Origin of the sequence: Pseudorhodoferax sp. Leaf265, assembly GCF_001422365.1 — a bacterium.
Lineage (GTDB): Bacteria > Pseudomonadota > Gammaproteobacteria > Burkholderiales > Burkholderiaceae_C > Pseudorhodoferax.
In genome coordinates this window covers 109,139-165,664 of record NZ_LMMT01000040.1, presented here as the reverse complement: position 1 = coordinate 165,664, position 56,526 = coordinate 109,139, and the positions used below count along the sequence as shown (strand labels likewise).

The following is a 56,526-nucleotide window of genomic DNA, read 5'->3' as shown; positions in this document are numbered from 1 at the left end:
TGTGCGAGGCCTGGTCGACCAGCACCAGCGCACCCAGCGTGCGCGAGGCGGCGTAGGGCCGCGTGGCGATGCTGTCCTGCAGCACCAGCTCGACCTCGCCGATGGCGTTGGCCTCCAGTTGCGCAGCGTCCTGCTCGGCCAGCGTGTGGATGTCGAGCTTGTGCACGATGCGGCGCACCTTGGCCTTGACCCAGCGGTGGCCGTGCAGCGCCCAGTAGGCGCGGCCGGGCACCAGCGGCTCGTCGTCCATCCAGGCGACGGTGGCGGAGATCTCGCGCGCGCCCTGCAGGGCCGTGCCGTCCTCGGCCTCGGCCAGCAGCCAGTCGCCACGCGAGACATCGACCTCGCGGTCCAGCACGATGCCGGCGCTGTGGCCTGCGGCCACGTCCTGCTCTTCACGCACGTGGCTCAGCACGCGCGCCACCACGGCGCTCTGGCCGCTGGGCAGCACGCGCACGCGCTGGCCGACGGTGGCTTCGCCGGTGGCGACACGGCCCCAGAACACGCGGCGGCCCTGGGTCGTGTCGGACGAGGACGAGAACTTCTCGACCCATTGCACCGGGAAGGCCAGCGGCAGGCCGGTCTCCGGTGGCGTGTTCGACAGGCCTTCGAGGATGCGCAGCAGGCTCGGGCCGTGGTAACCGCACCAGTTGGCATCCGGCGCGGCATCGACCACGTTCCAGCCCTTGAGCGCAGAGACGGGCACGATGGCCTCCACCGCAATGCCAGCTTCCTGCGCGAAGCCGCGCAGCGCGGCCTCGATGCGGGTGTAGGCCAGCTTGGGATCGGCCACGGCGTCGAGCTTGTTCACGGCGAACACGATGGCCGGCACGCGCAGCAGCTGCACCAAGAGGGCATGGCGGCGCGTCTGCGCCAGCAGCGGGAAGCTCTCGTCCTGCCAGGCCAGCTTGGTCGCGTCGACCAGCAGCACGGCCGTGTCGGCGCTCGACGCGGCCGTGACCATGTTGCGCGTGTACTGCTCATGGCCCGGCGTGTCGCCGATGATGAACTTGCGCCGCGTGGTCGAGAAGTAGCGGTAGGCCACGTCGATCGTGATGCCTTGCTCACGCTCGGCCGACAGACCGTCGGTCAGCAGCGCGAGGTCGGTCTCGCGGCCGTCCTGGCCCTGGCGTTGCACGCCGGCCAGCTGGTCGGAGAGCACGGCCTTGCTGTCCACCAGCAGGCGGCCGATCAGCGTGCTTTTGCCGTCGTCGACGGAGCCGCAGGTGATGAACTTGAGCGCGGCAGTGGGCGCGGCGTCGTTGGCGGCGGTCGTCACAGGGTGTTCCAGAGTGGCAGTCATCAGAAGTAACCGTCCTTCTTGCGCTTTTCCATCGAGGCTTCGGAGGTCTTGTCGTCCATGCGCGTGGCGCCGCGCTCGCTGACGTCGGACAGCAGCGTCTCCACCACGATCTCGTCGGGCGTACTGGCCAGGCTTTCGACCGGGCAGGTGCAGGTGATGTCGCCCACGGTGCGGAAACGCACCTGGCGGCGCTCGGCCACCTCGCCATCTTTCAACGGCGTGAGTTCGGTCACGGGCACCAGCAGGCCGCGGCGCTCCACCACCGTGCGCTCGTGGCTGTAGTAGAGCGAGGGCAGGGCGATGTTCTCGCGGGCGATGTACTGCCAGACGTCGCGCTCGGTCCAGTTGGAGATCGGGAACACGCGGAAGTGCTCGCCGGGTTGCAGCCGGGTGTTGAACAGCGTCCACAGTTCGGGGCGCTGGGCCTTGGGCTGCCATTGGCCGAAACTGTCGCGGTGCGAGAAGATGCGCTCCTTGGCGCGGGCCTTCTCCTCGTCGCGCCGGGCGCCGCCGATCAGCGCGTCGAAGCGGAATTCGTCGATGGCTTCGAGCAGCGTGACCGACTGGTGCACGTTGCGCGATTCGCCCGGATGCGCCAGGCGCACCGTGCCGCGGGCCATGGAGTCTTCCACGCTGCGCACGATCAGCTCGGCGCCCAGTTCCTTGGCGCGCAGATCGCGGAAATCGGTCACTTCATGGAAGTTGTGGCCGGTGTCGATCATCAGCAGCGGGTAGGGGATGCGGCCTGCGCCGAAGGCCTTCTCCGCGCACTTGAGCAGCACCAGCGAATCCTTGCCGCCCGAGAACAGCAGGGTCGGGCGCTCGAACGCGGCCGCCACCTCGCGCAGGATGAAGATGGCTTCTTCTTCCAGTGCGTCGAGCTGGGCATCGGCCAGCGGCGCATGGGCAACGGGCGGGTGCAGCACGTCGACTTGTTCTTCGAATTGGGTGCGGGCGTTCATGGTTGGATCGGTTGTTCGGTGCGCCAGGAGGGGCCTGATCGGTTCAGGTGGGCTTCAGTGGCTCAGGTGCAGGCCGCATTCGCGGTTGTCTTCACCCTTGGTGGGGTCCACATAGTCGAAGTTGTTGGGCAGGTCGTGGGCCTTGCAGTAGTCGTGCAGTTCCTTGGACGACCAGTGCAGCAAGGGCGCGACCTTGATCAGGCCGTCAGGGTTGAGGCTCACCGGCTCCATCTGGGCACGCACGGCGGTGTCGGTGGCGCGCAAGGCGGTGAACCAGACCTTGGGCGCCATCTCGCGCAGCGCGCGGGTGAAGGGCTCCAGCTTCACTTCCTCGGTGAAGGCTTGGTGCCGCGGGTCGTCCAGCGCAGGCGTGGCGCCTTCCACGGCTTCGCGGTGCGCACGCGAGCGGCGCGGCAGGTAGACGTGCAGGTTCAGCTTCAGGCGCTGGGTGACTTCGTCGACGAAGCGGTAGGTGGCCTCGGTGTTGTAACCGTTGTCCATCCAGACCACCGGCACATCCGGCTTCACTTGCGTCACCAGGTGCAGGATGACCGCTTCGAACGGGCGGAAGTTGGTGGTGACGATGGCCGGCTGGTGCAGGCCGAGGGCCCAATCCACCAGCGCGGGCGCGTTGCGGCCGAGGTCGGTGTTGATGCGGGCGAGGTCGATGTTGGACATGGCTGATTCCTCGGGGTGCTCAGGCGGCGACCTGGCGCTCGACGTCGGCCTCTGCGTTGCCGGCCTCGGCGAAGTGCGGCGCGGGATGCGCAGCATCGCCCTGGTAGAAGCCCTTGAAACGGTCGAACTGCCGCTGGGCGGCGTCGGCCTTCAGGCCTTCGCGCAGCACGGCCGTCGTGAAGCCCGAGCGGGCCATCTGCACCAGCTGGTCGATCAGCACGTCGCCGGTGGCGCGGATCTCGCCCGTGAAACCCAGGCGGCGGCGCAGCAGGTAGGCCTGGCTGTAGGCGCGGCCGTCGGTGAACTTGGGGAAGTGGAGGTCGATGCGCTGCACGCCGTCCAGCGCGATGCTGCGCGGGTCGACCGTGTTGTCGACCACCAGCGTGCTGGCGTCGCCTTCGGCCGGGGCCTGGTGGGCTTCGAAAGTCAGGATGTTCATCGTGGCGGCTTTTCTTCAGGCGGTCTGGGCTTCGGGCTTGCGCGCCGTGCTGACGCGGGCGGCATTGGCCGCGGCCTTGAACGGATCGTGGCCGACGCGGCGCAGCGTGGAGATGAAGGTCTCGCCGCTGCTGCGCTGGGCGCGGTAGGTGTCCAGCAGGGCCTCGATGACCTCGGGCACCTCGGCCGCCGCGAAGGACGGGCCGACCACCTTGCCGGCCGCTGGCGCGCCCGACAGGTCGGAGCCGTCCGAGCCGGCCAGCGTGATCTGGTACCACTCCTGGCCGTCCTTGTCGACGCCCAGGATGCCGATGTGGCCGGTGTGGTGGTGGCCGCAGGAGTTGATGCAGCCGCTCATGTGCAGGTCGATCTCACCCAGGTCGTGCAGCTCGTCCATGTCCTGGTAGCGCGCCGTGATGGCGTGCGCGATCGGCAGCGAGCGGGCATTGGCCAGCGCGCAGAAGTCGCCGCCGGGGCAGGCGATCATGTCGGTCAGCAGGCGCACGTTGGATTTGGCCAAGCCCAGCTTGCGGGCCTCTTGCCAAAGCACGGGCAGTTCTTCGGCGCGCACCCAAGGCAGCACCAGGTTCTGGTCGTGGGTGACGCGCACTTCGCCGACGCTGAAGCGGTCGGCGAGGTCGGCCGCGCGGTCGAGCTGGTCGGCCGTGGCGTCGCCCGGTGCGAAGCCCACGCGCTTGAACGACAGCGTGACGATGCGCAGCTCGGGGTTCTTGTGCGGAGCCACGTTCTGCTGCAACCAGCGCGCGTAGTCCACGTCGCTCTGGGCGTCGAGCTGCGCGGCGGCGCGCAGCGCGGTGTCGACCTTGGCGGCGGCCGGCCGGGCGGGCGCGTGGAAGGAGGCCGACACGCGGTCCAGTTCGGCCTGGGTGATGGTGTGGGCCGCGCCGTCGTGCGCCAGGATGGCGGCGTATTCCTCTTCGACCTCGTCGATGTAGCGCTGGCCTTCGGCCTTCACGAGGATCTTGATGCGCGCCTTGTAGATGTTGTCGCGCCGGCCCCAGCGGTTGTAGACGCGGACCACGGCTTCCAGGTAGTTGATGATCTGGTTCCAGGGCAGGAACTCGCGGATCACCGTGCCCACCACCGGCGTGCGCCCCATGCCGCCGCCGACCAGCACGCGGAAACCCACCTCGCCGGCGGCGTTGCGCACCACATGCAGGCCCACGTCGTGCCAGAAGGTGGCGGCGCGGTCGTCGGTGGCACCGCTGATGGCGATCTTGAACTTGCGCGGCAGGAACGCGAACTCGGGGTGCAGCGTGCTCCAGTGGCGCAGGATCTCGGCGAAGGGGCGCGGGTCGACGATCTCGTCCACCGCGATGCCGGCGCGCTCGTCGCTCGTGATGTTGCGGATGCAGTTGCCGCTGGTCTGGATGCCGTGCATGTTCACGCTGGCCAAGAGATCCATCACGTCGGCGCTCTTGTCCAGCGGAATCCAGTTGTACTGGACGTTCTGGCGCGTGGTGAAGTGCGCCACGTGGTCGGGCAGGCTGGTCAGGTCCGACAGGCCGGCGTTGGCCTTGGCCAGGTCGTGCGCGCCGCGGTCGTCGTACTCGCGGGCGATCTTCGCCAGCACGCGCAGCTGGGCGGACTGCAGCTCGCCATAGGGCACGGCGACGCGCAGCATGGGCGCGAAGCGCTGCACATACCAGCCGTTCTGCAGGCGCAGCGGGCGGAATTCGTCTTCCGCCAGCTCGCCCTTTTGCCAGCGCTCGAGCTGGTCACGGTACTGGGCAGCACGCAGCTGGACGAACTCGCGGTCGAAATCTGTGTATTTGTACATCGTGGTGCTTGAGAAGGCGGTGGCCGCGCAGGGCCGGCGGGGTCAAGACTCAGTGGAAACCCGCGTACTCTAAGGAATGAGTCCTTAGATCCAAACTACTTATTTGTTCTGGCGCTATGTGTGCTTGGTTATAAGCAAAGCGCCAGGGGCGGCTAAGAGCCGTTAAAAACCGCTGAGGGCCAGCGGCCACGGGGTCTTGGACCAGGCCTGGGCTTCCTCGCGCAGCAGGTGCGCGGACTGCGGGAAGGCCTCGGTCCAGCCGGCGCGGCAACTCAGCGTGCGCGAGGCCTGGCGGCCCTTGCCGGCCGAGAGCTTGAGACCGTCGATGTCGGGATCGCGCCGGGCATGGCACAGGATCACGGCCAGCCGCAAGGCCAGCAGCTGCTGGGCCAGGGCCGGGTCCGCCAGGTCGGCCTCCAGCTTCCTGAGCTTGCCGCGGTGGCCCAGCACCAGCTGGCTGAGCCGGTGCAGCTCGGGCATGGCGAAGCCCGGCGCATCGGCGTTGTCGAGCACGTAGGCGCCGTGGCGGTGGTAGCTGCTGTGCGAGATCAGAAAGCCGATCTCGTGCAGCTGCGCGGCCCAGGACAGCTTGCGCTGCATGCGATCGATTTCCTCGGCCGTCTGCTCGCCGCCGGCCTGCAGCTGCGCGAAGAACTGGTTGGCCACGCTGCCCACGCGCTGGGCCTGGGCCTGGTCGGTGTCGAACTTGCGCGCCAGCCGGCGCACCGAGGCCGAGCGCACGTCACTGTCGGCGCCGTCGCGTTCCATGAGGTCGTAAAGCACACCGTGACGCAGCGCGCCGTCGGCCGCGTGCATCTCGCTGATGCCCAGCAGGTCGAAGATGGCCAGCAACACCGACAGGCCGCCGCCGATCACGAGCTTGCGGTCGTCCTTCATGCCCTCGAGCTGCAGCTTGTCGACCGAGCGGGCCTTGAGCAGGCGTTCGCGCAGCCATTCCAGGCCGGCGCGCGGGATCAGGCCGGGCGGGCCGCCGGCCGCGGCCAGCATGTCGGCCACCGCGCCGACCGTGCCGGAGGCGCCGTAGGCCGTGTCCCACTGCCCGGCACCATAGGCGGCCAGGGCTTCGTCCAGCACCGCCTCGGCGGCGATCTGGGCCATGCGGAAGGCGTCGGCCGTGAATTCGCCCCTGGGGAAATAGCGCATGGACCAGGCCACGCTGCCCACGCGGAAGGATTCCATGACCCGGGCCTCGAAGCCCTGGCCCAGGATCATCTCGGTCGAACGGCCGCCGATGTCCACCACCAGGCGGCGTTCCTCGGACTGCGGCAGCAGGCGCGAGACGCCCTGGTAGATCAGCCGGGCTTCTTCGCGGCCCGGGATCACGTCGATCGGGAAGCCCAGGATGGCGTGGCCGCGGCGCAGGAAATCGTCGCGGTTGCGCGCTTCGCGCAGCGTCTGCGTGGCGACGGCGCGCACCTGGTGCTTCTGGAAGCCGGCCAGGCGTTCGGCGAACCGGGCCAGGCAATCCAGCCCGCGCTGCATCGCGTCTTCGCTGAGGTTGCGGGCTTCGTCCAGGCCGTTGCCCTGGCGCACGACCTCCTTGAGGTATTCAGTGCGTCGGATCTGGCCATGGTCCAGACGGCCGATCTCCAGCCGAAAGCTGTTGGAGCCCAGGTCGAGGGCGGCGAGAAGGGTTCCGTTCTGCATGGCTGGGGCGGGATGCTAGCACCGATGCTGCAGTGCAACGCTGCGCGCTGTTGCAAAAGTTTGCATACCGTTTTCGTGTCATGTTGCTGTCACACAAGCTTCTTAAATTCACGGCCATCGAGGGTGGCAATCCTGCTCCCTGGTTCCCAACCGTCAGCACTCGAAAGAGGTTCTCATGCAAACCACGACCCGTTTCTCCACCATCGGCCTGCTGGGCCTGGTCCTTTCGGGCTTCGCTTCGGCCCAGGACGTGACCGGCGCCGGCGCCAGCTTCCCCGCTCCCCTGTACGCCAAGTGGGCTTCCGACTACCACAAGGCCACCGGCACCAAGGTGAACTACCAGTCCGTCGGCTCCGGCGCTGGCCTCAAGCAGATCGAAGCCAAGACGGTGGACTTCGGCGCTTCCGACGCCCCCCTGAAGGATGCCGACCTGGAGGCCAAGGGCCTGATGCAGTTCCCCACCGTGATCGGCGGCGTGATCCCCGTGGTCAACATCCAGGGCATCAAGGCCGGCGAGCTGAAGCTGAACGGCCAGGTGCTGGGCGACATCTACCTGGGCAAGATCACCAAGTGGAACGACCCCGCCATCGTCGCGCTGAACGCCGGCGTGAAGCTGCCCGACGCTGCGATCGCCCCGGTGCGCCGCGCCGACGGTTCGGGCACCAGCTTCCTGTTCACCAACTACCTGTCCAAGGTCAACGCCGAGTGGAAGGACAAGGTCGGTGAAGGCACGGCCGTGAACTGGCCCACCGGTGCGGGTGGCAAGGGCAACGAAGGCGTGGCCGCGTTCGTCGGTCGCCTGCCCAACTCGATCGGTTACGTCGAGTACGCCTACGTCAAGCAGAACAAGATGACCTACGCCCTGTTGCAGAACGCATCGGGCAAGTTCCCGCACCCGGATGACGATGCCTTCAAGGCCGCTGCCGCTGGCGCCCAGTGGGACAAGAGCTTCTACCAGATCCTGACGAACCAGAACGGCGACGGTGCCTGGCCCATCACCGGCGCGACCTTCATCCTGATGCACAAGAAGCAGGACAAGCCGGCCGTGGCCGCTTCCGCCCTGAAGTTCTTCTCGTGGGCCTACAAGGAAGGCGACAAGACCTCCAACGACCTGGACTACGTGCCGATGCCGGCCGCCGTCAAGAGCGTGATCGAGAAGTCCTGGGGTCAGATCGTCGACGCGTCCGGCAAGCCGGTCGCGCTGGCTGCGAACTGATCGACCACCAGTCCTCCGACCTGACCCAGCCGAGCCACTGACGTGTCTTCTACACTTCCAGCGAACGGCGCCCCTTTCGATCTGTCCGGCAAGGGTGTCGGCAAAGGGGGCGAACGCGCGATGACAACACCTCCCCCCAAGAAGGCCCGCAGTGGTCCCATGGCAGACAGGCTGTTCGGCCTGGCCGCCAAAGGCGCGGCCTGGCTCACGCTGCTGCTGCTGATCGGCATCCTGCTGTCGCTGATCCAGGGCGCCTGGCCGGCCATCTCCAAGTACGGCCTGTCGTTCCTGACCAGCACCACCTGGGATCCGGTGCAGGAAGAGTTCGGCGGCCTGGTCATGATCTACGGCACGCTGATGACCTCGGTCATCGCGCTGCTGATCGCCGTGCCCGTCAGCTTCGGCATCGCGTTGTTCCTGACCGAACTGTCGCCAGCCTGGCTCAAGCGCCCATTGGGCACGGCCATCGAGCTGCTGGCGGCGGTGCCGTCCATCGTCTACGGCATGTGGGGCCTGCTGGTGTTCGGTCCCATCCTGTCGACCTACGTGCAGCAACCGCTGCAAAGTCTTCTGAACGGCGTGCCCTACCTGGGCGCGCTGGTCTCCGGCCCCCCGGTGGGCATCGGCATCCTGTCGGCCGGCATCATCCTGGCCATCATGATCATCCCGTTCATCGCCTCGGTGATGCGCGACGTGTTCGAAGTGACGCCGCCGCTGCTCAAGGAATCGGCCTACGGCCTGGGTGCCACCACCTGGGAAGTCATGTCCAAGGTGGTGCTGCCCTACACCAAGGCCGGCGTCATCGGCGGCATCATGCTCGGCCTGGGCCGCGCGCTGGGCGAGACCATGGCCGTCACGTTCGTGATCGGCAACATGAACCAGCTCGATTCGCTGAGCCTGTTCCAGGCCGCCAACTCCATCACCTCGGCCCTGGCCAACGAATTCGCCGAAGCCGGCGCCGGCCTGCACCAGGCGGCACTGATGTACCTCGGCCTGGTCCTGTTCTTCATCACCTTCGTTGTGCTGTCCTGCTCCAAGCTGCTGCTGGCCCGCCTGCGCAAGAGCGAAGGAGCCAAGTCGTGAGCGCCACCCCCAATCCCACGCCCACCACCAGCCAGACCCTGGTCAACAAGGCCGCCTACGAGGCCGGCAAGGCCGCCAAGTACGCCAGCCGCAAGCGGGTCAACCAGATCGCGCTGTTCCTGTCGCTGGGGGCCATGGCCTTCGGCGTGTTCTGGCTGGTCTGGATCCTCTGGGAAACCATCCGCCTGGGTGTCGGTGGCCTGGCGTTGGCCACGTTCACCGAGATGACCCCGCCGCCGAACGAAGTCGGCGGCATTGCGAACGCGCTGTACGGCTCTTTCCTGATGGTGCTGGTCGCCACCTGCGTGGGCACGCCCATCGGCATCCTGGCGGGCATCTACCTGGCCGAGTACGAACCCAAGGGCTGGCTGGCCTCGGTGACGCGCTTCGTCAACGACATCCTGCTGTCGGCCCCGTCCATCGTGATCGGCCTGTTCGTGTACGCCGTGATCGTGACGCAGATGCGCTCGTTCTCGGGCATCGCCGGCTCCATCGCGCTGGCGCTGATCGTGATCCCCGTGGTGATCCGCACCACTGAGAACATGCTGCAGCTGGTGCCACCCGGCCTGCGCGAAGCCGCCTACGCCCTGGGCACGCCCAAGTGGAAGGTGATCATGGCCATCACGCTGCGCGCCGCCCGCGCCGGCGTCGTGACCGGTGTGTTGCTGGCCGTGGCCCGCATCGCCGGCGAAACCGCGCCGCTGCTGTTCACCGCGCTGAACAACCAGTTCTGGACCTCCAGCATGGGCGAACCCATGGCCAGCCTGCCGGTCACGATCTTCAAGTTCGCGATGAGCCCGTACGAGAACTGGCAGCAGCTGGCCTGGGCCGGCGTGTTCCTGATCACGGTCGCCGTGCTGGGCCTGAACATCCTGGCCCGCGTGCTGACGCGCTCCAAGCAGTAAACCGAATTCCAAGAGAGAACCGATATGCCCGCAAGCATCGCCACCCCGGTGACCGAACGCGCCAAGATCGCCGTCAAGGACCTGAACTTCTACTACGGCAAGTTCCACGCCCTCAAGGGCATCAACCTGGAGATTCCCGAGAAGAAGGTCACCGCCTTCATCGGCCCCTCCGGCTGCGGCAAGTCCACGCTGCTGCGCACCTTCAACCGCATGTTCGAGCTCTACCCCGAGCAGCGCGCCGAAGGCCAGATCATCCTGGACGGCGAGAACCTGCTGGAAAGCAAGCAGGACGTGGCCCTGGTGCGCGCCAAGGTCGGCATGGTGTTCCAAAAGCCCACGCCGTTCCCGATGTCGATCTTCGACAACATCGCCTTCGGCGTGAAGCTGTTCGAGAACCTCTCGGCTACCGACATGGAAGAGCGCGTGGAATGGGCACTGCGCAAGGCCGCGCTGTGGACCGAGGTCAAGGACAAGCTGAACCAGAGCGGCTCCGGCCTGTCCGGCGGCCAGCAGCAGCGCCTGTGCATCGCCCGCGGCATCGCCATCAAGCCCGAGGTGCTGCTGCTGGACGAGCCGTGCTCGGCGCTGGACCCGATCTCCACCTCCAAGATCGAGGAACTGATCACCGAGCTGAAGACCGAATACACGGTGGTGATCGTGACCCACAACATGCAGCAGGCCGCCCGCTGCAGCGACTACACGGCCTACATGTACCTGGGCGACCTGATGGAGTTCGGCGCCACCGAGCAGCTGTTCTTCAAGCCCAAGCGCAAGGAGACCGAGGACTACATCACCGGCCGCTTCGGCTGATCCGGATCATCGGTCCAAGAGGGAACACAACATGTCGGACAAACATCTTTCGACCCAGTTCGATGCCGAGCTGAACAACGTGTCCAGCCGCGTCATGGAACTCGGCGGGCTCGTGGAATCACAGATCCGCAAGGCGATCTACGCACTGGCCCAGTTCAGCACCGAGGTCGCCGACGAGGTCGAAGCGGCCGAGCAGCAGGTCAACGCCATGGAAGTGGAGATCGACCGCGAGCTGGCCTCCATCATCGGCCGGCGCCAGCCCACGGCGCGCGACCTGCGCCTGCTGCTGGCGATCTCCAAGACCACGGCCAACCTGGAGCGCGTGGGCGACGAATCCGCCAAGATCGCGCGCATGGCCAAGTCCATCGCGCAGAGCGGCTCGGCGCGCCAGCTGCCCACGCTGGACCTGCGCGTTTCGGCCGATCTGGCCTCGGGCCTGCTGCGCAAGGCACTGGACGCGTTCGCGCGGCTGGACACGGCGGCCGCCGTCAGCATCCTCAAGGAAGACGACCTGATCGACCGCGAGTTCGACGGCTTCGTGCGCAAGCTCATCACCTACATGATGGAAGACCCGCGCACCATCTCCGCCAGCCTGGACCTGCTGTTCCTGGCCAAGGCCATCGAGCGCATCGGCGACCACGCCAAGAACATCGCCGAGTTCATCATCTACATCGTCAAGGGAGCCGACGTGCGCCATGCCAGCATGGAACAGGTCGAGTCCGCAGTCCAATGAAGCACATGCCCCGTGTCCTGATCGTCGAGGATGAGCCCGCGATCGCCGAGTTGCTGGCCGTGAACCTGCGCCACAGCGGCTTCCAGCCGACCTGGGCCATGGACAGCGTGACCGCGCAGGTCGAGCTGGACGCGGTGCTGCCCGACGTGATCCTGCTGGACTGGATGCTGCCCGGTGAGAGCGGCCTGTCGCTGGCACGCAAGTGGCGCGCCGACCCGCGCACCAAGGCCGTGCCCATCATCATGCTGACCGCGCGCGGCGACGAGCACGACCGCGTGGCCGGCCTGGACGCCGGCGCCGACGACTACATTGCCAAGCCGTTCTCCACCAAGGAGATGCTGGCGCGCATCCGCGCCGTGCTGCGCCGGCGTGCCCCGGAGCAGGCCGGTGGTTCGGTGCAGATCGGCGCGCTGCTGCTGGACAGCTCCACGCACCGCGTGAGCTTCGAGGGGCAGCCGCTCAAGATGGGCCCGACCGAGTTCAAGCTGCTGCACTACCTCATGCAGCATGCCGAGCGGGTGCACAGCCGTTCGCAGCTGCTGGACCGCGTCTGGGGCGATCACGTGTTCATCGAGGAACGCACGGTGGACGTGCACGTCAAGCGCCTGCGCGAGGCACTGGGCGCGGCCGGCCCCATGGTCGAGACGGTGCGCGGCGCGGGCTACCGCATCACGGCCCAGCCGGTGGCACCCGTGGCCACCACGCGCGCCGCGCGTGTTGCGCCGGCGCCTTCCACGTCGGCGTCCGCCTCCTGAACCTCAGCCCGCGCGGGCAGCCGCGACAATCGCCTGCATGTGGTTGCGTTTCACGAGTTTCGTCGTCCTCCTGGTGGCCGGTGCCGCCATTGGCTGGTGGTTGCGGGGCTGGCCTGCCGCCTGTGCCGGCATGCTGCTGGCGGGCCTGGCCTGGTGGACGGTCGACCTGGTGCGCGCGCTGCGCGTGCTGCGCGGCCTGCGTGACGGCGACCCCCAGAACCTGCCGCGCATGGGCGGCCTGTGGGGCGAGTTCGCGGACCGGCTGCGCCGCCTGCAACGCATCGGCGAACGCCGCCAGCAGGACAGCGAGCGCCGGCTGCAGGAGTTCCTCGAAGCGATCCAGGCCTCGTCCAACGGCGTGATCCTGCTGGACGCGGAGGGGCGTATCAACTGGTGCAATCCGACGGCAGCCGCGCACTTCGGCATCGACACCGAGCGCGACCACGAGCAACTGATCGGCAACCTGGTGCGCGACCCGGCCTTCACGGCCTACTACGCCAACCCCGACCCCACACGCAACGCCATCGTCACCGGCCGTGGCGACAGCGCCGGCCGCCCGGTGCGGCTGGCCGTGCGCCTGCATTTCTACGGCGAAGGCCGGCGGCTCATGCTGTCCAACGACGTCACGGCACTCGAGCAGGCCGAGGCGATGCGGCGCGATTTCGTGGCCAACGTCTCGCACGAGATCCGCACGCCGCTCACGGTGCTGACCGGCTTCGTGGAGACGCTGCAGTCGCTGCCGCTGGACGAGACCGAGCGGGCGCGCTACCTGGAACTCATGGCGCAGCAGGCCTCACGCATGCAGACCCTGGTCAGCGACCTGCTGACGCTGTCGCGCATCGAAGGCAGCCCGCCGCCGGGCCGCGGCGAATGGACGGCGCTGGACCAGCTCAGCGCGGAATGCGAGGACGAAGTCCAGGCCCTGTCGGCACTGCTGACGGCAGGCCAGAGCGCGCCCCATGCGCTGGAGTTCGCGCCGCCGCCGGCGCTGGCGCTGGCGGGCTCGCGCACCGAGCTCATGAGCGCGCTGTCCAACCTCGTGAGCAATGCGGTGCGCTACACGCCGGGCGGCGGCAGCGTGAAGGTGGCCTGGCAGACGCTGCCGGCCGGCCAGCTGGAGTTCTCCGTCGAGGACACCGGTCCCGGCGTGGCCCCCGAGCACCTGCCGCGCCTGACCGAGCGCTTCTACCGCGTGGACCGCAGTCGCTCGCGCGAGACCGGTGGCACGGGCCTCGGCTTGGCCATTGTCAAGCACGTGGTGCAGCGCCATGGTGCCGAGCTGCGCATCCAGTCGGTGCTGGGCAAGGGCTCGCGCTTTGCCATCGTGTTCCCGGCCAGCCGCGTGCGCGCCAGCACGCCGCTCAGCGCGCCCGTGTGAGGCGCCAGAGCAGCAGCAGGAAGACGGCGGCGGTGGTGCCCAGTGCAGCGGCACCCGCCATCCAGAATGCCGCCGGCGATTGCAGCGCCGGCCAGGGGCCCAGGCCGCGGTAGGCCAGCAACTGCCCGCCGTACAGGCCGACGCCCCACAGCAGCAGGCCGTAGACCAGCAGCGGCACCAGCGTCACGCGGTAGCTGCGCAGTATGAACACGCACACCGCCTGCACCGCATCCGCCAGGTGGTACAGCGCGACCCAGCCTAGGAGGCTTGCCGCCACCGCGGCGACGGCCGGGCTGCCCGCGTACAGCGCAGCGATGGGCCCGCGCAGCAGCGCCACCGTGCCGGCCAGCAGCAGCGCCATGCCGGCGGCCAGGGCCAGGCCGGTGCGCAGGCTCGCGCGTGCGCGGCCCGCGTCGTCCTGGCCACGCCACCAGCTCACCCGCGCGCTGGTCGCCAGGCCCAGCGACAGCGGCACCATGTAGAGCACGGCCGTCATGCTGGCGGCAATCTGGTGGCCGGCCGATGCCACCGTGCCCAGCCGCGCGATCATGAGCGCCATCAGCGTGAACGAGCTCACCTCGACAAGCACCGCGAGGCCGGCCGGCACGCCGAGCCGCAGGAACTCGGCCAGCCGGCGCCAGTCCGGCGCTTCGATGCGGGCGCGGATGGCCAGTTCGGCGTAGAGCGGCTGGCTGTGCAGCATCCACCAGGCCACGGCCAGCATGGCGTAGTTCACGACCAGCGTGGCCCAGGCGCAGCCGACCGCGCCGCTCGCGGGCAGCCCCGCGCCGCCGAAGGTGAACCAGATGGACAGCGGCACCTTGAGCACCAGGCCGATGACCTGCAGCCAGGTCACGAACAGTGGCCGGGCCAACGCCTGGTTCAAGGTGCTGTAGAGACGGAACAGCAGCGCGGGCGGCAAGGCCATGGCCAGCACGGCCAGGTAGTCCTGCACCTCGGCGCGCATGGCCGGTGGCACATCGGCCCAGCGCAGCAGCGGCGCGGGTGCCAGCAGCGCGCCGCAGCCGAGCAGGGCGCAGGCGGCGGCCAGGTAGAGCGACTGGCGCACCGAGCGGCCGATCTCGTGGCCGCGGCCGCCGCCGCGCAGTTCGGCCCAGACCGGCAGCAGGGCCTGCAGCACACCCATGAGGCCGACATAGACACTGATGTACAGGGCAGAGCCGACCGACAACGCGGCCAGTGCCGCATCGGAATGGCGGCCGGCCACCAGCGTGTCGGTCACGCCGAAGGCCATCACGGCCAGTTGGCCGACCAGGATGGTGCCGGCGTGCCGGGCGATGCGCGAGAGTTCCGCCGACGCCATCAGCGCCGGAACAGCAGCATGTCCTCGTCCTTGTCGGCCGGGCGACGGACGGAGCCCACCAGGGTCCAGGGCTGGGCGCCAACGGTGGCGCGCAGCGTGGAGGTGGCGTCCGAATGCACCAGGAGCCAGGGGCAGGCGGAAGGCTGGTCCGTGGCCGGCCGCAGGTCCATGCCACCGTGGAAGCGGAAGGCCGCGATCTGCGCGCGCGTGAAGCCGTGGATCTCCACGCAGCCTTGCGGGCCCTGCATCTGCGCCTGTACCAGGCGCACCAGCGGCGCGTAACTGCGCGCGTAGTTGAGCGTGGGCAGGCCCAGCGTCATGAGCAGGAACCAGCACAGCGCCGTGCCCCCGGCCGGCAGCACCAGGCTTTTCCAGATCGCAGCTGGGTGGCGGCCGACACGCCAGCGCACCAGCCAGATCCAGACCCCCGTGGCGATCAGGGCCAGCACGAAGGCGGTCGGCGAGAAGACGGGCTCAAAGCCCGGTGCGAGCTTGAACACGTTGGCGGCCGGCTTGGCCGGTACGCCGGTCTGCAGCGAGATCCAGATGACCCAGATCGTGATGGCGCAGCTGGAGAAGAACAGCAGCGTGAACCAGTCGATCAGCGCGCCCATGCTGCGCCCAAAGGTCGGCAGGGCGAAGGCGGCCAGCGCGGCCATGGCCGGCAGGCCCAGCAACAGGGCGCGGTCGGAGGGCGGGGCCACCAGTGTGCCGGCCAGCAGCACGAGCAGGAACCACAGCGGGATGGCGAAATGCCGCTGCGGCCGTCCGCCCAGCAACTGGCCGCGCCAGCGCCACAGCGTCCACAGCGCCAGTGGCCAGACCGGCCAGGTGAACCACAGCAGCAGGCGCCCCAGGCTGCGCCAGGTGCTCCATTGGGCCGCGGGCAGGGCAATGCGCCAGCGCCACAGGTCGAGCGCGAACGCCAGGGTCGCCGTGGCCAGCGCCAGCAGCAGCACCCACAGGGCGGCGCGGCGCCGCTCGGCCGGGGAATCGTCTTCGCCGCGCTCGATCAGGCAGGTGGCGGCGCCGCCCAGCCCCAGCAGCACCGCCACGCTGGGCGCGCCGGACAGGGCCAGACCGAACAGGCCGGCAGCCAGTGCCGCCAGCGACTGGCCCGCGCGGTAGGGCAGGGCGGCCAGGCCGAAGAAGGCCAGCGCCGCGCAGCCGAGCTGCACCAGTGCCGGCGAAGTCTCGTGCGAGAGCTGGGCCAGGCCCAGGCAGGCCAGCAAGGCCAGCAAGCCGCCATCGGCCAGCGCACGCGCGTAGTCCGCCGGGCGGGCCTCGCCACCGAAAGCGAAGGCCACGGGCTGGGCGCGCGGTGCGCGGGCCAGGTAGTACACGCCGTACCAGGTGCAGGCCAGGGCCGCGGCCAGCAGCAGCATGAAAGGAATGCGCGCGGCGAAGGCCGGATCGACCCAGGACGGGGCCAGTGCCAGCGCGCCGGCACCCAGCCAGAACGGCAGCAGCACGCCGGGCTCGGGCTGGCCCATCAGCGTGGGGTTCCACCATGACGTGGTGCCCGCCAGCAGCTCCAGCATGGTGCCGAAGGTGGCGACGTCGTTGTTCTTGAGCGGGTCGCGCCCGACGAATCCCGCCAGCACATAGGCCGCACACAACAGCAGCAAGGGCCAGCGCGGGAGGCGGCGGACCGAACTCTGGGCGACGATGGCGGGGCTGGGTTGGTTCACTGGTCGGGGAAGATGGAAGAGGGCAGCAAAAAGGGCAGCGCGGTCGAACCGGGCTGCCCTTGGGCTGCGTGCCTTGTGAACAGCTGCTTACTTGGCAGCGGTCTTGCCGAAGCGGTTGCGGAAGCGCTCGACGCGGCCACCCATGTTGTCCACCGACTTCTGCGTGCCGGTGTAGAAGGGGTGCGATTCGCTCGAGGTGTCCAGCTTGAACAGCGGCAGTTCGCGGCCGTCTTCCAGCTTGATCATTTCCTTGGTGTTCACGCACGAACGCGTGACGAACTGGAAGTTGTTGGACATGTCCTGGAACACCACTTCGCGGTAGTTCGGGTGGATGCCTTCTTTCATGGGAATTCCTTTTGCCAGCCGTTGAAGCTGTGTCAGTTGCGACAGCCGTCCCGTGCCTTGCATGAACCTCTCATGCAATCCAAAGCCAAGATACTTGCCGCGAAAAGCCGACGATTATGGCACAGAGACTGTGCTGCCTTGCCAGTGCTCCAGCGAAACCGGCTTTGCCGGGCCGCTGGGAGCGCCCCTTGAGGGGATTCGGCTACACGAAGTGCGCAAGAAACGGGGTGGTCAACCACCTCTGCGCATCATGTCGAAGAACTCGGTGTTGGTCTTCGTCGCGCGCATGTTCTTGAGCATCAGCTCCATGGACTCGATCTCGTCCATGTTGTACATGAACTGGCGCAGGATGCGGCTCTTCTGCAGGATCTCGGGCGCCAGCAGCAGTTCCTCGCGGCGCGTGCCGCTGCGGTTGAGCTGGATCGAGGGGAACACGCGCTTCTCGTAGAGGCGGCGGTCCAGGTGGATTTCGCAGTTGCCCGTGCCCTTGAACTCTTCGAAGATCACTTCGTCCATGCGGCTGCCGGTATCCACCAGCGCGGTGCCGATGATGGTCAGCGAGCCGCCTTCTTCCACGTTGCGGGCCGCGCCCAGGAAGCGCTTGGGGCGCTGCAGCGCGTTGGAGTCCACACCGCCGGTCAACACCTTGCCCGAGGAGGGCACGACGTTGTTGTAGGCGCGGGCCAGGCGCGTGATGGAGTCCAGCAGGATCACCACGTCCTTCTTGAGTTCGACCAGGCGCTTGGCGCGCTCGATCACCATCTCGGCCACATGCACGTGGCGGGCGGCGGGTTCGTCGAAGGTGGAAGCGATGACCTCGCCCTTGACCGAGCGCTGCATCTCCGTCACTTCTTCGGGGCGTTCGTCGACCAGCAGCACCATCATGTAGCTGTTGGGGTAGTTGGCCGCGATCGCGTGCGCGATGTGCTGCATCATGACCGTCTTGCCGCTCTTGGGCGGGGCCACCAGCAGCGCGCGTTGGCCCTTGCCGATGGGCGCCACGATGTCGATGATGCGGCCCGTGATGTTCTCGTCGCCCTTCAGGTCGCGCTCGAGCTTCATCTGCTCCTTGGGGAACAGCGGGGTCAGGTTCTCGAACATGACCTTGTGCTTGTTCTCTTCGGGACCGCCACCGTTGACCTTGTCCAGCTTGTTCAGCGCGAAGTAGCGCTCGCCGTCCTTCGGCGTGCGCACCTCGCCCTCGATCATGTCGCCGGTGTGCAGGTTGAAGCGCCGCACCTGGCTCGGGCTGATGTAGATGTCGTCGGTGCTGGCGGTGTAGCTCGTGTCCGGGCTGCGCAGGAAGCCGAAGCCATCGGGCAGGATTTCCAGCACGCCGTCGGCGAACACCTGTTCGCCGGCACGCGCGCGCTTCTTGATGATGGCGAACATCAGCTCCTGCTTGCGCATGCGGCCCGTGTTCTCGATCTCCAATTCCTCGGCCTGCCGCAGGACTTCGGACACGTGCAGAGCCTTGAGTTCGTTTAAGTGCATGGGATGACTCCGTCGGGGAGTTCAGTGGTGGCTTACGCGGGGGAGGTGGTGCGGAGGAGGCGGCGAGCGCCTTGCACCTGAATCGAACCGCTGGCCCCTGGTGGGGGTAGCGGTGAACTGCGGGGGATTATGACAGGAAAGAACGCCTGTCCGATGGGCCGGTGCGCGGAAGACCGGTTCGGGCAGGCGGTGGGCCGGAGCTCAGGCGAGCTGCTGGTCGATGAAGGCGGTCAGCTGGGCCTTGCTCATGGCGCCGACCTTGGTGGCGGACAGCTCGCCGCCCTTGAAGAGCATCAGCGTGGGGATGCCGCGGATGCCGAACTTGGCGGGGATGTCGCGGTTCTCGTCCACGTTCATCTTGGCGATCTGCAGCTTGCCGGCATAGCCGGTGGCAACGTCGTCCAGGATCGGGGCGATCATCTTGCACGGGCCGCACCATTCGGCCCAGTAGTCCACCAGCACGGGCGTTGCGGACTTCAGCACATCGGCTTCGAAGCTCGCGTCGGACACATGCTTGATCAATTCGTTGGCCATTGGTCGCTTCCTTTATGGTGATACGGTACGGCTAAAGTCGCGGCATTGTGACAGAAACCAAGTACCCAAGCGGGGGCCGAAAGGCTATAGCCGCCATAGCCAAAGCGGCTATTGAACAGGCGCCGTGCACGGCAGGAAAAACATGAGGCAGACCCCGCAAATCGCCGTGGTCGGCGGTGGTCCCGCCGGCCTCATGGCGGCCGAGCGGCTGGCCCGCGCCGGCCTGTCGGTCGATCTCTACGACGCCATGCCCTCGGTCGGCCGCAAGTTCCTGCTGGCCGGCAAGGGCGGGCTCAACCTCACACATTCCGAGGACGCGGCGCGCTTCGTGGCGCGCTATGGCGCGCAGCAGGGCGTGGTGGCCGGCTGGCTGGCACGGCTGGATGCGCAGGGCGTGCGCGACTGGGCCGAGGGCCTGGGTGTGGCCACCTTCGTCGGCACCTCAGGCCGCGTGTTCCCGGCCGACATGAAGGCCGCGCCGCTGCTGCGCGGCTGGCTGCACCGCTTGCGCGAAGCCGGCGTGCGCCTGCACATGCGGCACCGCTGGACCGGTTGGGCCGGGGACGGCAGCCTGCAATTCGACGCGCCCACCGGCCCGGTGCAGACCCGGCCGGCCGCGACGGTGCTGGCGCTGGGCGGCGCCAGCTGGCCACGCCTGGGCTCGGACGCGGCCTGGCTACCGCTGCTGGCCGCGCGCCAGGTGGCGATCACGCCGCTGGCTGCGGCCAATTGCGGCTTCGACCTGCAGCCCACGCCGCGCGCGCAGGACGGTGCCGGCTGGAGCGCGCATTTCGCCGAGCGCTTCGCGGGCCAGCCCTTCAAGTCGGTCGCGCTGCGCTGCGCCGATGGCCAGGGCGGCTGGTTCGCGCGCAAGGGCGAGTTCGTGGCCACGGCCACGGGCATCGAGGGCAGCCTGGTCTACGCGGCATCGCGCCTGCTGCGCGAGGAGATCGCGCGAACGGGCCAGGCACAGCTGTGGCTGGACCTGCTGCCCGACCGCACGCCCGAGCAGGTGCTGGCCGCCTGCCGCCACCCGCGCGGCGCGCGCTCGCTGTCCAGCCACCTGAAGAGCCGGCTCGCGCTGGACGGCATCAAGCTCGCGCTGCTGCACGAGGTGCTGGCGCCCGAGACCCTGCACGATCCGGCCGCGCTGGCGCAGGCGATCAAGGCCGTGCCGCTGCAACTCGCTGCGCCGCGGCCGGTGGCCGAGGCCATCAGCACCGCAGGCGGCGTGGCCCTGGATGCGCTGGACGCCGGCCTCATGCTCCAGGCCCTGCCTGGCGTGTTCTGCGCCGGCGAGATGCTGGACTGGGAGGCCCCCACCGGCGGCTACCTGCTCACGGCCTGCATGGCCAGCGGCGTGGTGGCGGCCGAGGGCGTGCTCGCGCACCTGCAGCAGGCCTAGCCGGTTCACACAGCTTTACCCGCGGACGGGCAGGGGCGTCATGGCCCTGGCCGAGAATGCCGCCCGCCTATGCCGTCTTCTCCTGCACCGCGGCGCCTGCGCCTCGCCCTCACCGCCGTCGTCCTGCTCGCCCTGGCCTATGGCCTGTACCGCTGGGGCTTCGCGGCCACGCCGCCGCCGGCCTATGTCACCGCGCCCGTGACGCGGGCCGACATCGAGAACACGGTGCTGGCCAACGGCACCTTGCAGGCCTTCCGCCAGGTCAGCGTGGGTGCCCAGGTCTCGGGCCAGGTCAAGTCGCTCAAGGTCAAGCTCGGCGACGAGGTGCAGGCCGGCCAGCTGGTGGCCGAGATCGACTCGGTGCCGCAGCAGAACAAGATCCGCACGGCCGAGGCCGCATTGGCCAGCATCCAGGCGCAACTGGCCTCGGCCCGGGCCACGCTGGCGCAGAGCGAGACCACGCTGGGCCGCGAACGCCGCATGCGCGCGCAGGACGCCACCTCGCAGGCCAACCTGGACACTGCCGAGGCGGCCGTCGCCACCGGCCGCGCCAGCGTCAACGCGTTGCAGGCCCAGGTCGCCCAGGCCCGCATCACCGTGGACACGGCGCGCGTGGACCTGGGCTACACGCGCATCGTCGCGCCGATCGCCGGCCAGGTGGTGGCCGTGGTGACCGAGGAGGGCACCACCGTCAACGCCAACCAGACCACGCCGACCATCATCATCGTGGCCCAGGTCGACACCATGACCGTGAAGGCCTCGATCTCCGAGGCCGACGTGACGCGCGTGCAGCCTGGCCAGCGCGTGTACTTCACGATCCTGGGCGAACCCGACAAGCGCTTCGAGGCCAAGCTGCGCACGGTGGAGCCGGCCACCGACGCGATCAAGACCAGTGCCAGCAGCACGCTGTCGTCCTCGCCCACCGGCAACAGCACGGCCAGTGCCACGGCCATCTACTACAACGGGCTGTTCGACGTGGCCAACCCGGACCGCGCGCTGCGCATCTCGATGACGGCCACGGTCTACATCGTGCGCGGCGAGGCCAAGGGCGCGCTGACGATCCCGGTCGGCGCGCTCGGTGTGCGCGCGCCCGATGGCCACCAGCAGGTGCGCGTGATCGACGCGCAGGGCCAGGCCCAGCCGCGCAGCGTGCGCATCGGCATCGACAACAAGGTGCGCGCCGAGGTACTCGAAGGCCTGCAGGAGGGCGAGCGCGTGGTGCTGGGCGACGCCCAGGCCCTGCGCAGCGGTGGCGCAGGCATGGGGCGGCCACGACCATGAACCCGGAGCCGCTGCTCGCGCTGCAGGGCATCTGGCGCGAGTTCCCCGTGGCCGACGGCATGCTGGCCGTGCTGCAGGAGATCGACTTGGCCATCCACGCCGGCGAGATGGTGGCCATCGTCGGCCAGTCGGGCTCGGGCAAGTCCACGCTCATGAACCTCCTGGGCTGCCTGGACCGGCCCACGCGCGGCAGCTACCGCGTGGCCGGCCGCGCCGTCGGCGCGCTGGACGCCGACGCACTGGCCGCGTTGCGGCGCGAGCACTTCGGCTTCGTGTTCCAGCGCTACCAGCTGTTGCCCGACCTCTCGGCCCGGGCCAATGTGGAGGTGCCGGCCGTCTACGCCAACCGGCCGCGCGCCGAGCGGGCCGAACGCGCGCAGGCCTTGCTGGCGCGGCTGGGCCTGGCCGAGCGCGGCGAGCACCCGCCCGGCAAGCTCTCGGGCGGGCAGCAGCAGCGCGTGTCGATCGCGCGCGCGCTCATGAATGGCGGCAGCGTGATCCTGGCCGACGAGCCCACGGGTGCGCTGGACACGCACGCGGGCGCCGAGGTCATGGCCATCCTGGCCGAACTGCATGCCCTGGGCCACACGGTGGTGATCGTCACGCACGACATGGGCGTGGCCGGCCATGCCGAACGCATCGTCGAACTGCGCGATGGCCGCATCGTGGCCGACGGCCCCACGCCGCGCGCGGCGGCCCGGCCCGCTGCCGCGCTGCGCACCGAAACACCGGCGCCCTCGCGCGGCCTGCTGGGCGGCTGGGCCGACCGGCTGCGCGAGGCGCTGCGCATGGCGCTGCTGGCCATGAACGCGCACAAGCTGCGCACGCTGCTGACGATGCTGGGCATCGTCATCGGCATCGCCTCGGTGGTCTCGGTCGTGGCGCTGGGCGAGGGTGCGCGGCGCAAGGTGCTGGCGGACATCAGCGCCATCGGCACCAACACCATCGAGGTGTATTCGGGCACCGGCTTCGGCGACCCGCGCGCCGCGCGCATCCAGACGCTCTTGCCCAGCGATGCCGACGCGCTGATGGGCCAGGGCTATGTGGACAGCGTGACGCCCAACGTGGCGACGGCCGTCACGGCACGCTGGCGCAATGCCGATGCGGCCGTGACCGTCAGCGGCGTGGGTGAGCAGTACTTCCGCGTCAAGGGCATGGCGCTGGCCGAGGGCACGGCGCTGGACGCCGGCACCATGCGCGACCTGGCCCAGGTGGCCGTGATCGACGCCAACACGCGCGAGCGCCTGTTCGCCGGCAGCGATCCGCTGGGCCAGGTGCTGCTGCTGGGCGGCATGCCGGTGACCGTGGTCGGCGTGACACAGAAGACCAGCGGCGGCTTCGGCCCCGGCAGCGACCGGCTCAACGTCTACGTGCCCTACACCACGGCCATGCGCCGGCTCATGGGCCAGCCCTACCTGTCCAGCATCACGGTGCGCGTGGCCGACGGCATGCCCATGGCCGCGGCCGAGCAGGGCATCGGGCAGTTGCTGGAACGCCGCCACGGGCGCGTGGACTTCTACGTGCTCAACACCGACAGCATCCGCCAGACCATCGAGGCCACCACGGCCACGCTGACGCTGCTGATCGCCGCCATCGCGGTGATCTCGCTGGTGGTCGGCGGCATCGGCGTCATGAACATCATGCTGGTCAGCGTGACCGAGCGCACCGGCGAGATCGGCGTGCGCATGGCCGTGGGCGCGCGCCAGGGCGACATCCAGCAGCAGTTCCTGATCGAGGCCGTGCTGGTCTGCCTCAGCGGCGGGCTGCTGGGCATCGCGCTGGCGCTGGGCATCGGCGCGCTGTTCGCGCAGTTCTCCAGCACCTTCACGCTGGCGTTCTCCGGCACGGCCATGGCCGCGGCCTTCCTGTGCTCCACGTTGATCGGCGTGGTGTTCGGCTACCTGCCGGCGCGCAACGCGGCGCGGCTCGATCCGGTCGAGGCGCTGATGCGCAACTGAGGCGAACGGCGGTTTATGGCGGCAGCAGCACCGAGGCGCTGAAGGGCTCGCCCTCGTCGGCCTCGCGCTGGTCCCAGCGCTGCTTGACCTGCAGCACCTGCGGCAGGATGGCGGCGAACACCGGCACCATGTCCGGGTCGAAATGCGATCCCGTGCCCTCGTGCAGCGCCACCATGATGCGGTCCAGCGGCCAGGGTTCCTTGTAGGGCCGCCGCATGCTGAGCGCATCGAACACGTCGGCGATGGCGACGATGCGCGCCGATTCGGGGATGTCCTTGCCGGCCAGGCCCTGGGGGTAGCCCGAGCCGTCCCAGCGCTCGTGGTGGGCCAGCGCCACCTGGGCCGCCAGCTGGAACACCGGCGCGCGGCTCTTGACCAGGATGTCGTGGCCGATGCGCGGATGCGTGCGCATGATCTCCCACTCGGCTGCGTCGAGCTTGCCGGGCTTGCACAGGATGGTGTGGGGAATGCCGATCTTGCCGGTGTCGTGCATGGGAGCAGCCAGCTCCAGCATGGAGGCCTGTTCGGGGTCCCAGCCCCAGGCCGTGGCCAGCAGCCGCGCGTAGGCCGCCATGCGCCAGATGTGCACGCCGGTGTCGTTGTCGTTGTAGTGCCCGGCCTCGCCCAGCATGAAGATGGCCGTGCGGTAGCTGGCCTCCAGCGCCGTGGTGCGCACCAGCGACAGGTGGGTGCGCACGCGGGCGCGCACGATGGGCGGCGACACCGGCTTGACGATGTAGTCCACGCCGCCGGCGGCGAAGCCCGCGGCCTCGTCGCCGACCTCGGACAGTGCGGTCACGAAGATCACGGGCGTGTCGCGCGTGGCCGGGTCGGCCTTCAGGCGGCGGCACAGTGCGTAGCCGTCCATGTCGGGCATGCGGATGTCCAGCAGCACCAGTGCCGGCTGGTGCTTGTGCGCGGCGGCCAGCGCCTCGGCGCCGTCGCGGGCGAACACCAGCGGATGCTCGTCGGCCAGAATCTGGCGCAGTGTGGCGAGGTTGGCCGGTTCGTCGTCGACGATCAGGATGGGCCGGCGGCGCTGCATGGAAGGGGCTCCTTGAGGCACGTTCATGGGGTGTCGAGCAGGCGGCGCACATGGCGTTCGCCGCCACGGAAGTCGTAGCTGTCCAGCAGGCCTTGCAGGGCCTGCAGGTCGGCCGGCGGCAGATGCGGGCCCAGCTCGGCCAGCACGGCCTCGGCCGGGCCGGGGTCGTCGGCGTCGAGCGCGCGCAGCAAGGCCTGCAGCAGCCGTCGCCGCTCGGCCAGCGCCGCTGGTGTGGCCGGCGCGGCGGGTTCGGCGGGTGTGGCGGCGGGCTGCCCAGCCTGCAGCTGCCGCGCCGAGGCGCCGGCCGTGGCCAGCGCCTGCTCCAGCCGCTGCAGGCCAGGGGCCGGGTCATGGCCGTGCTGCAGCGCCAGCTCGACCTCGGCGGCGGCCTCGGTGGTCTGCGGCAAGGCCAGGTGGGCGGCGCCGCCGCGCAGGCGGTGGGCCAGCGCGCCGGCCTGTTCGGCGTCGCCGGCCGCCAGCAGCGCGCGGATCTCCTGCGCGTTCGCGCCATGCTCGTCCAGGAAGTGCGCCAGGAAGCGCCGGTAGGCGCGCTCGTCGCTCCAGATCTGCAGGCCCTGCGCCAGGTCGATGCCGGGCAACGCAGGCAGCGCCAGGGCCGCGCGCCGCGTACCAGGCGCCGCGACGGCCGCCGGCGTGCCGTCGCGCCCCGTCAGGCGCCGGATCAAGGCGATGGCCTCGGCCACGTCGAAGGGCTTGCCGATGAAGCCGTTCATGCCGGCGGCCCAGGCCGCGTCCTGCTGGCTCTTGAAGGCTCCGGCCGTCAGCGCGACCACGGGCAGATGGGCCAGATGCGCTTCGCGGCGCAGGCGGCGGGTGGCCTCGATGCCGTCCATGACGGGCATCTGCACGTCCATCAGCACGATGTCCACGGTGGCGGCCGTGCTGTCGCCCAGCCGGTCCAGCGCCTGCTGGCCGTCGCTGGCCAGCACCACGGCGGCCCCGGCGCGCTGCAGGATGCGCTGCGCCACCTCGCGGTTGATTTCGCTGTCGTCCACCACCAGGATGGACAGCCCGGCCAGGGGCTGCTCCTGCGCCGCCTGCCCGGCCACTGGGTTCTCGGGCGTGGCGCTGCGGCGGCGCTGCGCCTGCACCACCGCGTCGTAGAGCTTGGAGCCCGTGAGCGGCTTGTCCAGCACCGCGTCCACGAGGTCGGGCCCGGCCTCGGCCAGCAGCGCGCCGCGCGCATGGGCGGTGACCATGATGACGATGGGGCAGGCGTGCGGTGGCACGGCGGCGCGGATGGCGCGCGCGGCGTCCAGCCCGTCCATGCCGGGCATGCGCCAGTCCAGCAGCACCACGTCGGGCAGGGTCTGCGCGGCCATGCGCCGCTCGATGAAGGCCAGTGCGTCGTTGCCCGAGCCGACGGCCTCCATCTGCCAGCCGAGCCCGCGCGCGGTGGCGACGGCGGCCTCGCACACGAGCGGGTTGTCGTCGGCCACCAGTGCCTGCACCTGCAGCATGGCGGGCGAGGAGAAGTGCGTGGCCGGTGCCGGCTCGAATGGCAGCGAGAACCAGAAGGTGCTGCCCTTGCCCGGCGTGCTGTGCACGCCGATCTGCCCGCCCATGAGCTCTACCAGCTGCCGGCAGATCGCCAGGCCCAGGCCGGTGCCGCCGAAGCGCCGCGTGGTCGAACTGTCGGCCTGCGCGAACGGCGCGAAAATCTCGCCCACCTTGTCGGCCGGAATGCCGATGCCGGAATCGACCACCGAAAAGCGCAGCCGCAGCTGGCGGCTGTCGCGGTGTTCGAGCTCCGTGTGCAGCGCGACCTGGCCGCGCTCGGTGAACTTGATGGCGTTGGCGGTGAGGTTCACGAGCACCTGCTGCAGCCGCAGCGCGTCGCCCATCAGCTGGTCGGCGCCCAACGGTGGCGGCGAGATCACGAGTTCCAGCGGCCGGTCGCCGACGTTGGCACCCATGATGGTGGCGACGTTGTCGATGACCTCGTCGAGCCGGAACGGCGCGCGCTCGATCTCCAGCCGGCCGGCCTCGATCTTGGAGATGTCCAGCACGTGGTTGATGGTCCCCAGCAGGGTGCGCCCCGCCGCATGGATCTTGCGCACCAGGTCCAGCGGCTCGCCCTGCAGCGAGCCATGTTCCAGCAGATAGGCCAGGCCCAGGATGGCGTTGAGCGGCGTGCGCACTTCGTGGCTCATGTTGGCGACGAAGGCCGCCTTGGCACGGCTGGCCTGTTCGGCCGCGTCGCGGGCCTGCACCAGCTCGGCCTCGGCGCGCTCGAGGTCCGAGATGTCCTGCAGGAACACCACCGTGGCCGGGCCGTCGGACAGCTCCACCGCGGTGCAGGCCACCAGCACCGGCAGCAGCTCGCCGTTCTTGCGGATGCTGTGGGCCTTGCCGGCACTGGCCGGCGCCGCCTGGGGCGCGGCGAGGATGGCGTGCGCGTCAATGGCGAATGCCGCGCGCCAGGGGTCGCCGGCCAGGGTGTCGCCGCTGGCGTAGCCGTGCATGGCGAGGAAGCGGTGGTTGGTGTACTCGAAGCGCTCGCCGCGCAGGATGGCGATGGCCGTCGGCGCCCCTTCGATGAGCATGCGAAAGCGCGCCTCGGACAATTCCAGCGCGGTCTGGGCGCGCCGCGCCGTGATGTCGCGCACCACGGCCAGGAAGCGCGGGCGGCGCTCCGCGGTGGCCGGCAGGTACTGCAGGAACACTTCCGCGGGAATCGGATGGCCGTCGCGGTGCCGGTGCACGACCTCGACGAGCTGGGCCGGCTCGCGTCCTTCCACCAGCGGCCGCGTGCGCTCCATGTACTGCGCGGGCGTGGTGTCCCAGAGCAGGTCGGTCGGCTTCATCGCCAGCAGTTCAGCCTCGCCGTAGCCGCTCATGCGGATCGCGCCCTCGTTGACGTAGAGGAACTGCAGCGTCTGGGCGTCCAGGATGTAGACGCAGTCCAGCGTCTCGTCCAGCATGCTCTTGAAGTCGCGCAGCTCGGCCTCGCGCGCCGCCAGGGCCTGGGCCGACTGCTGGCGTGCCGTGACATCCATGTGGGTGCCCGCGAGCCGGACCGGCGTGCCATCGACGCGGTTGCCGCGCGACAGGATCCAGACCCAGTGGCCATCGGCATGCCGCACGCGGAACTCTGCCTCGAAGCGCGGCGCGCGGCCTTGTGCGTGGTCGGCGGCATGGGCCAGCACGCCGGCCGCATCGTCGGGGTGCAGCCGGTCCGCCCAGGGCCGGCGCTCCAGTTGCAGCTGCGCCGGCGTCAATCCCAGCATGGAGCAGCCACGCGCGTCGAGCATGATGCGCCCGCTGTCCAGGCTCCATTCCCACAGGCCCAGGTCGGCACCGCGCAGCGCCAGCGCCACGCGTTCCTCGCTGTCCTGGCGCGCTGCGCGGCTGGCCTGTTGCAGCACTGCGACCTGCAGGCGGCGGCGCTGCAGCAGGCCCAGACCGAGGGCGCTGGCCAGGGCCACCGCCGCGAACAGCAGGCCGTAGGTCTGCGCCTGTTGCCAGATCGGCGCGTACATGGCGGCTTTGGAGCGGCCCACCGCCACCACCAGGGGATGGTCGACGCGCACCTGCGGCGACACCACCGTGCGCACCGCCACGAGCCGGTCCAGGCCGGCGCCATGGTCATCGACCAGGCTGTGCAGCGCGCCGCCGTTTGCATGCTGCTGCCAGAACGAGCCTGCGTCCTGCAGATCCTCCAGCATGTCGCTGGCGGTCAACGGCGCCACCTGGAACAACCGGCCCTCGCCGTGCAGCACGGTGGCCCACATGTCCGGGGCATGGGTGACCGAGCCGAGCACGCCGCCGAAGTACTCGGGATCCAGCGTCGCGCTGGCCACGTGCTGCACGCGCCCGTCGGGCGCGAAACTGGCGCGCGCGGCGTTGAGTGCCACGCTGCCCAGGTAGGAGCGGAACGGCGCCGACAGCGCCACCATGCCCGACTGCGGTGCGCCCACGGCCGCGCGGAAGAAGTCGCGCTCGCCGTAGTGGCGGCCCAGCAGTTCGGGCCGGTTGGCGGCCAGTACGGTGCCCTTGGCGTCCATCACCGTCAGTGTGCGCACGCCGGGCATCACATCCACCAGCGCATGCAGGGAGGCTTCGCCGACGCTGCCGGCCGGCGTGGGCCAGTGCGTCGCGGCCTGCAGCGTGGTGCGCAGAGCCTGGTCGACGCTCTCCAGCTGGCGACGGACATGGTGCTCCACGACCTGGGCCTGGGTCTGCAGCCGAACGCTTTCCGAGAGGCCGACGCGGCGGTACTCCCGCACGACGGCGTACACCATCAGTCCGGCCAGCACGGCAAGTACACCAACCAGTAGCAGCCATTCGCGCAGCAATGCAGACCATAGGGTCCGTCGGACCTTATTTGCATCCATTTTCGTGCGTTTTATTTGACTTAATTGATCAAATTAAGATCATATTACTGCGCACCAGAGCGACGGGAAACCGCAGGCGATTTGGAGGCTATGGCGCCGCGCCACCGCGATGGAGCCGTCGGCACGCAGCGTTGATGCGCGGGGGCGGTTGCTGGGCCGATGGATCTGTGGGATGCCGCCAAGGCCCTGTGGCAGCTGCTCGTGCTGGTGACGCGCTTGCCGGGCTGGCTGCTGGGGCTCGGCGACGAGCGGCGTGGACGGAAGATCGATGCGGGGCGGGCCCGGCACCCGTGGAGCACCGGTGGCCCGGCGTCGATGCAGAAGAAGAAAAGGTGACGAGCCTTGACCCCGGCACTGGCTCTACAGTTAGGGCTGCTTGGTTCCCCACCTGACCCGGTTGGCCGCTTCACCATGCGGGAAGGCCCGTCGAGGCGCATTGTAGCCGCGGCCGAATTCCCCTCTGGACCGGTTCGTAGAATGCGCGGATGTCCTATCTGGTTCTCGCGCGCAAATTCCGACCCAAGACGTTTGGAGAGATGGTGGGGCAGGAGCATGTGGTGCGGGCGCTGGAGAACGCGCTGACCAGCCAGCGCTTGCACCACGCCTACCTGTTCACGGGCACGCGCGGCGTCGGCAAGACCACGGTCTCGCGCATCCTGGCCAAGTCGCTCAACTGCCAGGGGCCGGACGGGCAGGGCGGCGTCACGGCCCAGCCCTGTGGCGTGTGCCAGGCCTGCACCGACATCGATGCCGGCCGCTTCATCGACTACACCGAGCTCGACGCCGCCTCCAACCGCGGCGTGGACGAGGTGCAGGGACTCCTGGAGCAGGCCGTCTACAAGCCGGTGCAGGGCCGCTTCAAGGTCTTCATGATCGACGAAGTGCACATGCTCACGAACACGGCCTTCAACGCCATGCTCAAGACGCTGGAGGAGCCGCCCGAATACCTCAAGTTCGTCCTGGCCACCACCGATCCGCAGAAGGTGCCCGTCACGGTGCTGTCGCGCTGCCTGCAGTTCAACCTGCGGCCGATGGCGCCCGAGACCGTGCGCGAGCACCTGGGCCGCGTGCTGCAGACCGAGAGCGTGCCGGCCGATGAGGGCGCGCTGCGCCTGCTGGCGCGCGCGGCGCGCGGCTCCATGCGCGATGCGCTGTCGCTGACCGACCAGGCCATCGCCTTCGGTGCCGGCCAGCTGCAGGAAGACAGCGTGCGCCAGATGCTGGGCAGCGCCGACCGCAGCCATGTGCTGCGCCTGCTGCAGGCGCTGGCCGATGGCGACGGCCGCACCGTGGTCGACACCTGCGAGGAGCTGCGCCTGCAGGGTCTGTCTGCCGCCGCCACGCTGGAGGACATGGCCGCCATGCTGCAACGCATGGCCGTGCTGCAGGCGGTGCCCGATGGCGTGCGCGGCGACGATGCCGACCTGGCCGACGCCGCCCGCCTGGCCGCCGCGATGCCGGCCGACGAGACACAGCTGCTCTATTCCATCTGCCTGCACGGCCGGGCCGAACTGGGCCTGGCGCCGGACGAGTACGCGGGCCTCACGATGGTGCTGCTGCGGCTGCTGGCATTCAAGCCGGAGGGCGCCACGGCGGAAAAAAAAACTCCGCATGACGGCGGCACCGGCCTGAGCCGCCCGGTTCAGGCCCCTGGGCCTTCCCCCGCGCCGGCCCCGGCACCGCGGCCTCCCGCAGCCACGCCGCCATCGCCGCCGTTGCCCCCGGCCGCTCCCGCCCGGCCCGAAGGCGAGCGCCTGCGCGTGGTCGAGATGCCGCCCGTCGAGGTGCAGGCCCCCGCGCCCGTGGCGCCGCCGCATGTGCCGCAGCAGGAGGTGGTGGCCATCGCGGTGCGCGAGCAGCGCGAACCCGGCCCGCGCGAGCAGCCGCAGTCCGCCACCGGCCCCTCGCGGCTCGTGCCCAACGAGGAGGGCGACCTCTGGCACCAGACCGTGCAGCAGCTCGTCGCGGCCGAAGCCATCACCGCGCTGGCGCGCGAACTGGCGCTGCAGGCCCAGCTCGTCGCGCGCGATGGCGAGCACTGGATGCTGCGTGTGGAGCGCGAATCGCTGAACCAGCCCGGCAGCCGTGAGCGCCTGCGTGCCGCGCTGGAGCAGGCAGGCCTGGGCAAGCGGCTCAGTGTGGAAGTGGGCACCGTCAGCGACAGCCCGGCACGCCGCAATGCCGCGTTCGCCGCCGAGAAACAGCGCGTGGCCGAAGAGACCGTGCGCAACGACAGTTATGTGCAAAGCCTGGTGCGCGACTTTGGCGCGAAAATCGTCGCCAGCGGCATCAAGCCACTTTGATTCAAAACCTCTAGGAGTATTCGCATGTTCAACAAGGGACAACTGGCCGGCCTCATGAAGCAGGCCCAGGCCATGCAGGACAACTTCAAGAAGGCCCAGGACGAACTCGCCTTCATCGAGGTCGAGGGCGAGTCCGGCGCCGGCCTGGTCAAGGTCGTCATGACCTGCAAGCACGACGTCAAGCGCATCACCATCGACCCCAGCCTGTTGGCCGACGACAAGGACATGCTGGAAGACCTGGTGGCCGCCGCCTTCAACGCCGCCGTGCGCAAGGCCGAGGAGACCAGCCAGGAGAAGATGGGCAAGCTCACGGCCGGCATGCCCGGCCTGCCCGGTGGCATGAAGTTCCCGTTTTAATGAACCCACCCCGTTTGAATGGCTCACTGCGTGGAGCCATTCCATCCCCCTTCAGGGGCGCCGCCAGGCTGCTGGCATGGCCTGCGTGCCGGCGTCGTACCGTGCCGATGGCGCACTGCGCGGCGGGTCGCTAGGGTCGTGGCCGATTCCGGCTCGCTGCATGCGCTGGTCGAAGGGCTGCGCCGCCTGCCCGGCGTGGGCGCCAAGTCGGCCTCGCGCATGGCCTTTCACCTGCTGCAGCACGACCGCGCCGGCGCCCAGGCGCTGGCGCGTGCGCTCACGCAGGCGGTGGACCACGTGCGCCATTGCGCGCTGTGCCACACCTTCACCGAAGACGAGATCTGCAGCACCTGCGCCGACCCGCGCCGCGATGCGAGCAAGCTCTGCGTGGTGGAGACCCCGGCAGACCAGTCGGCGGTGGAGCGCACGGCCGCCTTCAAGGGCCGCTACTTCGTGCTGATGGGGCGGCTCAGCCCGCTGGACGGCATCGGCCCCAAGGACATCGGACTGCACGAGCTCATCGACCGCGCCTGCGACGGTGTGGTGCAGGAGGTGATCCTCGCCACCAACTTCACGGCCGAGGGCGAGGCCACGGCGCACGCCATCGCGGCGTCGCTGAAGTCGCGCGGGTTGGCGGTCACGCGGCTCGCGCGCGGCGTCCCCGCGGGCAGCGAGTTGGAGTACGTCGACCTCTCGACCATCGCGCACGCGCTGGTGGACCGGCGCTGACGGCCGCACGGCTGCGGCGCCATCCGCAGCATCGCTTACGTGCTTTCCCCAAAGGGGATGTTCCGGATGACGCGCGCCGCAGCGGCTGACTATGCTGGACCGGCTTCCTGTCCCGAACCAGAACCATGCAGACGCCCGCCCTTCGACGACGCTGCATCGTGGCCGCAGGGCTCGCTGGCGCAGCATGCGTGGCGATGCCTGCCCTGCAGGCCCAGGAAAAGCCAGAGAAGACACGCCTGACCCTGGCCGTGGGCGGCAAGGCCACCTTCTACCACCTGCCGCTGACGATCGCCGAGCAGCTCGGCTACTTCAAGGCCGAAGGCCTGGACGTGGTCGTGGAGGACCATGCCGCCGGCGTGCATGCCATGCAGGCCGTGCTGGGTGGCGCGGCCGACATCGGCGCCGGTCCCTTCGAAGCCATGGTGGTGTTGCGCAACCGCAACCAGTCCTACCAGGCCTTCGTGCTGCAAGGGCGCGCACCGCAGATCGCCATGGGCGTTTCCACGCGCACGCTGGCCCAGTACCAGGGGCTGGCCAACCTGCGCGGGCGCAGCATCGGCGTGCCGGCATCGAGCACCTCCGCACAGATGGTGGCGCAGTTGCTGCTCGCCCGGGCCGGCGTCAGGCCGCAGGAAGCGCGCCTCGTCGGCGTGGGCACCGGTGCCGAGGCGCTGGCCACGCTGCGCGCCGGCGAACTCGACGCCATGTGCAACACCGAACCCGTGATGACCATGCTCGAGCAGCATGGCGATGTGCGTATCGTGGCCGACACGCGCACGCTCAAGGGTTCGCAGGCGCTGTTCGGCGGCAACATGCCGGCCGCCTGCCTGTACGCGTCCACCGCGTTCATCGCCAGCCACCCGCGCACCTGCCAGGCGCTGGCCCATGCCATCGTGCATGCGCTCAAGTGGCTGCAGACCGCCGGCCCGGGCGACATCGTGCGCACCGTGCCCGAGAACTACCTGCTGGGCGACCGCGCGCTGTACCTCGCTTCCTTCCAGAAGGTGCGCGACACGATCTCTCCCGATGGCCTGGTGCCGGACGACGGCGGCGCCACGGCGCTGCGCACGCTGGCCAGCTTCGATCCCGACATCGACAGCGGTCGCGTCGATCCCACCAAGCTGTTCACCAACGTGTTCGCACGCAAGGCCAAGGAGCGCTTCAGGCTGTGATGCTGGGCAAAGCACCTCGTACGCGGCGTTCGGCCGACCGTCGCGCACCACGCTTGCCAATGGCTGCAGAGCAGGCCGTGCCAGCAACATCCGCGGGGCTGGCTTTGCCAGACCGCTGGATGTGCCCCTCTTCGCGCAGCAGGAAGGGGGAGCCGCGCAGCGGCCTGGGGGGATGTCCGAATCACGTGCCGGGCTCGATCTCCAGCATGCGCACGCGCGCGTTCTCCACGTGCGCGCGCATGGCGCGGCGCGCGCCCTCGGCGTCTTGCGCGCGGATCAGCGCGAAGATGTTGCGGTGCTCATCCAGCGCGTCCTGCGTGCGGCGCCATGGCTGCATGCGGGCCAGGTGGCGCCACAGGTTGACGGCATGGCTCACGTCGTACTCCAGCGACTTGAGCACCTGCGCCAGGCGCGGGTTGGCGCTGGCCTGGGCGATGGCTTCGTGGAACCCATAGTCGAAGTGGTGGGCCACGTCGCCGCGCCGGTTCGCGTTCTCGAAGCCCTCCAGCATCTCCTCCATGCGCGCCAGGTCGCGCGGCTTGCGCCGCATGGCGGCGAAATAGGCGCACTCGGGTTCGAGCACCAGGCGCAGTTCCAGGCCATGGGCGATGTGGCTCAGGTCGGCCGTGCTGCGTGCCAGCGGCACGACGGGCATGGTGGCGGGTCGCGCGCACACGTAGGTGCCCGAACCGCGGATGGACTCCACCAGCCGGTCGCTGCGCAGACGGTCCAGCGCCTGCCGCACCACCGGCCGCGACACCTGGAAGCGCGCGGCCAGTTCCACCTCGGACGGCAGCCGCGCGCCGGGGGCCAGGCGGCCGGTCATGACGGCGTGGAACAGGCTGTCGTACACGCGCTCGGCAAAGCGCTCGTGCCGCACGGGCTCCAGACCCAGCGGCGCGGCGCCCGCATCCGGTTCGTCAAAATTTGTCATCCTGGTTTACTTGTATGGGCAATACATCCCAAGGGGAGAGCGGGATAGTACGGAGCTTTCGGATCAAAGCAGTAAAACACTTTGACAACTTGTCCGGCGCGCGCCTAACATCCGCGCCGCCGCCATCGGCCAGGAGACAAGCATGCAGCAGCATTTCATCGGCAACCGCCGCGTCGCGCCCGCTTCGGGCGAAAGCATTCCCGTCGTCGATCCCTCCGATGGCCAGGTCTTCGACGCCATCGCGCGCGGCAACGCGACCGACATCGACGTGGCCGTGGCCGCTGCCCGCGCCGCCTACGAGGGCGAGTGGGGCCGGCTGACCGCCGCCGAGCGCGGCCGCCTCCTGCACAAGTTGGCGCTGCACCTGGCCCGGCACACCGAGGAGCTCGCGCAGACCGAGGCGCGCGACGCCGGCAAGCCCATGAAGCAGGCCCGCGCCGATGCGCTGGCCATCGTGCGCTATTTCGAGTTCTACGCCGGCGCCTGCGACAAGCTGCACGGCGAGACCATTCCCTACCAGAACGGCTACACCGTGCTGACGGTGCGCGAGCCGCACGGCGTGACTGGCCACATCGTGCCCTGGAACTACCCGATGCAGATCTTCGGCCGCAGCGTGGGCGGTGCGCTGGCCGCCGGCAACGCCTGTGTGGTCAAGCCGGCCGAGGACGCCTGCCTGTCGCTGCTGCGCGTGGCCGAACTCGCGGCCGAGGTGGGCTTTCCGGCCGGCGCCATCAACATCGTGACCGGCTACGGCCACGAGGCCGGCGATGCGCTGGTCAAGCACCCGGGCATCGACCACGTGTCGTTCACGGGCTCGCCCAACATCGGCAAGGTGGTCACACGCGCGGCCTGCGAGAACCACACGCCCGTCACGCTGGAACTCGGCGGCAAGAGCCCGCAGATCGTCTTCGCCGATGCCGACCTGGATGCCGCGCTGCCCGTCATCGTCAATGCCATCGTGCAGAACGCCGGCCAGACCTGCTCCGCGGGCAGCCGCCTGCTGATCGAGCGCAGCGCCTACGAGGCCGTGCTGGCGCGCCTGGGCCCCATGTTCGCGGCCCTGCGCGTGGGTTCCTCGCAGCAGGACCTGGACTGCGGCCCGCTGATCCGCAAGACCCAGCAGCAGCGCGTGGCCGGCTTCCTGGACGAGGTGCGGCGCGACGGCCTGGCCATCGTGGCGCAGGGCAGCGTCGACGCGGCCGCGCCGCAGGGTGGTTTCTACCAGCCGCCCACGCTGGTGCGGGACGTGCCCGTGACGCACCGGCTGGCGCAGGAAGAAGTCTTCGGCCCGGTGCTGGCCGCCATGCCCTTCGACGACGAGGCGGATGCCGTGCGCATCGCCAATGCCACCGACTACGGCCTGGTCGCCAGCGTCTGGAGCCGCGACGGCGGCCGCCAGCTGCGGCTGGCGCGCAAGCTGCGCGCCGGCCAGGTCTTCATCAACAACTACGGCGCGGGCGGGGGCATCGAGCTGCCGTTCGGTGGCGTCAAGGCCAGCGGCCATGGGCGCGAGAAGGGCTTCGAGGCGCTCTACGCGTTCACGGTGCTCAAGACCATCGCCATCCGCCACGATTGAGCCGGCAACAACGACAAAGAGGGAGACAAGCCAACATGCAACGCAGAAGATTCCTGGCCCGCGGCACTGCTGCCGGCACGCTGGTGGCCGGCCTGGCCGCCCCCGCGCTGGCCCAGGGCAGCAATCCGCAGGTGCGCTGGCGCCTGGCGTCGAGCTACCCGCGCTCGCTGGGCACGATCTATGGCGCGATGGACATGGCCGTCAAGCGCGTCGGCGAACTGACGGAAGGCCGGTTCAACATCTCGCTGCATCCGGCCGGCGAGCTGGTGCCGGCACTGCAGGTGCTCGATGCAACGCAGTCCGGCTCGGTCGAGGCCGGCCACTCGGCCAGCTACTTCTACATCGGCAAGGACCCTGCATTCGGCTTCGGTACCGCGCTGCCGTTCGGCCTGAACGCGCGCGGCCAGAACGCCTGGCTCTACGAGGGCGGAGGCCAGGCGCTGCTGGACGAGTTCTATGCCAGCCAGGGCGTCATGGCGATGCCGGTCGGCAACACCGGTGCGCAGATGGCCGGCTGGTACCGCAAGGAAATCAAGACCGTGGAGGACTTCAAGGGCCTGAAGTTCCGCGTCGGTGGCCTGGCCGGCATGGCGCTGGCCAAGCTCGGCGTCGTGGCCCAGCAACTGGCCGCGGGCGACCTGTACGTGGCGCTGGAGAAGGGCACGCTGGACGCGGCCGAGTTCGTCGGCCCCTACGACGACGAGAAGCTGGGCCTGCACAAGGTCGCCAAGTACTACTACTACCCAGGCTGGTGGGAGGGCTCGGCCACGCTGGGCCTGTTCATCAACCCCAAGGCCTGGGCCGCGTTGCCGGCGCACTACCAGATCGCGCTGCGCACGGCAGCGGCTGAGGCCAACCAGTGGTGTACCGCCAAATACGACGTGGAGAACCCGCGCGCGCTGGGCCGCCTGGTGGCCGGCGGTGCCGTGCTGCGCGCATTCCCAAGGCCGGTGCTGGACGCCAGCTACAAGGCCACCGAGGCTCTGTACGCGGAGCTTTCCGATAAGAGCCCGGCATTCAAGAAAATCTTCGACCACTGGATCAGGTTCCGCAACGAGCAGGTGCTCTGGCAGCAGTTCTGCGAAGGACCGTTCGACAGCTACATGGCCGCGGCCTCGCGCCGCAAGTGATGGCCGCTGCGCTGGAGCGCGCGTTGTCCATCGCCGACCTGCGCGCCATCGCGCGGCGGCGCCTGCCGCGTTCGGTGTTCGAGTTCATCGACGGCGGTGCCGAGGACGAACTCACGCTCGCCGACAACCGCGCCGCCTTCGAGCGCGTGCGCATCGTGCCGCGCGTGCTGGTCGATGTCTCGGCCCCCGACCTCGCCACCGACATCGTCGGCACGCCGGCAGCCGCGCCCTTCGTCGTCGCGCCCATGGGCTCGTGCGCGCTGGGCTGGCCTGGCGCCGACCTCGCGATCGCCAAGGCCGCGGCCGCGCATGGCATCCCCTACACGCTGTCGACCATGTCGAACACCGGGCTCGAGCGCATGGCCGACGCGGTGCAAGGGCCGCTGTGGTTCCAGCTCTACGTGCTGCGCGACCGCACTTTCAACGCCACGCTGGTGCAGCGCGCCTGGGCCGCGGGCTATGGCACGCTGGTCGTCACGGTGGATTTGCCGGCCGGCGGCAAGCGCGAGCGCGACCTGCGCAACGGCATCTCCATCCCGCCGCGCATGACGCCGCGCCACCTGTGGGAAGGCGTCACGCACCCGGGCTGGGCCTGGCGCATGGCGCGCGGCGGCAAGCCCGAGTTCGAGAACGTGCGCGGCCTGTTGGGCGACCACAGCGCGGGCCTCACGATCGCGGCCAAGGTCGGCCAGAACCTCGATGCTTCCTACGGCTGGGACGATCTGGCGGCCTTGCGTGACAGCTGGCCGGGCCGGCTGCTGGTCAAGGGCGTGGAGCATGCCGACGACGCCGAACACATTGCGGCCCTGGGCGTGGACGGCATCTGGGTCTCCAACCACGGTGGCCGCCAGCTCGACGGTGCGCAGGCCTCGGCCGACGCGCTGGCGGTGATCGCGCGCCGGCTGGCGGGGCGCCTGCCGCTGCTGGTCGATTCCGGCGTACGCCGCGGCGTGGACGCGCTCAAGGCCCGCATGCTGGGGGCCCAGGCGGTGGCCATCGGCCGTGCCGCGCTGTTCGGCGCCTGCGCCGGCGGCGAGGCCGGCGCCCACCGTGCCATCGCCATCCTGCTGGGCGAGCTGAGGCTGGCCATGCAATTGGCCGGCGTGGCCGCGCTGGCCGATGCCCGCCGGGCCGGCCTCACCACGACACAGATGTGACGCACGCTTGACGCAGGTCAATTTGTCCGTACTTCGAACGAGATTTCGATTTTATTTGTGTGTTTATCTGACTAGACTCTGCGCACCGACCAACGAGTGGGGACCGCATGCGCAACAACCAGCCCGTCAGTGGGCACGAGTACCAGTTTCCCGCTGACCAGACGCTCGTCTCGGTCACGGACCTGAAAGGCCGCATCACCTACTGCAATCCGGCATTCATCGAGGTCAGCGGCTTCACGCGCGAGGAGTTGCTGGGCCAGCCCCACAACCTGGTGCGGCATCCGGACATGCCGGCCGAGGCCTTCCGCGACATGTGGGCCACGATCCAGGGCGGCGAGCCCTGGAGTGCGCTGGTCAAGAACCGGCGCAAGAACGGCGACCACTACTGGGTGCGGGCCAATGCCACGCCGATGATGGACGGCGAGCGCATCACCGGCTTCCTGTCGGTGCGCACCCACGCCGAGCGCGACGCCGTGCAGGTGGCCGAGCGCCTGTACGCCAGCATGCGCGAGGAAGCCGCCAGCGGCAGCCTGCGCCATGTGTTGCAGCGCGGTGAACTGCGGCGCCGCGACAGCTGGGGCCGGTTGGTCCAGGGCCTCACGCCGCAGGCCAATGGCAAGCTGCTGGCGCTGCAGCTGACGGCTTCGGCCGCCATCGTGCTGGCCAGCTGGGCCGGGCTGCCGGACGCTGCGGTGCTCGCGGTGGCGGCCGTGACCACCACCGCAGCGGTGTGGGGCGTGCGCCAGTTGATGCTGGCCCCGCTCAAGGGACTGGTGGTGGACGCCAACCGGCTGGCCTCGGGCGACCTGTCGCACCGCGTATCCACCGATGCCACGGGCGCGGTGGGGCGGCTGCAGCGTGCGCTGATGCAGATGTCGGTCAACCTGCGCACGGTGGTCTCCGATGTGCGCTCGGAGGTGAGCCAGCTCGGCGACGCGGTGGGCGAGATCGCCGCCGGCAACCACGACCTCTCGGCCCGCACCGAATCGCAGGCCAGCAGCCTGCAGCAGACGGCCGCATCGATGGATGAGATCAACGGCACGGTGCAGCAGAGCGCGACATCGGCCACGCGCGGTGCCGAACTCGCCCATGCCACCGCCGAGGTGACCGAGCGCAGCAACGCCGCGGTGCTGGCCGCTGCCGAGACCATGGAGCGCATCACCCAGTCGTCCAAGCAGATCGGCGAGATCGTGCAACTCATCGAGGGCGTCGCCTTCCAGACCAACATCCTGGCGCTGAACGCCGCGGTGGAGGCGGCGCGTGCAGGCGAGAGCGGCCGCGGCTTTGCCGTCGTCGCCTCCGAGGTGCGTGCGCTCGCGCAGCGCAGTTCGGACGCGGCACGCGAGATCCGCGAGCTCATCGTCGAATCGGCCACGCGTGTGGAGCAGGGCGCAAGCCGCACGGCCGAAGCGCGTGAGCGCATGCAGCAGGCGCTGTCTTCGGTGGCCAAGGTGCGCACCACTCTGGACGAGATCAGCACCGCCGCGCGCGAGCAGCAGCAGGGCATTGCGCAGATCAACGAGGGCGTGAACCAGATCGATGGCATCACCCAGCAGAACGCAGCGCTGGTCGAGCAGCTGGCGGCGGCGGCGCAGTCGCTGCAGGGCCGGGCCAAGGGCGTCAGCGACTCGATGCGGCTGTTCCGGCTGGTACGCGGCGAGCAGTCGCTGGCCGAGGTCGACGCGGTATCGCTGCGGCGTGCTGCGCGCCTGGAGCTGGCCGAGGAAACCGCCTGATCAGCGGGCGGCGCGCTTCTTGGCGACCGGCTGCCTGGCCGACGGCGCGACCTGCCGCGTGGCGGGCCTCTTGGCCGCAACGGACTTGCGCGCCACCGTGGCGCGGGCCGGCAGGAACAGCGTGACGGCCTGGCCGGCGCGCAGCGCGGCCGACACCGAGAGGTCATTCCATTCGGCGACCTGTGCCGTCGTGACGCGGTAGCGCCGTGCCAGGCTGGCGACGGTGTCCTTGCGCGCGGCCTTGACCACGGTCCTGCGCGTCACGATCTCGGGCGCCAGCTGCAGCGATGCGTTGTCGGCCAGGTGGCTGGCCACGTCGCCCATCTTGCCCGAGCGCGGCACCACCAGCACCGAACCGGCCTTGATCAGCATGCGCGGCGGGATGTTGTTGACGCTGCGCAGGTCGGCCTCGCTCATGCCCACGCGGTCGGCGGCGGCGGCCACGGTCATGGTGCTGGGCACGGCCCAGGCGCCCCAACTGGCGTGCTGGCCCTTGCCGCGCGCGTCCAGGTTGCGCTTGAAGACCAGCGCGTTGTCCCAGGGCAGCAGGATCTGCGGCGTGGCGGCGGCCAGGATCACCTGCTTGTTCATGGCCGGATTCAGCGCGCGGAAGTCCTCGGGCGAGACGTCGGCCAGTTGCGCGGCCAGTGCCACGTCGATGTCGTGCGCGAGGTCCACCATCTGGAAGTAGGGGTGGTTCTCGATCAGCGGCAGCTCGGTGCTGAAGCGCTCGGGCCGGGCCACGATGTTCTTGACCGCCTGCAGCTTGGGCACGTAATAGCGCGTTTCGTTGGGCATGGACAGGTCCAGGTAGCCCGTCGGCAGCCCGGCCCGCTGGTTGCGCTGGATCGCGCGGCTCACGCTGCCTTCGCCCCAGTTGTAGGCGGCCAGGGCCAGGTGCCAGTCGCCGAACATGCCGTAGAGCTTTTGCAGGTAGTCCAGCGCCGCGCGCGTGGAGGCCAGCACGTCGCGCCGGTCGTCGCGGAAGATGTTCTGCTTGAGCTCGAAGTAGGTACCCGTCGCCGGCATGAACTGCCACATGCCGGCGGCCTTGGCCACCGACACGGCCTGCGGATTGAAGGCGCTCTCGATGTAGGGCAGGAGCGCCAGCTCCGTCGGCATGCCGCGCACCTCGAGTTCCTCGACGACGTGGAACAGGTACTTCGAGGAGCGCTCGGTCATGCGCTGCATGTAGTCCGGCCGCGTGGCGTACCACTGCTCGCGGTCGCGCACGAGATCGCTGTCCAGGTCAGGCATGGCGAAGCCGCGGCGGATGCGCTCCCACAGGTCGGCCGGCGGCAGCTGCAGCGTGACGGGGCCCGAGCGCAGCTCGGAGGCAGCGATCGGGCTCAGCGGGCCCGTGGGGATGATGGCCTGGCCGCGGCCCGCGGCAATGGCGGTGCCGTCCACCTGCACGGTGGCGGGGGGCTGCGGCGCATTGGCGGAGATCGGGGAGTTGGGCTTGTCGATGCTGGCGCAGCCGGTCAGCCAGAGCAGGACCGCCACGCCGAGATACTTCATCAGAACATTCATTTGAATTCGTTTTTCCACTGCCGCAGCGCGGCCAGCACGCCGACGGCATCCTGCACACCGGCGTCGAAGCCGCGGGCGGCTTGGGCCACCAGGGGTTCGCGTACGCGCAGGAAGGGATTGATGCGCCGCTCCAGCGCGATGCGCGAAGGCAGCGTCGGCTGGTTCAGCGCGCGTTGTTGTTCGCACTGCGCGCTGTAGTGGAGCAGATCGGCGCTGCCAGGTTCCACGGCGCGCGCGAATTTGAGGTTGGACAGCGTGTACTCGTGGGCGCAGCACACGCGCGTGTTGCCGGGCAGGGCGGCCAGCCGGTCGAGCGAATCGAGCATCTGCGCGGGCGTGCCTTCGAACAGGCGGCCGCAGCCGCCCGAGAACAGCGTATCGCCGCAAAACAGCACGGGGCTGCCATCGGCGTCGTCGATGGCCGGGCACCAGTAGGCGATGTGGCCGGCCGTGTGGCCCGGTACGTCGATGACCTCGAAGGCCAGGCCCAGCGTGCTCGCATCCACCGGCAGGCGGTCGCCGCCGGCCATGCGCGTGAGCGGTTCGGGGATGCGCTCGCGCGACGGACCGAAAACCCGCGCGCCGGTGGCCTCGCGCAGCGCAGCCACGCCGCCGACATGATCGGCATGGTGGTGCGTGACTAGAATCGAGCGCAGTTGCAAACCGTGGCGCTGCAGGGCCTCGAAGACCGGAGCTGCGTCGCCCGGATCGACCACCAGCGCCGCCTCTCCGTCGTGCAGCATCCACACGTAGTTGTCGGCGAAGGCGGGCAGCGCAATGAGTTCCATGAGCGGTCAAATTATAGGTTTGCACGATTGGTTCCAGACCCCGCCCGGCCGCTACCTGCTGGCCTGGGAGCAGGCCGCGTTCGATCGGGCGGTGGCCGATGTCTTCGGTTACCACGCGTTGCAATTGGGCGCGGCCGAACTGGATGGCCTGCGTGCCTGTCGCATCCAGCACCGCTGGCTGGCTGCGGCCGAGCCACCGGTGCCGGGCGCGCCGGGCCGCGCCGCACTGGCCTGCGATTTCTCGGCCCTGCCGTTCGAATCCAACAGCCTGGACCTGGTGCTGCTGCCGCATGCGCTGGAACTGAGCCCCGACCCGCACGCCACGCTGCGCGAGGTCGAGCGCGTGCTCGTGCCCGAGGGCCAGGCCGTGATCTGTGGCTTCAACAGCGCCAGCCTGTGGGGCCTGCGCCAGCGCCGCGCGCGGCTGGTCCGCAAGCTGGGCCTGGGCCAGCTGTACCTGCCGGCCGATGGCGACTTCATCGGCTACCTGCGCCTGCGCGACTGGCTGCGGCTGCTGTCCTTCGAGGTCGAATCCAGCAGCTTCGGCTGCTACCGGCCGGCCGTGAACAGCGAAGCCACGCTGGGCCGCTTCGGCTGGATGGAGGCGCTGGGCGCGCGCTGCTGGCCCATCCTGGGCGCGGTCTACTTCGTCACGGCCGTCAAGCGGGTGCGCGGCATGCGCCTGCTCGAGGCCAACTGGAAGGGCGCGCGCAAGCTCAACACAGCGCCCGTGCCGCTGGCCAACCGGCGCCCGCGGCGCCCCGTCCACGAGCCGGCGCACGCTGCGCCGGCACCTTCCGTTTCCCAGAGAGAAAAAGGATTGCGTTGAACCACGTCGAGATCTACACCGATGGCGCCTGCAAGGGCAACCCCGGCCCGGGCGGCTGGGGAGTGGTGCTGAAGTCGGGCACGCTCGAAAAGGAGTTGTTCGGGGGCGAACTGGCCACCACCAACAACCGCATGGAGATGACCGCCGTCATCGAGGCGCTGGCGGCCTTGAAGAAGCCCTGCGAGGTCACGCTGTACCTGGACAGCGAGTACGTGCGCAAGGGCATCACCGAATGGATGCGCGGCTGGAAGGCGCGCGGTTGGATCACCTCGACCAAGCAGCCCGTCAAGAATGTGGAGCTGTGGCAGAAGCTGGATGCGCTGGTGACGAACGGCGGCCACAAGATCGACTGGCGCTGGGTGCGCGGCCATGCCGGCAATCCCGGCAACGAGCGCGCCGACGCGCTGGCCAACAAGGGCGTGGACAAGGCATTGGGACGCATATGAGCCATACGTTTTTGTGGCACGACTACGAGACCTTCGGCGTGGTGCCGCGGCGCGACCGCCCATCGCAGTTCGCCGCGATCCGCACGGATGCCGAGCTCAACGAGATCGGCGAGCCCCTCATGCTGTACTGCCAGCCTGCACCGGACTACCTGCCCGACCCGGGCTCCTGCCTGATCACCGGCATCACGCCGCAGCTGTGCCTGGAGCGCGGTGTGCCCGAGGCCGAGTTTGCCGCGCGGATCGAGGCGGCCTTCAGCCAGCCCGGCACCATCGGCGTGGGCTACAACACCATCCGTTTCGACGACGAGGTCACGCGCTTCCTGTTCTGGCGCAACCTGATCGATCCGTATGCGCGCGAATGGCAGAACGGCTGTGGCCGCTGGGATCTGCTCGATGTGGTGCGGCTCACGCACGCGCTGCGGCCGGACGGCATCCAATGGCCGCAACGCTCTGCCGAGGAGGGCGGCGGCCCCAGCTTCAAGCTCGAGCACCTGAGTGCGGCGAACGGTCTGGCGCATGCATCGGCGCACGATGCGCTGTCCGACGTGCGCGCCACCATCGCGCTGGCGCGCTTGATCCGCAAGGCCCAGCCCAAGCTGTTCGATTTCGCATTGGCCCTGCACAAGAAGGACCGCGTGGCCAGCGAGCTGGGCCTGCCAACCACGCCGCAGACGGCCAAGCCCTTCCTGCATGTGTCGGGCATGTTCGGCACCGAGCGCGGCTGCCTGGCGCTGATGTGGCCGCTGGCCATGCACCCCACCAACAAGAACGAGCTGCTGGCATGGGACCTCGCGCACGACCCGCGCCAGCTCGACGGCCTGACGGTGGAGGACGCGCGGCTGCGCCTGTACACGCGCACCGCAGAGCTGCCGCCCGGCATCACGCGGCTGCCGCTCAAGAGCGTGCACCTCAACAAGTCGCCCATGGTGGTGGGCAGCCTCAAGACGCTGGCTCCCGCGATGGCCGCGCGCTGGGGTCTGGACCTGCCCGCCCAACTGCAGAACGCCGCGCATGCCGCGGCGCTGCCCGACCTGTCGGCCCTGTGGGACGGCCTGCTGCGCCGCGAACCCCAGGCCACGCCCGACGTGGACGAAGACCTGTACGGCGGCTTCATCGGTCCGGCCGACCGGCGCAGGCTGAACCAGCTGCGCCAGCAGTCGCCGCAGCAACTGGCCACGGCCCGCACCGGCTTCGACGATGCGCGGCTCGAGGAAATCTTCTTCCGCTACCGCGCGCGCAACTTCCCGGACACGCTGTCCGAGGAGGAGCAGGAGCGCTGGCTGCAGCACCGCGTGGCGCGCCTGATCGAAGGCGAGGGCGGGGCCCGCAACGTGGACCAGTTGCTCGAAGAGCTCGACCGCCACGGCCAGGCCGCCGACGCACGCGGCGTGGAGATCCTCGAAGCCTTGCACGCCTATGTCGAGGACATCACCGCAGACCTCGCCTGAAATGGACGCCCAGGCAGCATTGGCCGGTTTCCTGTCCCGCCATCCGCGCCTGCTGGTGCTGACGGGCGCAGGCGTCAGCACCGAGTCCGGCATTCCCGACTACCGCGATGCCAACGGCGACTGGAAGCGGCCGCAGCCCGTGACCTACCAGGCCTTCACGGGCGACGAGGCCACGCGCCAGCGCTACTGGGCACGCAGTCTGCTCGGCTGGGCCACCATGGCCCATGCACGGCCCGGGGCGGCGCACCTGGCGCTGGCCCGGCTGGAGGCCGCCGGCCGGGTGGAGCTGCTGCTCACGCAGAACGTGGACGGCCTGCACGGCGCGGCCGGCAGCCGGCGCGTGGTCGACCTGCATGGCCGCATCGACACCGTGGTCTGCCTGGCCTGCGGCACGCGCTCGGCGCGCGCGCTGCTGCAGCAGGAACTCGTGGCGCGCAACCCGGCCTTCGCGCGCCTGTCGGCCGGTGCTGCGCCGGACGGCGACGCCGACCTGGAGCATGCGGATTTCTCGCGCTTCGAGGTGCCGCCCTGCAGCCGCTGCGGCGGCATGCTCAAGCCCGACGTGGTGTTCTTCGGCGAGTCCGTGCCGCGCGAGCGCGTGGCGCAGGCCATGGCCGCGCTGCAGCGTGCCGACGCGCTGCTGGTGGTCGGCTCCTCGCTCATGGTGTATTCGGGTTACCGCTTCGCGCTGGCCGCGGCCGAGCAGCACAAGCCCATCGCGGCCCTGAACCTGGGCCGCACGCGCGCCGACGCGCTGCTGGCGCTCAAGGCCGAACTGCCCATCGGGCCTGCACTGGCGGCACTGGCGGACTGACACGCGGCTTTGCACAAGTCCCGCATTGCGCCACCGCAGCTTTACATTGTCAGCCTAAGCTTGTTTCCAGCCCGGCACGACAGACCGGGTCTCGAAAGGACTCCAGATGAAACGCTCGACCTTCACCACAGCCCTGCTGGCCATGGCCCTGGGTGTGCCGTCCGTCGGTGCGCTCGCCCAGCCGCGCGACCGCGACGGTGACCGGGACGACAGGGGGCGCCGCGGCGACCGCGACGACCGGCGTGGCCCTCACCACCATGACGACCGCCACCACGGCAAGCCCTCGCGCCACCCGCACGGCGGCCCGCCCGGCCATGCCTATGGCGGCCCTCCGGGCCACTGGAAGAAGGGCGACCGCCTGCCGCCCGCCTACCGGACCCGCTACTACGTGGTCGACGACTGGCGTGGCCACCGCCTGCAGCGGCCGCCGCGTGGCTACCACTGGGTGCAGGTCGGCGCCGAGTATGTGCTGATCGCCATCGCGACCGGCATCATCGCCCAGGTGCTGCTGTCGCAGTGAGCCGGGTTCAGGGGGCTGGCGGAATCGCCAGCCCGCGCTGCACGGCCGGCCGTGCCACGAAGGCATCGAGCACGCGCCGCACCTCGCGGAAATCGTCGAAGCCCACGATCTCGCCGGCGCCGTAGAAGCCCGCGAGGTTGCGCACCCAGGGGAACACGGCGATGTCGGCGATGCCGTAGTCGTCCCCCATGATCCACTGGCGCCCGGCCAGCCGGCCATCGAGCACCTTGAGCAGGCGGCGCGACTCGGCCACGTAGCGGTCGCGCGGGCGCTTGTCCTCGTAGTCCTTGCCGGCGAATTTGTGGAAGAAGCCGAGCTGGCCGAACATGGGCCCGATGCCGCCCATCTGGAACATCAGCCACTGCAGCGTCTCGTAGCGTGCGGCCTCGTCCGTGGGCATGAGCTGGCCGGTCTTGGCCGCCAGGTAGACCAGGATGGCACCGGACTCGAACAAGGCCAGCGGCCGGCCGTTCGGCCCGTTGGGGTCGAGGATGGCCGGAATCTTGTTGTTCGGGTTCAGCGACAGGAACTCGGGCGAGAGCTGGTCGTTGGTGTCGAACGCGACGCGGTGCACCTCGTAGGGCAGGCCGGTTTCCTCCAGGGCGATGGAGACCTTCACGCCATTGGGCGTGGGCAGGGAATACAGCTGCAGACGCTCGGGATGGCGCGCGGGCCACTTCTTGGTGATGGCGAAGGCGGACAGGTCGGGCATGGTGCGAGGAAGCCTCGGGAAATGATGGAGGTGCGCAGCATAGGCGGCCGCGGCCGGCCCTGCGCAGCCAGGGTCTTGCGGCACAGAGGGTGTTTCCGAAAACTTGTCCGGGCTCCAGCACGGCCTGCGTGTCGCGCCTTGCCCATGGCCGCAGGGCACCCCGGCGTGGGCCTGTTCATTTCGGAAACACCCTCTCAGGGCGTGGCGCGCGACTTCGGCACGGGCGGCGGCCGGCTCTCGACCGGCGGCAGCGGATGGTCCTGCAGCGTGGTGTCGGCCGGGGCTACCCAGACCTCCACGGTGTTGGGCCGCGGCCGGTAGCGCGCGGACAGCGGCTCGACGATCCAGTCGTTGAAGCCGGCCTTCGGACCGAGCGCACGCGCACAGGCCAGCGCTGCGGGATCGTGGAAGCGCACCGTGGTCTTGTCCACCGGAACCGGGCTGGCGTAGCCGCGCGCGTTCGCGGTTTCCACCACGTCCTCCAGCGGCGGCACCTCGGCGCCCATGGCCCGCCAGGTGCGGCGCAGCGGCCACACGGCGCGGCGCTGGCTGGGGCCGTAGATCTGCATGAAGACCGTGATGCCGGCGCATTCGTGGCTGGGCGCAGGCTGGGGCAGTGGCGGCAGCGCCGCGCCCGGCGAAGGCGCCGCCGGCGGCGCGCCGGCCGCGGCCGGATGGCGCACGAACGCGCCCTCGGCGAAGCGGCCCGTGTAGTGGCAGCTTGCCGGCGGCCCGTCGCGCGGCGCGCCGGTGGCGGCCTGCTGCAGGTACAGGCGTTCGGCGACGACAGGATCGCAGGGGTGGGAACTCGACGCCGCCCCCCGGCCCGTGTAGTCGTAGACCCAGTAGCGCGGCGGCGGCGCCACGGCCAGGATCTCCGGCGCGGGCACCAGGCAGCTGCTGTTGGCGCGGGTGTCGGCGTGGCGCTCGCCCGTGGCCAGCAAGGCGGCGCAGGCGGCGGGCAGGGCCTCCGTCAGCGCCGCGCACTGCTGCATGGCCGACTGGTGGATGCGCCGGGCGAGGTCCGAGCGCGTGAACCAGCGCGCCTCGTCGGTGGGGCACAGCGTGTCGGCCGTGCGCAGCAGGGCGGCCGCCAGGTTGCCGGCGGCTGCCGGGTCGGGCCTGGCCTGGCCGCCGGGCGTGGCCTTGGCCCAGAGTTCGGCCAGTTCCTTGAGCGCGGCGCGTTCGTCCAGCGTCTGCTTGGTGAAGGCGCTGCGTGCCGTCTCGATCGCCTGCCACACGGTCACGCCCAACGTGGCGGCGGCGCCCAGGCTCAGCGTGGCGCCAACGGCCGTGGCCGTGCCGCTGATGCGCGCCGGCAGCCGGCCACCGGCGGCCGCGCGCGCGCCCTCCTGTTCCTGGGCAGCGCGGCCGGCCTGCGCGGCGGCGAACGGCGAGCAGTCGTCGTCCTCGAACCAGGCGCCGGGGTCGCGCAGCAACTCGGCGATCCAGGCACGGCTGAGGTTCTGGCCGAGGAAGGTCCCCAGGTGGAAGTAGCTCTCCCACTGCGCTTCCGAAAAGAACTGGTCGGCGGTGGTCTCCTGCGGAAAGTCCGGGTTCTGGCGCTTGAAGTTGACCAGGTCCACCGGCAGTCCGTCGCACAGGTTGGGCTTGATGACGAGCAGGATGCCGGTGCTCGGCTGGGCGCCGCCGTACTGCACCTTGGCCAGCGCCAGGCAGGCCGTGCTCTCGGGCGAGGCCAGGTCGTTGAGCGAGCCGAAGCGGGCCAGCCCGGCGGGGATGTCGCCGGTGGCCGCCGTTGCGCGGCGCGGGCGCTGGAACAGGATGTCGGCCTGCAGGTCGATGCGCGCCTTGCGCACCAGATCTTCCAGGTTGTCGAAGCCGTAGCGCGGGTCGGCGCCGCAGTCGGCCAGCACGATGACCTGGGCGCGCTCGGCCAGCAGCGCGTAGGCGCCGGTGTTCTCGAAGTGGCCGCCGTCGGTCAGGAACCAGTTGTCGCCGCGCCCGCCCAGGAAGCTGCCGAAGGTCTCGCTGAGCACGCCGCAGGACTTGACGAACAGCCGCGGCCAGCGGTGCTCGGCGCCGGTGCGCGCCGACACGTTCCACCAGTAGCCCAGCCGGATGCCGGCGAAGGTGGCCAGCGCCGAGATGCCGCCGCGCGTGAGGTTGCCCAGACCCGGGGCGATGGCCGCACCCGAGATCGCCATCCAGCCGCCCAGGCTGGGAAGGCCCTGGGCGGGCGGGCGTTCCCAGCTCTCCTGCGAGACCTTGATCAGCCCGCCGGAGGCCACCGACAGCGGCAGGCCGCGCCGGTCCTGGTTGAACAGGCCGCCACGCGGATCGCGCGTCTGGTTGATGCAGACGTTGAGCAGGTGCACCGGCCCGCCGCAGTCCTGCGGCCGGTAATGCTCCAGCGCAATGTCGTCTTCGGCATTGAGGTCGTCCACGGGGATGTGGCGGCGCCGCACCGGCAGCACCGGCGGCACCTCGCCAAGTGCCGACAGCGCGCCGGGCCCGGCGCCCAGGCGCGCGCCGTTGGCCGCGCCCAGGTAGCTGCGCACGATGCGCGCCTGGTAGAAGGCGTGCAGCGAGGACAGGTTCAGGAACTCCACGTTGCGCGCCGTGGCCAGGAAGAAGGCCGCCAGCGGCAGCAGGAACAGCAGCCACATCTGCCAGCCCTGCGCGAACTGCGCGCCGTTGTAGCTGAACACCGCGCCCGTGACCGCCTTGTGCACCAGCGACACCCACCACACGCACAGCGCGAACGACAGTCCATAGCCCAGCACGCGGCCGACCACCAGCAGTGCGCGCGTGAGGATGCGCCCGGGCAGCAGCTGCGAGGCCAGCGGCAGCACGGTGCGGATGGCCGCGGCCCAGACCGCCAGCCACAGTGCGGCAGCGCCCTGGCCGGCCTCTGTCAGCGGTTCCAGCTCGAAGGCCAGGAACCAGGCCGCGCGGTCGATCAGGCCGGCCAGCGCCACCGCGCTGAACCAGCGGAAGGAGTTGGCCAGCCCGGCCGTGAGCTCGCTGCGCGCGGCTTCGGCGGCCGGGCCGGCACAGCGCAGCCGCGCGCGGCGCAATGCCAGCGCGCCCACGGGCACGGCCAGCAGCCACAGCAGCAGCAAGGCGGCGGTGACCGCCCACAGCGTGCTGCGCATGACCTCGCCGACCGGGCTGATGCTGGCCGCCACCAGGCGCCAGTACCACGACAGCAGCCAGGCCGTGGCCAGCGCCACGGCCAGCCAGCCGGGCAGGGCCCAGCGCCGCGCCAGCGTGAGCCAGGGCACGATCCAGTAGGCCATGGCGCGCGTGGCACCCACCAGCACCACGCAGGGCAGCAGCAGCCAGGCCATGGGCACCCACAGCGGGGCCCAGTCCGGCAGGTTGCGCAGCATGGCGAACACCGGCGTGGCGTGCGTGAAGCCCAGGTGGTGCATGAGCTGCCAGCCCGCCAGGTTGGCCGCGGTGAGCAGCACCCCCAGCAGCAGCGCCAGCATGCCGAGCTCGAAATGGATGGCCACCAGGTTGCGCAGGTACAGCGCGGCGACGAAGGTGGCGTCGCGCGCACCGCGCGGGATCAGGTAGCGGCCGTTCGCGCGCAACCACCAGACGAACCAGTTGGTGCGCGCCGCGCCCAGGGCTTGCTGCACCTGGGCGGCCTCCTGCGGTGTCCGGGCGCGCGAGAACAGGCGGCCCAGCAGGCCGCCGATGTGGCCGCCACCGGACACCGTGGACAGCAGATCGAAGCGCAGCAGCAAGCCCTCGCGCGCCAGCGCGCGCAGCAGGCCGAAGCAGAAGGTCGCACTGCGGATGCCGCCGCCGGACAGCGCCAGGCCCCACAGGCCGGCTTCTTCCAGCGGCTTGCCCAGCTCGTCGTCGGTGCCGGCGTCGGCCCAGGCCTGCCGGCGCGCCTGCACCTGCTTGCGCAATTCGTTGTCCAAGCCAGCCTCCCGCCGCGCCCGGCGGCTGTTGTGCTGGAAACGAGGCTAGCGGGGTCGCGCGCGAAACGTGCGCCGCGAATTATTTCGTTACGTTGCCGCCACCGTGGCGGGCCGGCATGAAGGCCGTCGCACCGGGGCGGCCCGGCAAGTGCAGGGCGGCCGTGGCTGCGGGGCTCTCGGCCAGCACCTGGCCTTTGCGCACGACCTGCAGCCGCGTGGCGCGCAGCCGGATCGCCTCGACCGGATCGCGCGCCTGCAGCAGCACGAAGCTGGCGTCGCAGCCCGGCGCGAGCCCGTAGCCGCGCAGCCCCATCACGCGCGCCGCCGCGCCGGTCACGGCCTCGAAGCACTGGGCCATGCCGGCCTCGCCGGTCATCTGCGCCACATGCAGGCCCATGTGGGCGACCTCCAGCATGTCGCCCGAGCCCATGCCGTACCAGGGGTCCATCACGCAGTCGTGGCCGAAGGCCACGGTGACGCCGGCCGCCAGCAGCTCGGGCACGCGCGTCATGCCGCGGCGCTTGGGATAGCTGTCGTGGCGGCCCTGCAACGTGATGTTGATGAGCGGGTTGGCCACCACGCTGACACCGCTCTCGGCGATCAGCGGCAGCAGCTTGCTGACGTAGTAGTTGTCCATGCTGTGCATGGAGGTGCAGTGCGAGCCGTTGACGCGGCCCGCCAGACCCAGGCGCTGCGTCTCGCAGGCCAGCGTCTCGATGTGGCGCGACAACGGGTCGTCCGATTCGTCGCAGTGCATGTCCACCGGCAGGCCGCGCTCGGCCGCCAGTTCGCACAGCAGCTTCACGCTGGCCGCGCCCTCGGCCATGGTGCGCTCGAAGTGGGGGATGCCGCCGACCACGTCCACGCCCAGGTTGAGCGCGCGCCGCAGGTTGGCCAGGCCGCCCGGGCTGCGCAGCACGCCGTCCTGCGGGAAGGCGACCAGCTGCAGGTCCAGGTAGGGGGCCACGCGGCGGCGCACCTCCAGCATGGCCTGGACCGGCAGCAGGCTCGCATCGCTGGTGTCCACATGGCTGCGGATGGCGAGCAGGCCGCGCGCCACGGCCCAGTCGCAGTAGGCCAGGGCGCGCTCGATCAGCGCCTCGGCCGTGAGCAGCGGCTTGAGCTCGCCCCACAGCGCGATGCCCTCGAGCAGGGTGCCGCTCTGGTTAATGCGCGGCAGGCCGCGGCTCAGCGTGGCGTCCAGATGGAAGTGCGGGTCGACGAAGGGCGGGCTGACCAGCAGGCCGCCTGCGTCCAGCGTCTTGTGCGCGGGCGCCTGCAGGCCGGGCGCCACCTCCACGATGCGGCCGTCCTGCACGGCGATGGACATGTCGGACGCGCCGTTCGGCAGCGTGGCGTGGGTGACGAGAAGGTCGAGCATGGCGTGGATCGGTGTCGCGCGGCGCGCTGGCAAGTGCAGGGAGAGTGGCTGCGCAGTATCCATGCCAGGGCACGGGCCGTGTCGACTGCGCTGGCGGCTGCAGGCGCGGGATTGTGCAGTGCGCGCGCCTAGAATCCGCTCCACGTATTCGACTATTGTGTGGGAACCGCCTCCCACGCACCATTGGCCCCATGTCCAGCGCGCCCCCCAAGACCCTTCTGATCGTCGATGACAGCCGCGTGTCGCGCATGATGATCCGTACCCTGGTGGCGGCCCGCAAGCCGCATTGGACGCTGCAGGAGTGCGAGAGCGGCGACGAGGCGCTGGACCGTCTGGCGCACGGCGTGCCCGACTACGTGACCATGGACATCAACATGCCCGGCACCATCGGCACCGACGTGGCCGAACGCATCCTGCAGGCCTATCCACAGGTGCGCATGGTGGTGTTCTCCGCCAACGTGCAGGCCGCGCACCAGGCCAGGGCGGCTGCCATGGGCGCCTGTTTCGTGCCCAAGCCTGTCAGCGAGCGCAACGTGCAACTGGCCCTGAACTTCTTCGACGGGGCCGCGTGATCACGCTGACCGAGCTGCAGACCGACGCGCTGGCCGAGATGTTCAATGTCGGCGCAGGGCATGCGGCGGCCAGCCTGTCGGAGATCGTCGGCGACGAGGTGCTGCTGTCGATCCCGCGCATCGCGTTCTGCCGCCGCGACGAGCTCGGCACCAGCCTGGCCTTGCTGCGCAGCGAGCGCCTGGGTGCCGTGCGGCAGGATTTCAGCGGTGCCTTCTCGGTCAATGCCTCCTTGCTGTTCACCGAAGACAAGGCACTGGAGATCGTGCGCGAGATGCTGGGCTCGCAGGTCAGTGTGGACGACCTGCCCGAGTTCGAGCAGGAGGCCATGTGCGAGCTCGGCAACATCATCCTGAACGCCTGCATGGCCGCGATCTCGGAGATGCTGGGCGTGGAGATGACCAGCACGCTGCCGCAGTACTTCGTGAACCGTACCGAGACGGTGCTGGACGAATTGACGTCGGACATGCAGCAGCCCGTGGTGTTGGTGTTGCACATCGACCTCACCATCGAGAAGCGCGAGACGCACGGCGCGCTTGTGTTCCTGCTGAGTTCGGCGTCGTTCCACGAGCTGATCGCCGCCGTCGACAGGTTCCTGGCCCGCATTTGAACAACGGGCACGCGGCTTCGGCCCTTCTACCGCACCGATGACTGCCCCGCGTCTGAAGGTCAACTGGCCCATGCTCTCCGACGCATTGGCGCTGGGCCTGGTGCTGCTCGACGGCAAGGGCCGGGTGCTGCACTGGAACGCCTGGATCAGCCGCTACGCTGGCATCGCCCTGGCCGACGCCCAGGGCCACACGCTGGAGGAGGTGTTTCCCGAGGCGCTGTCGGCCCCGTTCCGCAAGGCGCTGGGCAATGCCTTGCGGCATCGGCTGCCCATCGTGCTGTCCAACGTGCTGCACCACGCGCCGCTGCCGCTCTATGCGCGGCCCGAGCACCGCCACGGCGACCAGCGCCTGCCGCAGTCGGTGACGATCACACCGGTGGCGCAGCCCGGCGCCGGCCATCTGTGCCTGCTGCAGGTCACCGACACCAGCACGCTGGCCACGCGCGAGCGCGTGCTGCAGCTGCGCTCGGACCGGCTCTCGCGCGAGGCCGTGGTCGACGGTCTGACCGGCATCTACAACCGCAAGTACCTGGACGACAAGCTGCGTGCCGAGCTCGAGCGCGCGCAGCGCAGCCAGATCCCGGTGGCGCTGGTGATGTTCGACGTCGATAGCTTCAAGGCCTACAACGACACCTACGGGCATCCGGCCGGCGACCGCGTGCTGGTGGCCATCGCCCACGCCGCGCGCGAGCAGATCAACCGGGTCACCGACGTGCTGGCGCGCTACGGTGGCGAGGAGTTCGCCGCCGTGCTGCCGGCGTCCGACAAGATCGGCGCGCAAAGGGTGGCCGAGAAGATCCGCAGCGCGGTGGAGGCACTCGCCATCCCGCACCAGGCCTCCAGCGTGTCGCCCTGCGTGACGGTGAGCCTGGGCGTGGCCTGCCACGATCCGCGCGACGGCTACCCCGGCGCGCACGAACTGCTGGAACTGGCGGACCGTGCGCTGTACGTGGCCAAGCGCAACGGCCGCAACCAGGTGCGCTGGACCATCAGCAGCGCCACGCCGCTGGACATCTTCCCGGTGACGCAGCGCTGATCAGCGCACCAGCCGCATGTCGCGCGCGAGTACCTCGGCCAGGGTCTGCGGGTCCTCGACGAAACGCACCAGGTCGGTGACCTCGCTGGCGCGGATGGTGCCCAGTCTGGCCATCTCCTGCACGCGCTGCTCGAAGCCTTTCCAGTACACCGCGCGCGGGCCGACCAGGTAGATCGGCACCGGGTCGAGCTGGCGGCTCTTGATCGACTCCACGGTCTGGTAAATCTCCCACTCGGTGCCGGTGCCGCCGGGCGTGACGACCACGGCCGCGGCGTGCAGCACCATCATGGATTCGCGCATGGCCACGCTGGTGAACACCAGACCGTCGCTGACGATGGGCTGGCCCTGCCAGGTCTGGAACGCGAGCCGTGCGTCGGCCTTGTCGCGCGCGGGGCCGTAGTAGGTGGTGTAGCCGATGCTGGGTCCGCCGGCCTCGGTGGCGCCGCGCGCGACCGCCTCCATCATGCCGGGGCCGGCGCCGGTCAGGATCGGGAAGCTGGCGCCGTGCGCGCGCGTCCAGTCGGCCGCGAAGTGGCGCACGCCCTGGTAGAGCCGGCCGCTGTCGGTGGGCGGCGCGCCGGCCTTGTCCTCGCCCAGGCGCGAGCTGCCATAGACCACGACGAAGCCGCGCGGGTACTTGGCGGCCTTGAAGGCCTCGGCGCAGAGCAGATCGCGCGCCATGTCGGCCGCCGTCAGGCGGTTCTCCTCGCCCTTGTAGGGGCCGGTGTAGCTCGCATTGGACGCCACGCTGGTGCAGGCCACGGGTGTGGACGGCGTGGCGCAACCTTGCAGCAGGACCAGCGCTGCGAGCAGAGACAGGCAGGTGCCGCGCATGGCGATGGCCTGGCTACTTGGTGCCGAAGATGCGGTCGCCCGCATCCCCCAGGCCCGGCAGGATGTAGCCGTGCTCGTTGAGCTGGCGGTCGATCGCGGCGGTGTAGATCGGCACGTCGGGGTGCTCCTTCTGCATGGTGGCGATGCCCTCGGGGCAGGTCAGCAGGCAGACGAACTTGATCGACTTGGGGTTGAGTTCCTTGAGCCGCTCGACCGCCGCGCTGGCCGAGTTGCCGGTGGCCAGCATCGGGTCGACGACGATGATGTCGCGCTCGTGCATCTCCGACGGCATCTTGAAGTAGTACTCCACGGCCACCAGGGTCTTGGGGTCGCGGTACAGGCCCACATGGCCCACGCGCGCGCCCGGCACGATGTTGAGCATGCCTTCCAGGATGCCGTTGCCGGCGCGCAGGATGGACACGAACACCAGCTTCTTGCCGTCGATGACGTTGGAGCGCATGGTCTCCAGCGGCGTCTCGATCTCGATCTCCTGCATGGCCATGTCGCGCGTGACCTCGTAGGCCATCAGGCTGGACAGCTCGTTGAGCAGCCGGCGGAAGGTGTTGGTGCTGGCATCCTTGCGGCGCATCAGCGTCAGCTTGTGCTGCACCAGGGGGTGGTCGATCAGGTGAACATTGGACATGGCGGCTTCTTTATTGGTTTGAGGTGGAACTAGAAAACGGTGCCGTCGCTGGCGATGTGCAGCGGTGGCAAGCCCCCACGCAAGCGCTGGGCCAGCACGCGGCCCATGGCCCAGGTGCCGCCTTCGAGCACACAGGCCAGCGGCAGCTGCGCCGCCGGCACGCCGAGCTGCGCGCGCACGATGGGCGCGAGCTCGTCGAGC

General features: G+C 69.8%; 49 protein-coding genes and 1 other RNA gene (2 of these 50 only partly in view). 27 read left to right on the top strand and 23 right to left on the bottom strand.

What is annotated here, in order from left to right:
• The 6 genes from ASF45_RS32175 to ASF45_RS32150 all read right to left on the bottom strand — a co-directional run.
• A protein-coding gene (locus ASF45_RS32175) for a sulfate adenylyltransferase subunit 1 (protein ID WP_056673328.1) crosses the window boundary here: on the bottom strand, positions 1 to 1,303 show its 5' portion. Its footprint begins 29 nt before the window's first position; 1,303 of the gene's 1,332 nt are visible here — the first part of the coding sequence; the start codon lies at positions 1,301 to 1,303; the stop codon falls past the left edge of the window.
• A complete protein-coding gene (cysD, locus tag ASF45_RS32170; protein WP_056673325.1) occupies positions 1,303 to 2,265 on the bottom strand; it encodes a sulfate adenylyltransferase subunit CysD in 963 nt (320 codons plus the stop codon). Before cysD ends, ASF45_RS32175 begins: the two co-directional genes overlap by 1 nt.
• Positions 2,266 to 2,319: 54 nt before the next feature.
• Positions 2,320 to 2,943, bottom strand: a complete 624-nt coding sequence (locus ASF45_RS32165; protein WP_056673323.1) for a phosphoadenosine phosphosulfate reductase family protein — start codon at positions 2,941 to 2,943, stop codon at positions 2,320 to 2,322.
• Positions 2,944 to 2,962: 19 nt separating this feature from the next.
• Positions 2,963 to 3,382, bottom strand: a complete 420-nt coding sequence (locus ASF45_RS32160; protein ID WP_056673321.1) for a DUF934 domain-containing protein — start codon at positions 3,380 to 3,382, stop codon at positions 2,963 to 2,965.
• Positions 3,383 to 3,397: 15 nt separating this feature from the next.
• On the bottom strand, positions 3,398 to 5,182 hold the full coding sequence (locus ASF45_RS32155) for a nitrite/sulfite reductase (protein WP_056673318.1): 1,785 nt from the start codon (positions 5,180 to 5,182) through the stop codon (positions 3,398 to 3,400).
• A gap of 162 nt (positions 5,183 to 5,344) precedes the next feature.
• On the bottom strand, positions 5,345 to 6,850 hold the full coding sequence (locus ASF45_RS32150) for a Ppx/GppA phosphatase family protein (protein WP_056673316.1): 1,506 nt from the start codon (positions 6,848 to 6,850) through the stop codon (positions 5,345 to 5,347).
• Positions 6,851 to 7,025: 175 nt separating this feature from the next.
• On the opposite strand from ASF45_RS32150, the gene pstS reads away from it, so the two are divergent.
• From pstS to phoR, 7 genes are all read left to right on the top strand, one after another.
• Entirely contained in the window at positions 7,026 to 8,066 is a 1,041-nt protein-coding gene (gene pstS / locus ASF45_RS32145) for a phosphate ABC transporter substrate-binding protein PstS (protein ID WP_056673314.1), read from the top strand.
• Between the two features lie 120 nt (positions 8,067 to 8,186).
• Positions 8,187 to 9,149, top strand: a complete 963-nt coding sequence (pstC, locus tag ASF45_RS32140) for a phosphate ABC transporter permease PstC (RefSeq protein WP_056673311.1) — start codon at positions 8,187 to 8,189, stop codon at positions 9,147 to 9,149.
• A 38-nt stretch (positions 9,150 to 9,187) separates the two neighbouring features.
• Positions 9,188 to 10,054, top strand: a complete 867-nt coding sequence (gene pstA, locus ASF45_RS32135; RefSeq protein WP_056674376.1) for a phosphate ABC transporter permease PstA — start codon at positions 9,188 to 9,190, stop codon at positions 10,052 to 10,054.
• Between the two features lie 24 nt (positions 10,055 to 10,078).
• A complete protein-coding gene (gene pstB / locus ASF45_RS32130) occupies positions 10,079 to 10,864 on the top strand; it encodes a phosphate ABC transporter ATP-binding protein PstB (protein WP_056673308.1) in 786 nt (261 codons plus the stop codon).
• Between the two features lie 31 nt (positions 10,865 to 10,895).
• The gene (gene phoU, locus ASF45_RS32125; protein ID WP_056673305.1) at positions 10,896 to 11,597 is read left to right on the top strand and encodes a phosphate signaling complex protein PhoU; all 702 of its coding nucleotides are present in this window, start codon (positions 10,896 to 10,898) and stop codon (positions 11,595 to 11,597) included.
• On the top strand, positions 11,594 to 12,352 hold the full coding sequence (gene phoB / locus ASF45_RS32120) for a phosphate regulon transcriptional regulator PhoB (RefSeq protein ID WP_056673301.1): 759 nt from the start codon (positions 11,594 to 11,596) through the stop codon (positions 12,350 to 12,352). Before phoU ends, phoB begins: the two co-directional genes overlap by 4 nt.
• Before the next feature lie 37 nt (positions 12,353 to 12,389).
• Positions 12,390 to 13,730, top strand: a complete 1,341-nt coding sequence (phoR, locus tag ASF45_RS32115; protein ID WP_056673298.1) for a phosphate regulon sensor histidine kinase PhoR — start codon at positions 12,390 to 12,392, stop codon at positions 13,728 to 13,730.
• Here phoR and ASF45_RS32110 read toward each other — a convergent pair.
• From ASF45_RS32110 to trxA, 5 genes are all read right to left on the bottom strand, one after another.
• Complete coding sequence (locus ASF45_RS32110) at positions 13,714 to 15,054, bottom strand: MATE family efflux transporter (RefSeq protein WP_056673296.1); 1,341 nt, start codon at positions 15,052 to 15,054, stop codon at positions 13,714 to 13,716. The two genes, phoR and ASF45_RS32110, sit on opposite strands and share 17 nt — an antisense overlap.
• On the bottom strand, positions 15,054 to 16,745 hold the full coding sequence (locus tag ASF45_RS32105; protein ID WP_056673293.1) for a hypothetical protein: 1,692 nt from the start codon (positions 16,743 to 16,745) through the stop codon (positions 15,054 to 15,056). The genes ASF45_RS32110 and ASF45_RS32105 overlap by 1 nt, the downstream gene beginning before the upstream one ends.
• A gap of 87 nt (positions 16,746 to 16,832) precedes the next feature.
• Positions 16,833 to 17,090: a type B 50S ribosomal protein L31 gene (locus ASF45_RS32100; RefSeq protein ID WP_056673290.1), complete on the bottom strand. Its 258-nt coding sequence runs from the start codon at positions 17,088 to 17,090 to the stop codon at positions 16,833 to 16,835.
• 231 nt (positions 17,091 to 17,321) lie between these two features.
• Positions 17,322 to 18,584, bottom strand: a complete 1,263-nt coding sequence (rho, locus tag ASF45_RS32095; RefSeq protein ID WP_056673287.1) for a transcription termination factor Rho — start codon at positions 18,582 to 18,584, stop codon at positions 17,322 to 17,324.
• A gap of 201 nt (positions 18,585 to 18,785) precedes the next feature.
• The gene (trxA, locus tag ASF45_RS32090) at positions 18,786 to 19,118 is read right to left on the bottom strand and encodes a thioredoxin TrxA (protein WP_056673284.1); all 333 of its coding nucleotides are present in this window, start codon (positions 19,116 to 19,118) and stop codon (positions 18,786 to 18,788) included.
• A 142-nt stretch (positions 19,119 to 19,260) separates the two neighbouring features.
• Between trxA and ASF45_RS32085 the strand changes: the two genes are divergently transcribed.
• The 3 genes from ASF45_RS32085 to ASF45_RS32075 all read left to right on the top strand — a co-directional run bounded on the left by ASF45_RS32085 (position 19,261) and on the right by ASF45_RS32075 (position 23,762).
• Positions 19,261 to 20,523, top strand: coding sequence for a TIGR03862 family flavoprotein (locus ASF45_RS32085; RefSeq protein WP_056673281.1), 1,263 nt, complete (start codon positions 19,261 to 19,263; stop codon positions 20,521 to 20,523).
• Between the two features lie 69 nt (positions 20,524 to 20,592).
• Positions 20,593 to 21,804, top strand: a complete 1,212-nt coding sequence (locus ASF45_RS32080) for an efflux RND transporter periplasmic adaptor subunit (RefSeq protein ID WP_056673278.1) — start codon at positions 20,593 to 20,595, stop codon at positions 21,802 to 21,804.
• Positions 21,801 to 23,762 carry a MacB family efflux pump subunit gene (locus ASF45_RS32075; protein WP_056673275.1) on the top strand — a complete coding sequence of 654 codons (1,962 nt, stop codon included), beginning with the start codon at positions 21,801 to 21,803 and terminating at the stop codon, positions 23,760 to 23,762. Before ASF45_RS32080 ends, ASF45_RS32075 begins: the two co-directional genes overlap by 4 nt.
• A gap of 13 nt (positions 23,763 to 23,775) precedes the next feature.
• On the opposite strand, the gene ASF45_RS32070 is transcribed toward ASF45_RS32075, so the two are convergent.
• Complete coding sequence (locus tag ASF45_RS32070) at positions 23,776 to 24,807, bottom strand: HD domain-containing phosphohydrolase (RefSeq protein ID WP_056673273.1); 1,032 nt, start codon at positions 24,805 to 24,807, stop codon at positions 23,776 to 23,778.
• A 23-nt stretch (positions 24,808 to 24,830) separates the two neighbouring features.
• Positions 24,831 to 29,087, bottom strand: a complete 4,257-nt coding sequence (locus ASF45_RS32065; RefSeq protein WP_162244072.1) for a response regulator — start codon at positions 29,085 to 29,087, stop codon at positions 24,831 to 24,833.
• A 237-nt stretch (positions 29,088 to 29,324) separates the two neighbouring features.
• On the opposite strand from ASF45_RS32065, the gene ASF45_RS35725 reads away from it, so the two are divergent.
• Positions 29,325 to 29,501: a hypothetical protein gene (locus ASF45_RS35725; RefSeq protein WP_156473261.1), complete on the top strand. Its 177-nt coding sequence runs from the start codon at positions 29,325 to 29,327 to the stop codon at positions 29,499 to 29,501.
• Here ASF45_RS35725 and ffs read toward each other — a convergent pair.
• Positions 29,497 to 29,593, bottom strand: an RNA gene (ffs, locus tag ASF45_RS34145) — signal recognition particle sRNA small type. The genes ASF45_RS35725 and ffs overlap by 5 nt on opposite strands.
• A gap of 57 nt (positions 29,594 to 29,650) precedes the next feature.
• On the opposite strand from ffs, the gene dnaX reads away from it, so the two are divergent.
• The 4 genes from dnaX (at position 29,651) to ASF45_RS32045 (ending at position 33,726) form a co-directional block, all read left to right on the top strand.
• Positions 29,651 to 31,468 carry a DNA polymerase III subunit gamma/tau gene (dnaX, locus tag ASF45_RS32060; RefSeq protein ID WP_056673267.1) on the top strand — a complete coding sequence of 606 codons (1,818 nt, stop codon included), beginning with the start codon at positions 29,651 to 29,653 and terminating at the stop codon, positions 31,466 to 31,468.
• 24 nt (positions 31,469 to 31,492) lie between these two features.
• A complete protein-coding gene (locus tag ASF45_RS32055) occupies positions 31,493 to 31,825 on the top strand; it encodes a YbaB/EbfC family nucleoid-associated protein (RefSeq protein WP_056673264.1) in 333 nt (110 codons plus the stop codon).
• A gap of 138 nt (positions 31,826 to 31,963) precedes the next feature.
• A complete protein-coding gene (recR, locus tag ASF45_RS32050) occupies positions 31,964 to 32,554 on the top strand; it encodes a recombination mediator RecR (RefSeq protein ID WP_056673261.1) in 591 nt (196 codons plus the stop codon).
• Between the two features lie 125 nt (positions 32,555 to 32,679).
• On the top strand, positions 32,680 to 33,726 hold the full coding sequence (locus ASF45_RS32045) for an ABC transporter substrate-binding protein (protein WP_056673259.1): 1,047 nt from the start codon (positions 32,680 to 32,682) through the stop codon (positions 33,724 to 33,726).
• 181 nt (positions 33,727 to 33,907) lie between these two features.
• Here the strand turns inward: ASF45_RS32045 and ASF45_RS32040 are convergent, their stop codons facing one another.
• The gene (locus tag ASF45_RS32040) at positions 33,908 to 34,660 is read right to left on the bottom strand and encodes a FadR/GntR family transcriptional regulator (RefSeq protein ID WP_056673256.1); all 753 of its coding nucleotides are present in this window, start codon (positions 34,658 to 34,660) and stop codon (positions 33,908 to 33,910) included.
• Positions 34,661 to 34,802: 142 nt separating this feature from the next.
• Here ASF45_RS32040 and ASF45_RS32035 point away from each other — a divergent pair, with 142 nt between their 5' ends.
• The 4 genes from ASF45_RS32035 to ASF45_RS32020 all read left to right on the top strand — a co-directional run bounded on the left by ASF45_RS32035 (position 34,803) and on the right by ASF45_RS32020 (position 40,259).
• Entirely contained in the window at positions 34,803 to 36,236 is a 1,434-nt protein-coding gene (locus tag ASF45_RS32035; protein WP_056673252.1) for an aldehyde dehydrogenase family protein, read from the top strand.
• Between the two features lie 35 nt (positions 36,237 to 36,271).
• Entirely contained in the window at positions 36,272 to 37,366 is a 1,095-nt protein-coding gene (locus tag ASF45_RS32030) for a TRAP transporter substrate-binding protein (protein WP_056673250.1), read from the top strand.
• Positions 37,366 to 38,523: an alpha-hydroxy acid oxidase gene (locus ASF45_RS32025; RefSeq protein ID WP_056673247.1), complete on the top strand. Its 1,158-nt coding sequence runs from the start codon at positions 37,366 to 37,368 to the stop codon at positions 38,521 to 38,523. Before ASF45_RS32030 ends, ASF45_RS32025 begins: the two co-directional genes overlap by 1 nt.
• Positions 38,524 to 38,630: 107 nt before the next feature.
• Positions 38,631 to 40,259 (top strand): PAS domain-containing methyl-accepting chemotaxis protein, encoded by a 1,629-nt coding sequence (locus tag ASF45_RS32020; RefSeq protein WP_056673244.1) that lies wholly within the window; start codon positions 38,631 to 38,633, stop codon positions 40,257 to 40,259.
• Here the strand turns inward: ASF45_RS32020 and ASF45_RS32015 are convergent, their stop codons facing one another.
• Entirely contained in the window at positions 40,260 to 41,780 is a 1,521-nt protein-coding gene (locus ASF45_RS32015; RefSeq protein WP_200932243.1) for a transglycosylase SLT domain-containing protein, read from the bottom strand.
• Positions 41,781 to 41,788: 8 nt separating this feature from the next.
• Positions 41,789 to 42,580, bottom strand: coding sequence for a hydroxyacylglutathione hydrolase (gene gloB, locus ASF45_RS32010; RefSeq protein WP_056673237.1), 792 nt, complete (start codon positions 42,578 to 42,580; stop codon positions 41,789 to 41,791).
• Here gloB and ASF45_RS32005 point away from each other — a divergent pair.
• The 5 genes from ASF45_RS32005 (at position 42,579) to ASF45_RS31985 (ending at position 46,637) form a co-directional block, all read left to right on the top strand.
• Positions 42,579 to 43,409, top strand: a complete 831-nt coding sequence (locus tag ASF45_RS32005; RefSeq protein WP_056673234.1) for a class I SAM-dependent methyltransferase — start codon at positions 42,579 to 42,581, stop codon at positions 43,407 to 43,409. The two genes, gloB and ASF45_RS32005, sit on opposite strands and share 2 nt — an antisense overlap.
• Positions 43,406 to 43,855, top strand: coding sequence for a ribonuclease HI (gene rnhA / locus ASF45_RS32000; protein ID WP_056673231.1), 450 nt, complete (start codon positions 43,406 to 43,408; stop codon positions 43,853 to 43,855). Before ASF45_RS32005 ends, rnhA begins: the two co-directional genes overlap by 4 nt.
• The gene (sbcB, locus tag ASF45_RS31995; protein ID WP_056673228.1) at positions 43,852 to 45,303 is read left to right on the top strand and encodes an exodeoxyribonuclease I; all 1,452 of its coding nucleotides are present in this window, start codon (positions 43,852 to 43,854) and stop codon (positions 45,301 to 45,303) included. The genes rnhA and sbcB overlap by 4 nt, the downstream gene beginning before the upstream one ends.
• Before the next feature lies 1 nt (position 45,304).
• A complete protein-coding gene (locus ASF45_RS31990; protein WP_235581094.1) occupies positions 45,305 to 46,117 on the top strand; it encodes an NAD-dependent protein deacetylase in 813 nt (270 codons plus the stop codon).
• Between the two features lie 106 nt (positions 46,118 to 46,223).
• On the top strand, positions 46,224 to 46,637 hold the full coding sequence (locus ASF45_RS31985) for an RcnB family protein (protein ID WP_056673223.1): 414 nt from the start codon (positions 46,224 to 46,226) through the stop codon (positions 46,635 to 46,637).
• A gap of 7 nt (positions 46,638 to 46,644) precedes the next feature.
• On the opposite strand, the gene ASF45_RS31980 is transcribed toward ASF45_RS31985, so the two are convergent.
• The 3 genes from ASF45_RS31980 to ASF45_RS31970 all read right to left on the bottom strand — a co-directional run bounded on the left by ASF45_RS31980 (position 46,645) and on the right by ASF45_RS31970 (position 52,632).
• Entirely contained in the window at positions 46,645 to 47,349 is a 705-nt protein-coding gene (locus ASF45_RS31980) for a glutathione S-transferase N-terminal domain-containing protein (RefSeq protein ID WP_056673219.1), read from the bottom strand.
• A gap of 194 nt (positions 47,350 to 47,543) precedes the next feature.
• Positions 47,544 to 51,251 (bottom strand): patatin-like phospholipase family protein, encoded by a 3,708-nt coding sequence (locus tag ASF45_RS31975; protein WP_056673216.1) that lies wholly within the window; start codon positions 51,249 to 51,251, stop codon positions 47,544 to 47,546.
• Between the two features lie 79 nt (positions 51,252 to 51,330).
• Positions 51,331 to 52,632, bottom strand: coding sequence for an amidohydrolase family protein (locus ASF45_RS31970; protein WP_056673213.1), 1,302 nt, complete (start codon positions 52,630 to 52,632; stop codon positions 51,331 to 51,333).
• Positions 52,633 to 52,823: 191 nt separating this feature from the next.
• On the opposite strand from ASF45_RS31970, the gene ASF45_RS31965 reads away from it, so the two are divergent.
• The 3 genes from ASF45_RS31965 to ASF45_RS31955 are packed head-to-tail and all read left to right on the top strand — an operon-like array spanning position 52,824 to position 54,848.
• Complete coding sequence (locus ASF45_RS31965; protein WP_056673210.1) at positions 52,824 to 53,204, top strand: response regulator transcription factor; 381 nt, start codon at positions 52,824 to 52,826, stop codon at positions 53,202 to 53,204.
• Positions 53,201 to 53,812, top strand: coding sequence for a chemotaxis protein CheC (locus ASF45_RS31960; RefSeq protein WP_156473260.1), 612 nt, complete (start codon positions 53,201 to 53,203; stop codon positions 53,810 to 53,812). The genes ASF45_RS31965 and ASF45_RS31960 overlap by 4 nt, the downstream gene beginning before the upstream one ends.
• Positions 53,813 to 53,849: 37 nt before the next feature.
• The gene (locus tag ASF45_RS31955; RefSeq protein ID WP_063887835.1) at positions 53,850 to 54,848 is read left to right on the top strand and encodes a GGDEF domain-containing protein; all 999 of its coding nucleotides are present in this window, start codon (positions 53,850 to 53,852) and stop codon (positions 54,846 to 54,848) included.
• On the opposite strand, the gene ASF45_RS31950 is transcribed toward ASF45_RS31955, so the two are convergent.
• The 3 genes in view from ASF45_RS31950 to ASF45_RS31940 are tightly spaced (at most 29 nt apart) and all read right to left on the bottom strand, a layout consistent with a single transcriptional unit that may run on beyond the window.
• Positions 54,849 to 55,682, bottom strand: coding sequence for an LOG family protein (locus tag ASF45_RS31950; RefSeq protein ID WP_056673204.1), 834 nt, complete (start codon positions 55,680 to 55,682; stop codon positions 54,849 to 54,851).
• A 13-nt stretch (positions 55,683 to 55,695) separates the two neighbouring features.
• Positions 55,696 to 56,325: a uracil phosphoribosyltransferase gene (gene upp, locus ASF45_RS31945; RefSeq protein ID WP_056673201.1), complete on the bottom strand. Its 630-nt coding sequence runs from the start codon at positions 56,323 to 56,325 to the stop codon at positions 55,696 to 55,698.
• Between the two features lie 29 nt (positions 56,326 to 56,354).
• Positions 56,355 to 56,526 carry the final stretch of a URC4/urg3 family protein gene (locus ASF45_RS31940; RefSeq protein ID WP_056673200.1) on the bottom strand. Its footprint extends 1,106 nt past the window's final position, so 172 of the gene's 1,278 nt are visible here — the last part of the coding sequence; its start codon lies off the right edge, out of view; its stop codon occupies positions 56,355 to 56,357.

Bases quoted from the DNA above. Each gene is read 5' to 3' on its own strand.
- phoU (WP_056673305.1), top strand. From the start codon at position 10,896: ATGTCGGACAAACATCTTTCGACCCAGTTCGATGCCGAGCTGAACAAC.
- ASF45_RS32160 (WP_056673321.1), bottom strand. From the start codon at position 3,382: ATGAACATCCTGACTTTCGAAGCCCACCAGGCCCCGGCCGAAGGCGAC.
- ASF45_RS32155 (WP_056673318.1), bottom strand. From the start codon at position 5,182: ATGTACAAATACACAGATTTCGACCGCGAGTTCGTCCAGCTGCGTGCT.
- dnaX (WP_056673267.1), top strand. From the start codon at position 29,651: ATGTCCTATCTGGTTCTCGCGCGCAAATTCCGACCCAAGACGTTTGGA.
- ASF45_RS32020 (WP_056673244.1), top strand. From the start codon at position 38,631: ATGCGCAACAACCAGCCCGTCAGTGGGCACGAGTACCAGTTTCCCGCT.
- pstB (WP_056673308.1), top strand. From the start codon at position 10,079: ATGCCCGCAAGCATCGCCACCCCGGTGACCGAACGCGCCAAGATCGCC.
- ASF45_RS32070 (WP_056673273.1), bottom strand. From the start codon at position 24,807: ATGCAGCGCCGCCGGCCCATCCTGATCGTCGACGACGAACCGGCCAAC.
- ASF45_RS31950 (WP_056673204.1), bottom strand. From the start codon at position 55,682: ATGCGCGGCACCTGCCTGTCTCTGCTCGCAGCGCTGGTCCTGCTGCAA.
- ASF45_RS32005 (WP_056673234.1), top strand. From the start codon at position 42,579: ATGAGCGGTCAAATTATAGGTTTGCACGATTGGTTCCAGACCCCGCCC.
- ASF45_RS32085 (WP_056673281.1), top strand. From the start codon at position 19,261: ATGAGGCAGACCCCGCAAATCGCCGTGGTCGGCGGTGGTCCCGCCGGC.
- ASF45_RS31980 (WP_056673219.1), bottom strand. From the start codon at position 47,349: ATGCCCGACCTGTCCGCCTTCGCCATCACCAAGAAGTGGCCCGCGCGC.
- sbcB (WP_056673228.1), top strand. From the start codon at position 43,852: ATGAGCCATACGTTTTTGTGGCACGACTACGAGACCTTCGGCGTGGTG.
- phoB (WP_056673301.1), top strand. From the start codon at position 11,594: ATGAAGCACATGCCCCGTGTCCTGATCGTCGAGGATGAGCCCGCGATC.
- ASF45_RS32055 (WP_056673264.1), top strand. From the start codon at position 31,493: ATGTTCAACAAGGGACAACTGGCCGGCCTCATGAAGCAGGCCCAGGCC.
- ASF45_RS32080 (WP_056673278.1), top strand. From the start codon at position 20,593: ATGCCGTCTTCTCCTGCACCGCGGCGCCTGCGCCTCGCCCTCACCGCC.
- ASF45_RS32075 (WP_056673275.1), top strand. From the start codon at position 21,801: ATGAACCCGGAGCCGCTGCTCGCGCTGCAGGGCATCTGGCGCGAGTTC.
- ASF45_RS32150 (WP_056673316.1), bottom strand. From the start codon at position 6,850: ATGCAGAACGGAACCCTTCTCGCCGCCCTCGACCTGGGCTCCAACAGC.
- pstC (WP_056673311.1), top strand. From the start codon at position 8,187: ATGACAACACCTCCCCCCAAGAAGGCCCGCAGTGGTCCCATGGCAGAC.
- cysD (WP_056673325.1), bottom strand. From the start codon at position 2,265: ATGAACGCCCGCACCCAATTCGAAGAACAAGTCGACGTGCTGCACCCG.
- ASF45_RS32045 (WP_056673259.1), top strand. From the start codon at position 32,680: ATGCAGACGCCCGCCCTTCGACGACGCTGCATCGTGGCCGCAGGGCTC.
- ASF45_RS32165 (WP_056673323.1), bottom strand. From the start codon at position 2,943: ATGTCCAACATCGACCTCGCCCGCATCAACACCGACCTCGGCCGCAAC.
- ASF45_RS32110 (WP_056673296.1), bottom strand. From the start codon at position 15,054: ATGGCGTCGGCGGAACTCTCGCGCATCGCCCGGCACGCCGGCACCATC.
- upp (WP_056673201.1), bottom strand. From the start codon at position 56,325: ATGTCCAATGTTCACCTGATCGACCACCCCCTGGTGCAGCACAAGCTG.
- ASF45_RS31965 (WP_056673210.1), top strand. From the start codon at position 52,824: ATGTCCAGCGCGCCCCCCAAGACCCTTCTGATCGTCGATGACAGCCGC.
- ASF45_RS32030 (WP_056673250.1), top strand. From the start codon at position 36,272: ATGCAACGCAGAAGATTCCTGGCCCGCGGCACTGCTGCCGGCACGCTG.
- ASF45_RS32015 (WP_200932243.1), bottom strand. From the start codon at position 41,780: ATGAAGTATCTCGGCGTGGCGGTCCTGCTCTGGCTGACCGGCTGCGCC.
- ASF45_RS35725 (WP_156473261.1), top strand. From the start codon at position 29,325: ATGGATCTGTGGGATGCCGCCAAGGCCCTGTGGCAGCTGCTCGTGCTG.
- ASF45_RS32040 (WP_056673256.1), bottom strand. From the start codon at position 34,660: ATGACAAATTTTGACGAACCGGATGCGGGCGCCGCGCCGCTGGGTCTG.
- ASF45_RS31970 (WP_056673213.1), bottom strand. From the start codon at position 52,632: ATGCTCGACCTTCTCGTCACCCACGCCACGCTGCCGAACGGCGCGTCC.
- ASF45_RS31955 (WP_063887835.1), top strand. From the start codon at position 53,850: ATGACTGCCCCGCGTCTGAAGGTCAACTGGCCCATGCTCTCCGACGCA.
- ASF45_RS32025 (WP_056673247.1), top strand. From the start codon at position 37,366: ATGGCCGCTGCGCTGGAGCGCGCGTTGTCCATCGCCGACCTGCGCGCC.
- ASF45_RS31990 (WP_235581094.1), top strand. From the start codon at position 45,305: ATGGACGCCCAGGCAGCATTGGCCGGTTTCCTGTCCCGCCATCCGCGC.
- trxA (WP_056673284.1), bottom strand. From the start codon at position 19,118: ATGGCCAACGAATTGATCAAGCATGTGTCCGACGCGAGCTTCGAAGCC.
- rho (WP_056673287.1), bottom strand. From the start codon at position 18,584: ATGCACTTAAACGAACTCAAGGCTCTGCACGTGTCCGAAGTCCTGCGG.
- ASF45_RS32035 (WP_056673252.1), top strand. From the start codon at position 34,803: ATGCAGCAGCATTTCATCGGCAACCGCCGCGTCGCGCCCGCTTCGGGC.
- ASF45_RS32100 (WP_056673290.1), bottom strand. From the start codon at position 17,090: ATGAAAGAAGGCATCCACCCGAACTACCGCGAAGTGGTGTTCCAGGAC.
- pstS (WP_056673314.1), top strand. From the start codon at position 7,026: ATGCAAACCACGACCCGTTTCTCCACCATCGGCCTGCTGGGCCTGGTC.
- phoR (WP_056673298.1), top strand. From the start codon at position 12,390: ATGTGGTTGCGTTTCACGAGTTTCGTCGTCCTCCTGGTGGCCGGTGCC.
- gloB (WP_056673237.1), bottom strand. From the start codon at position 42,580: ATGGAACTCATTGCGCTGCCCGCCTTCGCCGACAACTACGTGTGGATG.
- ASF45_RS31985 (WP_056673223.1), top strand. From the start codon at position 46,224: ATGAAACGCTCGACCTTCACCACAGCCCTGCTGGCCATGGCCCTGGGT.